Consider the following 56,185-nt stretch of genomic DNA (forward strand, 5'->3'; position numbering starts at 1 on the left):
AGGGGCATCACGCTGTATGCGAAGTAGGGCTGGGCGACGATGTGCAGCCATTGTTCGTGATTCGATCGTATGGCTTCGGCGATGCGGGATACCTCCTCGAAGCCTTCCAGTATATGGCGCGTGCTTTCATAGAAATGCAGGCATTCCTGGGTCGGCACCAGGCCGCGGCCCTGGCGCATGAACAATGGAAATCCCACCTCGTCTTCCAGCGCGCTGATGAGCCGGCTGATTTGCGGCTGGGTGCGGTGCATGCGCCGCGATGCTTCGGTCACGCTGCCGGTTTCCAGAACGGCCCGAAGGGTTTGTAGACGTTTCAATCGCATAGGGAAAACCCTTGAGATTAGTGACAGCGGGTTCCGGCTCGTTGCCGGGATCTGGACCGACCCCATAGGCAAAGGGCTCACTCTTGCTCTAATTTATACCAGAATTGCATGAATTCATGCTTTAAACGAAATTGACGCATGGATTACCGCAATCCTAGTATGGTCGCTACCGTCATCAATGAGAGGGGCTGGCCGTGAGCAGCATCATTCAATCGCAGGCCGTGGACATGAATACGGCATTGTTTCCGGGAGAATCGGGCGGCATAGAAGCCCTGCGTTGGGACAATGTGGTCTCGTTTTTTCCCATCAAGCAGCGGCGCGCCTACTTGAACAATGCGTCGATAGGCGCGCTGAGCACGCCGGTGATCGCGGCCGTGAACCATTTCATGGAGGATGTCCGAGATAATGGGCGCAACAATTATCCCGAGTGGTGCCGCTACGCGGATCAAAGCATCAAGTCGCGCATTGCCCGCCTGATCGGTGCGGACCGCTCCGAGATCGCCTTTGTCAAGAACACTACGGAAGGCCTGGTCAACGTGGCGAACGGGTTCCCCTGGAAAGAGGGCGACAACGTCATCCTGGCGGACATCGAGTATCCGTCCAATGTGTATTGCTGGATGAAGCTGGCGGCGCGCGGCGTGTCGATCCGCTGGGTCAAGAATCGCGATGGGCGTATTCTTGTCGATGACATCCGTGCGTTGATCGATGATAGGACCCGCCTGATCTCGCTGAGCGCCGTGCAGTTCTCCAATGGCTTTCGCCAGGATCTGGAGGCTACGTCGGCTTTGTGCGCCGAGCATGGCGTATACCTGAACCTGGATGCGATCCAGTGGGTAGGCGCATTGGAGATGGACGTCCGGAAGCTGGGCGTGCATTTCATGTCGGTCGGCGGCCATAAATGGATGCTGTCGCCCATCGGCACCGGCTTCTTCTATTGCCGCAAAGAGGTCCTCGACTTGCTGGATCCGCCCAGCGTCGGCTATCACACGGTGGACAGCACCGAGGACCACATGGAGTATGTCCTGGAATATCGCAGCGATGCAGGCCGGTTCGAGGAAGCCCTGGCGAACTTCACGGGCCTGTGGGGGATGGACGCGGCCGTGCGCATCCAGCTGGCGCTGGGCGCCGCCCGCATCGAGCGGCACATCCTGAGCGTCACGGATTATGCGATAGAGGGACTGCTGAAGAAAAATTATCACATCGTCAGCTCGCGCATCGCGGGCGAACGGTCGGGCAACCTGTCGTTCCGGCACCCGACGGGCGATGCTGCGGAGATCTCGCAAAGGTTGCGTGGTGCGGGGGTCGATCTTGCGGTTCGAGGCGGTAATCTGCGTATTTCGCCGTCTTACTACAACGATGTCAACGATATCGACCGTTTGCTGGAGGCGCTGCCGCCCGTGTGAAGGGCGCGCGTCGATCTTTGTCTAGTGAAGAACAGGAGCTGCGGAAATGACGAAACTTGATTGGCGGCAATTAGTGACGGGGCTGGGCGCATGCGCCGTGCTGGGGATGGCGGCGACGAGCGTATCGGCTGAGGAGCCCAAGCACGGAGGCACTTTGCGCTACGGCACCGTATCGGAAGTCGTGTCCCTGGATCCGCACGTGTACGGCGGCAGTGCCTGGAAAGTGCTGATCGAGGCGCTTTACAGTCCTCTGGTCGGCTACGACAAAACAGGCAAGATCGTTCCCCGCCTGGCCGAAAGCTGGGAGCAGCCCGATGCGCGCACGGTCGTGTTCCGCTTGCGCGAGGGCATCGCCTTCCAGGACGGCAGCCCCGTGACGGCCGACGATGTGAAATTCTCCCTGGACCGTCTGCTGGATCCGGCCACGGGTGCGACCCTGCGGTCGAATCTTCAGGATGCGACGGTCACAGTGATCGACGACAGGACAGTGCAAGTCCAGAAAGCATCCTCGGACGCGACCTTGCTGTCGGTGCTGGCGCTGCCCGAAGCCGCCATCGTGTCGCGCAAGTGGGTCGAGTCGGGCGTCAACCTCAAGCTGCAGGCCAACGGCACGGGGCCCTTCATGCTGAAAGCGTATGAACCCTCCGTGCGCGCATCTCTGGAGCGCAATCCCAAGTACTTCATCAAAGACCAGCCGTACCTGGATGGCGTCGATTTCCGCATGATCAAAAGCGATGATGCGCGGGTCAACGCCTTGCGCAGCCAGTCGCTGGACATGATCGATTTCGTGCCGTGGAAGGATATCGATGTCCTGAGCCGCAACGCGGCGTTCAAGATCGATACCGCGGGCGGAGCGTTCATGAGTCTCTGGTTCAACGCGACGAGCAAGCCGTTCGACGATCCTCGAGTGCGCCGTGCCATCGCATATGCGGTGGACAGGGATGCGATTTCCAAAGCGGCGTTCTTTGGACATGGAAAAGCGATAACCGGCGCACCGACTCCCGAGGACTCCCCCTATTTCAATGCGGATCTGGAAGGGACATACAAGCGCGACGTGGCCAAGGCGCGCGCGCTGCTTGCCGAAGCGGGGCATGCGAATGGCCTGGACATGAGCATGCTGGTGTTCCAGGGGCTGGGAATCTACACGGCCACGGCGCAGATCGTGCAGGCCAACCTGAAAGAGGCCGGCATCAATCTGAAGCTCGAGCCGGTCGAGTGGGCGACCCTGGTGGAACGCAAGAACCGTGGCGACTATCAGTCCATGATCTATGGCGTATCGGTCAAGCTGCCAGATCCGGATGCCTATGCGTATTATATCGGCGCGGATTCCAGCTATTGGGCCAAGCCCATCGGCTATCAGGACAAGGAGCTGGAAGCACTGCTGGCGCAAGGGCGGGAGCAGACCGATGTCGAGGCTCGCAAGCCTATCTACCATAAGGTGGAACAGCGCATTCTCGAGACCAGTCCCTGGGTCTTCGTCAATTGGCGCGAGCAGGCGCAAGGCTATTCGCGCAAAGTCCAGGGCTATCAGCAACTGGGAGGCGCATTGAGCGAGAGCAGTCCGGGCATCTCGCTGCCGACCATGTGGCTGAAGTGATCCAGGGCCTATGTTTGCATTCATCGTCCGCCGTCTGGCGACATCGCTGATCAGCTTGGCCATGGCGGCAGGGGTGGTGTTCATTGCCATCCATATGCTGCCTGGCGACCCCGTCGCCATCATGCTGGGCGAACAGGCTGGCAGCGATCCCGAGGCGGTCGCCCGCGTCAGGGCCCAGCTGGGGCTGGACCAGCCGCTGGGCACGCAATTTGCGCATTGGGTGGCCGGTCTTGCCTCCGGCGATATGGGCACATCCCTGCGCACGGGAGAAGCGGTTTCAACCGAGCTGGCGCGGCGCATACCCCGCAGCCTCGAGCTGATCGTGGCGGGGTTGTTCATCGCCGTGGCGCTGGGCGTGCCTCTGGGCGTCGTGGCTGCGCGAGAGCGCGGCCGCGTGGCTGGGGGAGCAGCGGCCGTGATCGCCGTGCTGGGCTTTTCGTCACCCGTGTTCGTGCTGGGCATCATACTGATCCTGATCTTCAGCCTGGGGCTGGGCTGGCTGCCGTCTTCGGGATATATCCCGTTCTCGGACGATCCGGCGCTGCACCTGATGAGCCTGGCCTTGCCTGCATTGACCGTGGGACTGAACTTCATGGGGGTCGTCGCGCGCATGATGCGGGCCAGCCTGGTCGATACCATGAGCAAGGACTACGTGAAGCTGGCCCGCGCGAAAGGCATGTCGCGCAGCGCCGCAATACGCCGCCACGCCTTGCCCAATGCGATGGTGCCGGTCGTGGCCATCGTCGGGATACGCGCAGGCAGCATGCTGGGAGGAACCGTCATTATCGAGGCCTTGTTCGACTGGCCGGGCCTGAGCTCGCTGCTGGTCTCTGCTTCCTTCGCGCGTGACTATCCGGTCATCCAGGGGAGCCTGCTGGCCGTATTTGCCATTTTCATCCTGATCAGCTTGTCGATCGATCTGATTCAGGCGAGCATCGATCCTCGCACCCGCAGGCAGACCTCATGAATACGGCGACCATTTCTCGATTCTCTTTCGGCGGCGTCAAAGTCGCGGCATTGCTGTCGGCGGCCTATCTTGTCGGCCTGGTCTGCCTGGCGGCATTTGCGCCCATGCTGGGCTTGCAGGATCCCTTTCATATCGACGCCTCCAATCTGCTGGCGTCTCCTTCCAGCCAGCATTGGCTGGGCACGGACGAGCTGGGCAGGGATATGCTGGCCCGCGTGGTCCATGGGGCGAGAGTGTCGCTGCTGGTTGCGGCGGCGGCCGTTGCCGTCGCCTGCCTGATGGGAGTGGCGGTGGGCATAGGCGCGGCATTCGCGGGGCGCAGGGCGGAGGCGGCGATCATTCGTATTGTCGATGTGTTTGTCTCCTTGCCGGAAATTTTCGTGGCGCTGGTCGTCCTGGCGTTCATCGGCGGTAATCTTCCGACTCTGATCGCCACGATAGGCCTGCTGTATTGCCCGCAGTTCGCGCGCGTCACATGGGGCGTGGCGCGTGGCGTGCGCGCCCGCGATCATGTGCTGGCTGCCCGCTCCCTGGGCGCGGGAAAGCTATGGATCATGTGGCACGAGGTGCTGCCCAACATGCGATCCATCATCGCCGTGCAGGCGTCGTTCACGTTTTCGTTCGCCATGCTGCTGGAGGCCGGCCTGAGCTTCCTGGGCCTGGGCGTCCGGCCGCCGACACCGTCCTGGGGGCAAATGGTCGGCAGCCTGAAAGACTATATCTTCACCAATTATTGGCCGGTCCTGGTTCCCGCGCTGGCGCTGTTCCTTACGGTGCTGGCTGTCAATATTCTCGGGGACTGGCTGCAGGACACGCTTAATCCGGAGCTGCAGTAATGAATGCGCCTGAGCCTGAGCTGCTGGTCGTCCGCAATCTGGTGACGACATTCCCTTCGGACAAGGGTGAGTTTCGTGCCGTCGATGGCGTTGATCTGTCGATACGGCACGGCGAAGTCGTGTGCCTGGTCGGAGAGTCGGGTTCGGGAAAGTCGGTCACCGGATTCTCCATCATGGGCCTGATCGACAAGCCAGGCAAAGTCACCGCGGATACCTTGTCTTTCGACGGCCTGGATCTGCTGGGCATCAGCGAAGCCGGCTTCGACCGGCTGCGCGGCAGGCGCATTGCAATGGTGTTCCAGGAGCCGATGACGGCGCTGAATCCGGGGCGCACGGTCGGCAACCAGATCGCCGAGGTGTTTCGCGTGCACGAGCGCATCGGCGCCAGGCAGGCCTGGGAGCGCGCGGTCGAGCTCATGGACCAGGTCGGGATACGCGAGGCGGCCAAGCGGGCGAATGCATTTCCCCATGAACTGTCCGGCGGCATGCGCCAGCGCGTGATGATTGCCATCGCCTTCGCCATGAAGCCGGATCTGATCATTGCCGACGAGCCTACGACCGCATTGGACGTGACTTTGCAGGCCCAGGTCCTGGAGCTGCTTTTTTCGATACAGGCGCAGACGGGCTCGGCGGTACTGTTCATTACGCATGACCTGGGAGTCGTGGCGGAAATCGCGGATCGCGTCGTCGTCATGCGGCAAGGCGCCATCGTCGAGCAGGGAGATGTCGAGCAGATATTCTTCAATCCGGCGGACCCGTATACCCGGGCCTTGCTGGCAGCCGTCCCCGATGTGGACGCCCCGCGCGATCCGCGGCGCCGCTTGTCGGCGGTCGCGCATGCCGACACGATGGAGGCGGGACATGATTGAGCCGATTCTTGAAGTGAAGGGTGTCAGCAAGGACTTTGTGACGCGCCGCAGCCTGCTGGGCGGCGTTCGCGATGTCGTTCATGCTGTGCGCGATGTCAGCCTGACGGTACAGGCGGGAACGACGGTCGCCGTCGTTGGAGAGTCGGGATCGGGCAAAAGCACCCTGGGACGCTGCATTACCGCGCTGGATGCCGCGACCTCGGGAACGATACATTTAGCGGGACATGATGTTTCCAGGCTGTCAGGCTCGTCGCTGATGGCCTTCAGGCGCACTGTCCAGACCATTTTCCAGGATCCGTATTCCAGCCTCAATCCGCGTCGCCGCGTGGGCGACGCCATCATGGACGGCATGAACATACATCGCCTCTATACGCCGGCCGAACGCCACGAGCGGATGATCAGCCTGCTGGAAAGAGTGGGGCTGAATGCAGACCATGCGCGCCGCTATCCCCATCAGTTCTCGGGCGGCCAGCGTCAGAGGATTTCGATTGCGCGCGCGCTGGCGCTGACGCCGTCGTTCATCGTCGCGGACGAGGCGGTATCCGCCCTGGATGTATCGATCAAGGCGCAAGTACTCGACCTCATGGCGGACATACAGGCCGAGCACCGATTGACATATTTGTTCATTTCCCATGATCTGGGCGTCGTGCGGCATTTTGCCGATCGGGTGCTCATCATGTCGGGAGGGCGTTTGATCGAAGAAGGGCCTACGGACCAGATATTCGAGCACCCCCGGGAAGAATATACGCAAAGATTGATCGATGCTGTGCCGCGTCCCAATCCGGACAGGCGGCGTTTCCGGGCCCGGGGATGATTGCCAGTATGACAGGTAGCGTATCCGGTTGCGCAAGGGGAGGCGATTGCTCTCGGCGTTGAAGCTGATCAACCCTTGCTTGCGACTTCTCGCAATGCAGCGGTGAGCAGTTCCGCGGGCCGGGACAAGGAGCGGCCCGCGCGCCGCAAGATGCCGATGTATCGGTATAGCGGCGGATGATTGATCGAAATACGGCGCAGGCGGCTTGTGTCTCCTCCGCGTGCGACTACCTCGGACAGGACGGCTACTCCAAGTCCTTGCGCGGCCATCGCCATGATCGTTGAGTTATAGACAGCCTCATATGCCGCCGGCAGGGAGATTTTCTGCTTGTCGGCCGCGGCTTCGATGTGCATGCGAATGCTGCTTTCCCTGACGGGAAGAATAAGAGGAGGCTCGGCCAAGTCTCTCAGCGTCACGGTGCCGCGCTTTGCCCAAGGGTATTCCGGAGCGACGAATGCGCAAAAGCGGTCGGTCATCAGCTTCTCCCAGACCAGCTCCTGATCGCGCTTGATCGGGCTGCCAACGCCAAAGTCGACTTCTCCGTTCCGGATCATATCGGTAAGACGCGAGGCGACCGTGTCCCGTATGCGGACAGTAATGCGGGGATAGTCGAGCTTCAGCCGGTGTATCGCATGGGGCAGCAGGCCCGCAGCCAGCGAAGGCAGGGCGGCAACCGTTACCGTGCCTCGTTCGGGATCGCTTGTATCCCTGGCGTAGGTGACCAGATCCTCGACTTCCGCAACCAGATGCTCGATCCTGGGTAAAAGCTCCAGGCCTTGGGGAGTCAGGCTTACGCACCGGCGATTGCGGTCGAACAGGCGAGTGCGCAAATGCGTCTCGAGCTGCTGGATCTGTGTGGTCAAGGCCGATTGGGAAATATTCAGCTCGTATGCGGCCCTGGTGAAGTTCCCTAGGCGGGCGATCGCGAGAAATGCGCGAAGTTGTTTGAGATCACCCAACATAATCGCAGCCTCATTTTATGGGGTAACAGTTTAGGTATCGATTTTTTAGAAGACTCTATTCGTTTATTTCAATTTTACCAATCATACGCATCTATGTATATTGCTTCCAAAACACTGACTAGGGACAAACGATGAGCACTGTTGGCAAGGTTGTTGTCGTGGGTGGGGGAACAATGGGATGCGCGGTTGCCGCCATCTTCAAAGCGGCTGGATGGGCTACCCATGTGGTTGAAGCAGATGAGCCGACACGGCTCGCCCTTCCAGGGAAAATTGATGCCGCCGCCCGTACGCTTGGCACTGGAGGTGGCAAGACATCGCCGGTGATCTACGGTGCGATGGCGGATGTCGATTGGTCTGATGCCGATATCGTCATTGAGTGCATATTCGAGGATCTTTCACTCAAGCAGGCAGTCTTTGCCGAGCTCGAAGCTCTGTGCCCGGCCCCGACTCCCTTGACGAGCAACTCGTCAAGTTTTCCCATCAGCCAGATCGGAAAGGGCTTGGCGACGCAGAGCCGGATGCTTGGGCTGCACTTCTTCATGCCGGCTCATTTGGTGCCTGCGGTGGAGGTGGTCAGCAGCGAAACCTCCGATGAGGCGACCGCTTTGCGGGTCGGCGAAATCATGAGATCCGTCGGAAAGAAACCGATCCGGGTCAAGCGGGATATTCCGGGGTTTCTCGCCAACAGGATCCAGCATGCCTTGATGCGTGAAGCCATCGCCTTGGTAGAGGAAGGCTTTGCGTCGGCGGAAGATGTCGATGCTGCTGTCCGGTATGGGTTCGGGTTTCGGTATATCGCAGCCGGACCACTGTTGCAGAAAGATCTGGCCGGAATCGATATCCATTGCGCCGCGGCGGCCACCATGTATCCATACCTCCGCACCGACCAGGAGCCTAGCGCTTATATGCGCCGGCTGGTCGCCGATGGAAACATGGGAGTGAAGTCGGCATCGTTGCGCGGGTTCTATCAATGGACTCCCGAGAAGGTGGCTGCCGAGCAGAAGCGATATGAAACAGCGTTGCTCAAGGCTGCGTGCATCCTCCTGGACGAAGAGGCTGATCATTGAACGGCTCTTCAGGGCGCTTGGATATAAAAATACGATCAATCGTGCCGCACGCGGCATGAATTCCGGATTGAGCAAAAGGGGAGACAATGAAACGAAACAGCAACAAGGGGGAAGTCGCATGAATGGGCAGCCTTCCTCACACAATAAGTTCAGGGCCTGGCAACGAATAATGACGTCGATAAACAGCGTTGCGGAAAAATGCGCCGGCCTTTTCCTTCTTGGCATGGTCATTTCCATTTCCATCTCCGTTTTCGCGAGGCTTCTGTATACCTATACAGGCGTTCCCTGGTCCGTGCCATGGGCCGAAGAACTGGGCCGCTACATGATGGTGGGCAGCGTTTTCATCGGGGGCGCGGTCGCAGCCTATCATCTCCGCCTGATTGGGGTTGATGTATTTATCACCGCGATTCCGGAGCGTATCGCCCGTTGGCTGAGGTTCCTGGCCCATGTCCTGACGCTGGCGCTGGCGTTGCTGCTCGTCTGGAAATCCATTCAGTTGATACAGCTCGGCCTGCGGCAGTGGTCGCCGGCGATGGAGGTGCCAATGGCCTATGTCTACATATTGATGGGCATAGGCTGCGTGCTCATGTGCGCGAATACCTTCACGCATGCAGTGAGGGAGTTGCTGAACGTGGATCTGCCCCGGCAGGAGTCGGTGGAGATGGAAGAGGCCATGGAAATCAAAAATAGCATGGGGAGCCCATTATGATTCTTGTTCTTGGGCTGTCATTTTTTTTGATCATGCTGATCGGCGCGCCGATCATGACCGCGCTGGGTTTGTCGGCCGCGGTTGCGCTGCAGGCGGGAGAACGGTCGCTATTGATCGTTGTACAGATGGCTTTCCAGTCGCTGGACTCATTCAGCCTGATGGCCGTACCGTTCTTCATACTTGCGGGGCATCTCATGCAGTCTGGCGGAGTTGCACGCAGGCTGGTGCAACTGGCCAACGCTTTCGTCGGATGGATCAGAGGAGGCCTCGGCGCCGTTGCCGTCCTGACATCCATGCTGTTCGCCACAGTATCGGGATCGTCGTCCGCGACAACGGCCGCGATTGGTTCCGTGCTGATCCCGGAAATGGAGAAGAAGGGCTATCCGCGATCGTTTGCCGCGTCCGTTGCAGCTTCGTCCGGTGAGCTGGGGGCGATCATTCCGCCTTCGATTCCAATGATCGTGTATGCGTTGACTGCCAATGTGTCGGTCGGGGCGCTATTTATAGCAGGGATACTTCCGGGGGTTCTGATTACCCTGTCGCTCATCCTGACGGTCTACGTGATCGCCCGCATCAAGGGCTTTGACGAAGTCAGGACGATAAGCGTGAAAGAGTGGGTGAAAGGCATTTTCGTTGCCCTATGGGACGCGCTGCTTGCACTGATGATGCCCGTCATCATCCTGGGCGGAATATATGGAGGCCTGTTTACGGCGACCGAGGCATCTTGTATCGCAGTCCTCTATGGCCTGTTTCTGGGGATGTTCGTATACAAGGAAATAACGCTCAAAAATCTGCTTGGCATTTTTGCCCGGGCGGCGGTCATGTCGTCGATCATATTGCTGATCGTTGCCTTTGCAGCAGTGTTTGCGTATCTGCTGACGATCAACCAGGTACCGCAGCGCGTGGCCGCCGCGCTGGGATCGATAACCACCAGTCCGATCGTATTCCTGCTCTTGGTGAATGCCATGCTGTTCATCGTCGGCATGTTTATCGAGGCATTGGCGGCAATTCTGATCATTGTGCCGATTCTGGCTCCCATCAGCGTGAGCTTCGGAATCGATCCCATCCATTTCGGCATGATCGTCATTACCAATCTCGCCGTTGGGATGGTGACTCCGCCAGTGGGGGTCAACCTGTTCGTGGTGTGCGAAGTCGCCCAACTGAAGATGCATCAGCTGGCCCGGTACCTGGTCATTTTCCTGGCGGTGCTCATCGTGAATATCCTGATCATCTCGTATGTTCCTGCCCTCAGTACCATTCTCTTGTAGATAAGAGCCGTCGGCCGATTTTCCGACGTGAATCTAAAAATGCTATTTCATAATCATCAAGGAGACACAGAATGAAAGTATTCAAAAAACTGCTTGGCGCCGGAGTCCTAAGCGCCCTCATGTTCGCTTCGCCGTCCCACGCTTTGAACATGGATGTCGGGCATACGCTGACCACGGACAGCCCTTTTCACGTCGGCACGCAGAAATTCGCCGATATCCTGAAAGAAAAATCGAACGGAAAAATCAATGTCACGGTATTTCCTCACTCGCAGCTGGGAGGAGAACTGACCATGATTCAAGGCGCTGTGGCTGGCGCCACGGATCTGTTCGTCACAGGCCAGCCCACTCTGAACAATGTCGTGAAAGAGTTCCTTGTTTTCGACGCGCCGTTCCTGTTCGACAATGTTGCTCAGGCCAATGAGATTCTGAGCGGGCCTGCGGGCGATAAATTTCTGGACATTCTTCCCAAGTATGGCCTGGTTGGCCTGGGCTGGTTTTCCGCGATCGAACGCAACGTATTTGGCAACAGGGCCATCAATTCCGTCGACGACTTGAAGGGCATGAAAATACGCGTCATCCAGTCGCCGGGATATGTGGAAAGCTACAAGGCACTGGGCGCCCAGCCCACTCCAATGGCTTACTCCGAACTTTACTTGGCATTACAGCAAAAAGTCATCGATGGCGCTGAAACAACCCCCGATCAATTCGTGTCCGATAAGTTCATCGAGGTTTCCAAGTACTTCAGCATGACACATGTCAATATTCATCCTGCCTTGCTGATCATGTCCAAGACGCGTTGGGACTCTTTTTCCACAGACGAGCAGAAGATGGTCAAGGAGGCGGCCGATGAGGCAATGGCCTACGCTCGAGAGTACTATCACAAGGTCTATGACGAAGGGATGAAGACCATGAAGGAAAAGGGCGTCACGATCGTTCAGCCAAGCAATCTCGAGTCCTTGATCGAAGCGACGAGGCCTGTCGTGAAAAAGCTGATTGGCGAGGCTCCCAATGGGCAGGAACTCTATGATGCTTTGATGGCAGCCAAGGAAAAAGCCGGAAAGTAATTGCTCCCCCGGGTCTCCGCGCCCGGTATGAGTCCATCATTCATACCGGGCGCGGAGGCCCGGCATTCCAGACGCGGCGATCTGGAAGATCGTGATGACCTTGGCGGCTCTGCGGCTGGGCAGTGCTTTTTCGAATTGCAAATAGAATGGATAACACGATGACTTGCTTCACGAAACCTGAAAACCTGCGTGTACTGATTACGGGAGCGGCCGGGAACATAGGAAAATGTCTGCGCGCTCATCTAAGCGGTCGCTATGGCCTATTGCGCCTGGCTGACATCGTGGAACAGGAGCCTGCGCGGGAAAACGAGGAAATCTGTGCGATCGACGTGCGGGATATCGATTCTATAGAACGTTGCATGCAAGGCATGGATTGTGTCATTCACCTGGCCGGGATCCCTGGCGCCGATGCCTGGGAGAAAATTCTCCCGATGAATATCGAAGGCTGCTACAACGTATTCGAGGCTGCTCGTCGCCAGAATGTGCCCCGGATTATCTTTGCCAGCTCGAATCATGCCGTTGGCTACCATAGAAGGGAAAAATTCCTGGATAACACCGTGGAGCCCAGGCCTGATTCGCTATACGGGGTTTCGAAAGTCTTTGGAGAGGCATTGGGCCGGATGTATGCGGACAAGTACGGTATGTCGGTCGCATGCCTGCGGATAGGAACATTCCGGACGCCGGACCATCCAAGTGAAGCGCGACAACTGTTGACCTGGATCAGCCATAGGGATATGGCGGAACTGGCGCGTTGCTGCATCGAGCATGAGTCGTATCACTTCGTCGTAGTCTACGGGGTATCGAACAATCTTCGCAACCGCTGGGATAACTCCAATGTGAAGTTCATGGGCTACCAGCCGCAAGACGACTCCGAGGTTTTCGCGGCGGAGATACTGGCCAAAGACATACCTGAAGATCCCATAGCAGCCCAGTTTCACGGGGGGTTCTACTGCCCCTTGGAGTTTGTCGGCACAACCGACAGGATCTCCTGAGCCCTTCAGTTTGGATTGCTGCAGCGCATGCAGTAGCGCAGTCACGACGGAGACATTATGTACGCCGCCCCACCAGCCATTGAAGCCCAAATCTTTACCCGACTGCCTGACGCATTCCGCAAACCGGCAGGCACTTCCGAGTGGCATCGCTACCAGCCGGGAAACCAGCCGCCGCACTCCTTGCTGGAGGGGCCGTCATTCGACGCCCAGGGCCGCTTGTATTGCGTGGACGTCCCCTGGGGACGCGTATTCCGGATCGATACGCGAGGCCGGTTCGAGCTGGTTGCCGAATACGATGGCGAGCCTAATGGCCTGAAAATCCACCAGGATGGACGTATCTTCATTGCGGACTATGCGCGTGGCATTGTCCTTCTGGATCCGGAAACCGGCGTGGTGGAGCCGGTCCTCGAGCGAGTCCATCTCGAGCGCCTCAAGGCTGTCAACGATCTGGTATTCGCTTCCAATGGCGATCTGTATTTCACCGACCAGGGCCTGACCGGCTGGCATGACCAGACGGGCCGCGTCTTCAGACGTCGCGCGGACGGCCGCGTCGATTGTCTGCTGGACAACGTACCTAGCCCCAATGGTTTGGTATTGGATCCGAGCGAATCAGTGCTTTACGTCGCTGTGACGCGGGCGAATGCCATTTGGCGCGTTCCGCTGACACGCGAAGGCAATGTCACCAAGGTCGGCACCTTCATCCAAATGTCCGGTGGGGGAGGGCCTGACGGTCTGGCGATCGACGAGGAAGGCAACCTTGCGGTAGCGCATGTGGGCCTGGGCGCGGTCTGGCTGTTCAGTAATCGGGGGGAGCCCATGCTGCGCATCAATTCCCCGCTGGGGCAATTGACCACGAATGTTGCTTTTGGAGGTCCGGAGCGCAAGACGCTTTATATTACAGAGTCGGAATCGGGGTCGATCCTGACGGCGCCGATGCCGGTGTCGGGCCGTGTCATGTATTCGGGAGTCTGAACGGGACAGGTCCGCAGAGTCCCGGACGTTGGGGATGGGCCTGCACTGGCAGACCCATGGCCGATTTCAGGCGGGGAGTGACTCACAGTCCGGCATGCCGCCGCAAGCTGCGTGCAAACGCCCAGCCGAGCACGACGAGTCCAGCCCCGCAGCCCGCCATCAGCGGCAGCGTCGACGTTGCATTCACCAGTTCCGCGCCCAGGGCGACGCCGAAAGATTGGCCCAGGAACAGCAGGCTGGCATACAGCGAAACGGCGATGGCGCGCTGATGCTCGGAAATCTGAGTGGCGTTGGCCTGCAGCGTGCCGTGCAGGCAGTAGAAGCCCAGGCCGAACAGGGCGCAGGCGGGCAGCGCCCAGGGCCAGCGGGGGGCCAGGGCCATGGCAAGGCCTATCAGCATGATGGCGCCTCCGAGGCGCGCCAGGCCGGGCTCTCCCAGGCGCCGCAGCAGCTGGCGGGCAGTGCGGCTGTAGATCAGTCCGCCGACTCCATACAGGGTAACCATGGCGCCGGAGGCCGAAACCGAAATGCCGTGATATGTCTGCAGGTGCAAGGGCATGAAGGCTAGCGCGCTGAAGACCATGGCGCCTTCGAGGAAGGCGACGATGAACAGGATCTGGGCCCAGCGGCTGGACAGGATGGTGCGAGCGCCCGTGATGTAGTCGCGCATGCGGGCCTGCCCCGCAGGCTGGAAGCGGGGCTGGCGCCGCAGATTATGGGCCAGCAGCAGGGCCGCGGCGGCGAACAGTACGGCGATGATCACGAAATTGACGCGCCAGTGCCAGGTTTCGGACACGATGCCGCCAATCCACTGGCCGGTCATCATGCCGATGATGGTGGCGCCCAGCAGTTGGGCCAGCGTGGCCTGCCGCTGTTCGTAGGGGGTGTTGTCGCCGACCCAGGCCAGCGTCAGGGGGATGATGCCCGCGGCCATTCCACCGGCCATGAAGCGGCTGGCGATCAGGCTCTCCAGGCTCGGCGCCAGCGCGCCCCAGATGGCGCTGATCATGCAGCCGACGAGAACGAGCAGAATCATGCGCAGCTTGCCCCAGCGTTCGGCGGCGGGGCCGTAGATCAACTGCATCAGGCCGTAGGCGATGGCGAAGCCCGACACGACGGCAGCCGTCTGCGCGGTGGAGGTATCGAACTCCCGGGCCAGCGGGCCTAGCAGTGTGTCGCAGATCCGCATGGACGCCATGCTGGCGTAGCCCGACAGCATCAGGGCCAGGAAAAGGCCGGGAGGGATCTGGCTGGAAGCGGTGGCGGCCGGGGTGCTGCGCGCGGACGCAGAGCTCATGCGGGCTCCCTCGAGTCGGTCCGCAGCGCACGGCGCCGGGACATGGGGGCATCGAAGACGACCGGTCTGGGACAGAAAAAAGGCATGGCGTTTTCCAGCGTGGCACAAAAACCTGCCATAGTGTATCGCGAGGCAGTCGGCATGACAGCCGCGCATCCGCGTGTCGCCGCCGCCAGCGGTCCGGACGCAGGATGAGATGTGTTACTTTGAAACAGTCCTATCTTTATTCCCTTTAAGCGGCCATAGTGGACGCAGGGATATTTTTCCCTGGTAAATTTAGGACTTACATTGAAAACAGAAACAGGTATAGTGAAGTGGTTCAATAACGAGAAAGGCTTCGGCTTTATCATGCCGGAGCTTGGCGGGAAGGATCTCTTCGCTCACTACACTGAAATCCAGGGCTCCGGACACAAGACTCTCGAAGAGAACCAGCGTGTTTCGTTCGTAGCCGGAACCGGCCAAAAAGGCCCTTGCGCCACGCAAATTCAAGTTATCTAAGGGTTTGTCTACTCTGTTCGAGTAGACAGGCGCGAGCTTAGTCGAGGCCGGACCGATGAAACATCGGGACCGGCCTTTTCTTTTTCTGCGGCCGGAACAGGCCGCCCGCTATGGTACGGGGCGGATACAGTCTCTATAATCAGCCGGAACAGCCGGCCTGCCGCAACAGGCCGGCTGTATTTTGAGACCGACACCTGACATATCCGGGATTTCATCACCGCCATGAGCAGCGCATCCGCCCGACCGCCTTCCGGCCCGACGACAGGGCAGCGTTTCTGGACGGGTTTCGGTCTGGCCGTCGTCGGCGCCATCCTGTTTTCCTCCAAAGCCGTCGTGGCCAAGCTGACCTATCGCTATGGCGTCGATGCGCTGACGGTAATCGGCTTTCGCATGATGCTGTCGGCGCCGTTTTTCATCGCGATCGGCGCATGGCAGGCGTGGGCCGCGCACAAGGGAAGGCTGCCGAGGCTCGGCCTGAAAGACTCCCTGCGGGTGGCGTTTCTGGGATTCCTGGGCTATTACCTGTCCAGCTATCTGGATTTCCTGGGCCTGCAATACATTACCGCCGGCCTCGAGCGCCTGATCCTGTTTCTGTCGCCCACTTTCGTGCTGCTGATCACGGCCATCTGGTTGAAGCGGCCCATCGGAAGGAGGCAGTGGTTCGCGCTGGCGCTTTCCTATACCGGGGTGGTCCTGGTGTTCGTGCATGACCTGTCGTTCGGTGGCGACGACGTCATGCTGGGGTCGGCATTCGTGCTGGCGGCGGCGCTGACGTATGCCTTTTACCTGATCTCATCGGGGGAGTTGCTCAAGCGCATAGGTTCCACGCGGCTGGTGGCGTATGCCATGACGGTGTCTTCCATTGTCACCCTGATCCATTTCTTTGCGGTGCATTCGTGGGAGGGATTGCGGCAGGCGCCTGAGGTCTACCAGCTGTCGCTGGTGCACGCGGTCCTGCAGACCGTGCTGCCGGTATTCCTGACGATGTGGGGCGTGGCGCGGATAGGTGCGCCGCTGGTCGCGCAACTGGGCATGATCGGCCCGGTTTCTGTGCTGTTCCTGGCTGCATGGTTGCTGGGCGAGCCGATCACGGTGCTCCAGCTCGTCGGGACGGCCATTGTGCTGGCGGGCATTCTCGTGCTGGGTCGCCGCAGCTGACCTTCCGGGCTCCGGCCGCGGCATCCTGATGCGGGTCAGCGGCGCTGCATCATCTGTTCCAGATGTTCGCGATGCACGTCATGGGTGACGAAGCCCGATGTATTGTCCGGCATGGCCAGGCGCGCGGGATCCTGCAGCGTGGCGCGGATGTCTTCCAGTCCGCTGTTCCAGTGGTCGCGCATGCTGGCAAGCCCGAACTGGAAATCCTTGTAGTTGCGTTCGTACGGCTTGTTCCGGTAGATGAGATGGATGACGTTGTAGCGCTTGGCGCAGGCCAGTTCCTCCGCCATCTGGCAGTAGGCGTCGCTGCGGCGCACTTCGTCCGGAACGGCGTCCAGAATGTGCCGCAGCAGATGGCGCCTGTATTGCGTCCAGCGCATCTGCTCGGTGACCATGCGGGTGCGGCTGGAATAGCGGATTTCCTTGATGCGGTCGGCGACTTCCGTCATGCTGGCGGGCACTCGTCCGCGGGCGCTCCATAGATCCACCTGGAAGACCAGCGTATCGCGCTGGGGACGTTCTTCCAGCACATAAGAGAGCGGAGTGTTGGACACCAGGCCGCCGTCCCAGAAATATTCTCCGTCGATCTCCACGGCGGGAAAGGCGGGCGGCAGGGCGCCCGACGCCATGAAGTGCTCGGCCCGCAGCGGGATGCGCCGGTTGTCGAAGTAGGTGAAATTGCCGCTACTTACGTTGACGGCGCCGACGGAAACCTGCAGCTCTCCTGCATTGATGCGGTCGAAGTCGCACAGCCGCTCCAGCGTGTCCTTCAGCGGCCGTATGTCGTAGAAACTGGTTTCCGCGGGGTCTCCCTGGCCGACCAGGCTGGGAGGCGGGAAGCGGGGATGGAAGAAGCCGTTCCGGCCGCCCATGAGGGCGCTGCCCGCATGCCAGGCGCTGATCATCTGGCGCGTGGCATCGTTGATGTTGAACATGGATTGCTCGATGAAGGCATCCATCATCGGGCCAACGGGCGGCTGGCAGATGGTTTCCCAGAACTCTTTCAGGCGGGTCACCCGGGTTTCGGGCGGATTGCCCGCGATGACGGCGGTGTTCAGCGCGCCGATGGAAATGCCGGAGATCGTGCCGGGATGGATGCCCGCTTCATGCAGGCCTTCGAAGACGCCTGCCTGATAGGCGCCCAGTGCGCCTCCGCCCTGGAATACCAGGGCAATGGACTCGTAGGGAGGCAGTGAGAATGTCATGCGCTGCGCCTGTCGTGGTTGACTATGGACAGTGTAGCGGAAAGCGCGGCGCGGGCGCGATCGCGCCTGTGCGAAATGAGCGCCGGCGGATCAGAAGAACCAGGACAGCGGCGAGCGCTTCAGTGCAATGCCGATGATGTAGACGAAGATGGCGATCGCAATGAGCGCGGCAATGCCGCGGCTGGTTGCAGTGCGCCCGCGCTTGATGGCAAAGCTGCCGACCATGATATAGGCGATGAGAAGCACGATCTTGAGCAGCAGCCAGGGCTGGTTCGCGGCCTCTCCAAGCAGAGTGGCGAGTATGACGCCACAGAGCAGCAGAATGGAATCGACGACATGGGGCAAAACCCGGACCAGCTTGTGCTGCAGGGCGGGAGAGCTGGTGACGGACCAGTAGGCGCGGATGACGAAGAGCAGCAGGCTGAGCCCGGCCGCAGTCATGTGGAGATGCTTGATGGGAAGGTAGTAGCTGAACATGATGCGTTTGTGCGAATGGAGGCAAGTGGGCGGGTATGCATGCGGCGGACATCCGGCGATGCAGGATGCGCAGCCGTTGCGGCTGCCGGGGCCATCCGGCGCCGACGCGATCATCAAGTATAGCGGGACGCCGGAGGGTTTGTACGCGATAAGCCTGTTTCAGTCATGGATTTCCCATTTTCCCGATCCCTTGCCTGCCAGCACGAGATGCGCGGGGTGATGGGCGAACAGTGTGTTGCGGTGACCGACGCTGACCAGCATCATCTCGGGCAGTTGCTGTCGCACCAGGCGGTACATGGCGTCCTCCAGTCCTTCGTCCATGGCGGACGTGGCCTCGTCCAGGAATGCCGCCACGGGCTTAGCCAGAAGCAGGCGTCCGAAGGCCAGGCGCTGCTGTTCGCCCAGGGAAAGGATGCGGCCCCAGTCAGCGGTTTCGTCCAGGCGGGAGGCCAGATGTCCCAGTTGCACATCCTGAAGCGCCTTGACGGCGGTTTCATCGGTGGCGGATGAGGCTGGCGGCGCGTTCAGGGCATGCGCCGCGGACAGCAGGCCGTCCAGGTTCTTCAAGGCCGAGGAGTCGCTGGCGGCGCGGCTCTGGCGGTAGCCTTTCGGGTCCGGGTTGTCGATGGCTTCCCGGCCGGGGCTGTCCGGATAGTACAGCGCATCGCGCAGCGTTCCCAGCGGGATGTAAGGCTTCTGGGAAAGGAACAGCGTGCCGTGCGCGGGGCGGACGATGGCGCCTTCACTATAGGGCCAGAGTCCCGCGATGGCGCGCAGCAGCGTGGTCTTGCCGCTGCCCGACGGTCCCCGGATCAACAGAGGCTTGCCGGGCGCCACTTCCAGGCTGAGGTCGCGCAGCAGGACTTGCCCTGCCGGTGTCGACAGCGAAAGGTTCTCCAGCGCCAGCCGCGTGCCGTCTGCGCGGATGGCGGGCGCGGGCAGGCGGTGCGCCTGTTCGATGGCGGAGGTGAAGCCGCTCAGGCGATCCAGGGTGGCGCGGTAAGAGGCGAATTGATCGTAGGCGGTACGGAAGAACGACAGGTTTTCCTGCAGCCTGCCGAAGGCCTGCGATGTCTGCACCAGGTCTCCCAGGCTGATCTGCTTGGAAAAGAAGCGCTGAGCCTGGATGATGAAGGGAAAGACTGCGGCGGTCTGGGAAACGACGAAGTTGAAGCCCAGGAATTGCAGCGAGCGGCGCACGATGGCCCAGGCGTTGCCGATGACCTGGGCGAAGCGGCTGCGCAGCAGGGCGCCCTCGACCTTTTCCCCGGCATAGAAGGCAATGCTTTCCGCATACTCCCGCAGCCTGACCAGCGCATAGCGGTAGTCGGCGTTGAAGCGTTCGTTCAGGAAGTTCAGCAGGATCAGAGGACGGCCGATGCGTATGGCGAATACCGTGGCGATCAGCACGTAGGCGAAGACCATGAATACCATGCCCCTCGGGATCTCGATGCCGAGCAATGCCAGCGGGCCGGAAAGACCCCAGAGGATCAGCGTATAGGCGATGGTGGATACGATCGCGTTGATGACGCCCATGGAAAGGCTCAACGAGGACTCGGCGAACAAGGTGACGTCCTGCTGGATGCGCTGGTCCGGGTTGTCTATGCCTTTTTCGAGATACTGGGTGCGGAAATAGGCCTGGTTGTCCAGCCAGCGCGACAGCAGGTGTTCGTTCAGCCATTTGCGCCAGTGGATGATGAAGCTTTGCTGGATGTAGAAGTCGATCAGCGCCCGTATCACGTGGATGCTGGCCAGGATGGCGAACAGCCACATCGCGAACCAGAACGTGGCTTCGTCCAGGTTCTGCAGCGAGGTGTACATAGTGTTGTACCACATGGAAAACAGCACATCCATGCGCACGGCGAACAGCGTCAGCAGCAGGATGACGCACAGGCCCAGGATGGGTTTCCAGCTGCGCTTCGGAGAAAAATAACCGCCCGTCAGCGCCCAGAACTGGCGGCCCCATACGGTGGAGCGCGCCAGCAGGAACAGGCTGATGAAGAAAATGACGAGCGTGACGAGATAGGCCTTGAGCAGCCACCAGGCGCTGTTGACCAGTTCCGCGTTCCAGTCCATGCGTTCTCCGTTTCGGCGGTATTGTCATTGTCCGGGTGATTGCCCGGCAATGATGCGATGCTGCCGGGCGGATCACGAAGGCGTTAGTTTACGCGCAGCGGCCCGCGGATAGGAAGGAAGTATGCCGCCGGATACCCTGCCTGTATGCCCGATGGCTTGCAAGGCGCAGAATTCAGATATGATTCCCTGGCGCAGGTCGCCGCGCCGCGGCATGCGGCCGAGAAAGCAAAACATTATCTGTCATTGGAGAATTTCCCGACATGCCTTACGTCACCATTTCCGCCAGCCAGTCGTATTCCGCCGAACAGAAGCGCCAGCTCATCGTCTCGGCCAGCGAGGCTGTGGTATCCAGCCTTCAGGCGCCCGTGGAGAACGTCCGGGTGCTGCTGAACGAGTACCCGCAGGAGCGCTATCTCATCGCGGGCAGGACTGAAGTCCCCATGCTCATGTACCAGGTCGACCTGATCGAGGGGCGCGACGACACGAAGAAGGCCGGGCTGGTCAATGCCCTGAAGCAGGCGGCCGTGGCGGCGACGGGCATCGCGCTGGGAGACGTCAAGGTACGGCTTTGCGACTTCAGGCGCGAGGACATGGGGCATTTCCCCGCCTGAGTCCGGGCGCTGCAGGGGCCGTCCAGGCGCGGACTCGGCTCGTCCGGCCTGGATGGCAAGCTTCACTTCGTCTTGACGCCCAGCTTCTTCGCCAGCTTGTGCAGGTTGCTGGGATCCAGGCCCAGCAACCGTGCGGCGTTGGCCCAGTGGCCGTCGGTGGCGGCCAGGGCGCGGCGCACCAGCCCGGCCTGGGTCTGTTCCACGGCTTCGCGCAGCGTCGGCAATGGCGCGCCGGGCTTCGGATTCGTCGCCATGGTGCGCGCCGTTGTCGGCTGGGCGGCGGGCTGCTTCTGCCTGAATTCGAGATCCAGGTCCAGCGGTTCGGGATGGATTGTCATTATCTGGTCGCGGGCCAGGCCGCTGCTGAGCAGTTTCAGCGCGGCGCGGCTGATGACGTGCTCCAGTTCGCGCACATTGCCGGGCCAGGGATAGGCCATCAGCGCCTGCTCGGCTTCGCTCGACAGCCGTATGCCGCGCAGTCCCAGGCGCGAGCGCGTGAATTCCAGGAAATGCCCCGCCAGCATCAGGATGTCGTGGCCGCGCTCGCGCAGCGGCGGTATGTGCACAGGATAGACCGACAGCCGATGGTAGAGGTCCGCCCTGAAGTCGCCCGCCTGGGTATAGGCCTTCAGGTCGCGGTTGGTGGCGGCGATGATGCGCACGTCGGTCTTGATGGCATGATCAGTGCCGAGACGCTGGACCTCCCCATTCTGCAGGGCGCGCAGCAGCTTGGCCTGCACGTTCAGCGGCAGCTCCCCGACCTCGTCCAGGAAAAGCGTTCCGCCCTGTGCGGCCTCGAACCTGCCCGGCCTGTCGGTGGTGGCGCCTGAGAAGGCGCCTTTCACATGGCCGAACAGCTCGCTTTCCGCCAGCGATTCCGGCAGCGCCGCGCAATTGACGTGCACCATGGGCTTGTGGCTGCGATTGGAGCGCTTGTGGATGCGGCGCGCGAACAGCTCCTTGCCCACCCCGGTTTCGCCGAGCAGCAGGATGGGCAGGTCGGAGGTGGCAATGACGTCGAGCTCGTCGAGCAGCTGGCGCAGGACATCGCTGCCTCCGATGATCTCGTTTTCGCTGCTGTTGACCGACGTCTGCATGGCGTTGCTGCTGAGCTGGCGCAGATTCCGGTTCTCGCGCTCCAGCATGGTGACGCGTATGGAGGCCTGCAGGATCTGGATGTAATGCTGCAGTTCCTGGATCGTATTGTCGTCGAAGGCGCCGATTTCCTGGGCGTCGAGCGTCAGCACCCCCCATAGCCTGCCCTCGACGTACAGGCTGGCACCCAGGCAGTCGTGTACGTGCAGCGAGTGTTCCCGCTGGTCCTCCAGCAGCCCGTCGTAGGGATCGGGAAGGATGCTGCCGGGCTCGAACCAGGTGGGCTCGCGCCGGGAAAGAATCGTGGAGAAGCGCGGATGGTGCGCCACGGTGAAATGCCGTCCCAGCGCTTCGTGGGCCAGCCCCGTGGCGGCGACGAGCCGCAGGCTGTCGCCGTCCAGGTGCAGCAGGCCGACGGCATCGCAGCGGAATTGTTCCTTGATGGTGTGGACGGCGCGTTGCAGGCGCACCGCGTTGGGAAGGTCCGCGACCAGGTCCGTCAGTAGAAGTTCTCTCATGGGTGAATATTACCCTAACGGTTTAATTTACCCAAACATGAAGGGTGAAATTTACCGTTTCTGCGCGATTTTTCTGATTTGGATCAAAAGAAATGGGTGATTCAATCTGGCACGGTATTTGCTTTAAGGGAGTGAGGCTTCAGACCATAGAAAGGACACATCATTATGACCCTGATCCAGCCAGAGACCGGCCCGGGAGCGTTGGATGATCAAGCAGGCGGTGAGCAGCGCGTCGATTACACGCGCCTGCCGGTTGCGGATCTCATACGCCATATATTGGCGCGCTATCACGAGCGCCATCGGGTGCAGTTGCCGGAGCTCATCTATCTGGCGCGCAAGGTGGAGCGCGCGCATGCGGGGCATCCCGACTGCCCTGCAGGTCTGGCCGACAGCCTGGAAGACATTCAGCAGTCGCTCGAAAGCCACATGATGAAAGAGGAACAGGTGCTGTTCCCGCTCTTGATGCGCGGCGCGTTCGCGCAGGCGCAGGGGCCGATCTCGGTCATGCGCTTCGAGCACGAGCAGCATGGCGAGGCGCTGGCCGATGTCCAGGACATCACGCGCAACCTCCATGTGCCGTCCGATGCCTGTGGTACATGGAGCACGCTCTATGCCGGGCTTACCGAATTCCGCAACGATCTCATGCAGCATATCCAACTGGAAAATGATGTGCTGTTTTCCAAAGCCACCAATGCCGTAGAAGGAGCGCATTATGGGTAGTTATAAAAAACTATGGTGGACGCTGATCCTCACTCTGGGGATCACGTTCGGCGTACTGGGATGGGCGGGGGTCGAGATATATCGACAAGCCCCGCCCATTCCTGGTCAGGTCGTAACTGCGTCGGGCCAGGTGCTGATGACCAAGGATTCCATCCTTGATGGTCAGACCGCCTGGCAGAGCACGGGCGGCATGCAGGTCGGCTCGATCTGGGGGCACGGCGCCTACCAGGCGCCCGACTGGACCGCCGACTGGCTGCACCGCGAACTGCTGGCCTGGCTTGATCTGGCCGCGCAGGAAGAAGACGGTGTTGCTTATGATGCGCTTCCCGCAGGTAGAAAAGCCGATCTCAGGGATCAGCTGAAGCAGGAGTACCGTGCCAACACCTACGATACTGCGCGCGACACCATGGTCGTGTCCGAGCGTCGTGCAAAGGCTATGGAGCAGACGGCTTCCTACTACAAAAAGCTGTACGGCAGCGATCCCGAGCTGAAGTCCTCGCGCGAAAACTTCGCCATGAAGGAAGACACTCTGCCCAGCGCAGAACGTCGCGAACTTCTGACACAGTTCTTCTTCTGGACGGCATGGGCCGCATCGACCGAGCGCCCCAACATGGCGGCTACGTATACGAACAACTGGCCGCATGAGCCGCTGATCGATAATGTCCCTACGGCGGAAAACGTCGTGTGGTCCATTGTCAGCGTCATCGTGCTGCTTGCTGGTATCGGCCTTCTGGTCTGGGGCTGGTCGTTCCTGCACAAGGAAGAGCCTGAGCCCCAAGTGCCTGCCAAGGATCCTTTGGCCGGATTCAGCCTGACAGCCTCGCAAAAGGCGCTGGGCAAGTACCTGTTTATCGTGGTCGCACTGTTCACGGTGCAGATCATGCTCGGCGGCGTGACCGCTCACTACACGCTCGAAGGCCAGAGTTTCTACGGCATTCCTTTGTCCGACTGGTTCCCGTACTCGTTGCTGCGTACCTGGCACATCCAGGCGGCATTGTTCTGGATTGCGACAGGCTTTCTGGCGTTCGGCCTGTTTTTTGTGCCTATCCTCAATGGCGGCAAGGATCCAAAGTTCCAGAAACTTGGCGTGGACGTTCTGTTTTACGCGCTGCTGATACTGGTGGTCGGTTCGTTCGCCGGCAACTATCTGGCTATCGCGCATATCCTGCCGCCTGAGCTCAACTTCTGGTTTGGCCATCAGGGCTATGAATACATCGATCTGGGCCGCTTCTGGCAATGGGTGAAACTTGCCGGTCTGCTGATCTGGCTGGGCTTGATGCTGCGCGGTGTTGTGCCTGCGCTGCGTCAGAAAGGCGGTGACAAGAACTTGCTGGCGCTTCTGAGCTTTTCCGTCATTGCCGTTGGCCTGTTCTACGGTTCCGGCCTGTTCTATGGCGAACGCACGCACATCAGTGTCATGGAATATTGGCGCTGGTGGGTGGTTCACCTGTGGGTTGAAGGCTTCTTCGAAGTGTTCGCAACCACAGCGCTGGCATTCCTGTTCTCCAGCATGGGCCTGGTTTCCTATCGTGGCGCAACGGCTGCCGCGCTGGCTTCGGCTTCGCTCTTCATGCTGGGCGGTGTGCCGGGAACGCTGCACCACCTGTATTTTTCAGGCACGACAACGCCGATCATGGCTATTGGCGCCACCTTCAGCGCGCTGGAAGTCGTCCCTCTGATCGTGCTTGGTTATGAAGCCTGGGAAAACTACCGCCTGAAGGAGCGCGCCCCCTGGATGAAAGCCGTTCACTGGCCAGTCATCTGCTTCGTAAGCGTGGCATTCTGGAACATGCTGGGCGCTGGTGTCTTCGGCTTCATGATCAACCCCCCCATCTCCCTGTACTTCATCCAGGGCCTGAACACGACGCCTGTGCATGCGCACGCCGCCTTGTTCGGTGTCTATGGCTTCCTGGCTCTCGGCTTCGCGCTGCTGGTGCTGCGCTATATCCGTCCGAACTTCAGCGTCAGTCATAGCCGCATGAAGTTTGGCTTCTGGATGCTCAATGGCGGTCTGGCGCTCATGATCTTCACCAGCCTGCTGCCTATCGGCCTGTTCCAGTTCCATGCAAGCGTCAGCGAAGGTCTGTGGTATGCGCGTAGCGAAGAGTTCCTGCAGCAGGACTTCCTGCAGACCTTGCGCTGGGTCCGTACCTTCGGCGACGTAGTGTTCATCGCCGGTGCGCTGGCCTGGGTGTGGGAAGTCGTGCGCGGCCTGTTCGGCCTGGGCGGCAGCCAGCCGGCAGCCGTTCCCGCCAAGGCTCACGCCTGATGAAATGTGGCGCCGGCTGCGGCTGGCGCCATCGCAACGGCTTGGAGGGCAATGGTGCAGACCTTGCCTGCCATCAATGAAACAGGGGCGTCACTTTTTAAGGTGACGCCCCTGTTTTTATGCTCTTGATGATTTCCGCCTGCGCCCGCCCTCAGGCTTCAGGCATCGAGCGGGACGATTGCGAACGTTGGCCGGCCCTGCTCATCATGGGAAACGCGATAGGACAGTGTTTCCGCTACCGAGTTGTCTTCATGGAAGGTCAGCACGACGGGAGCGAACGTTCCCAGTTCGTTTTCCTGAATATAGGCGGAATTGCAGATGATGACCTCATCGCCTTTCTGGCATGTGCGCGCCGCCGCGCCGTTCAGGATGCAGCAGCGCGAGCCGCGCTCGCCGTAAATGACGTAGGTGCTGATGCGCGCGCCCGAATGCTTGTTCCATATGTCCACGAATTCCAGCGGCAGTATGCCGGCGGCTTCGCAATGGTCCGGGTCCAGGGTGATGGAGCCGTGGTAGTTCAGGTCGGCGCCCGTAACGCGAATGCCGTGCAGCTTGCCTCGTACAACCTTTCTCACGTGTCGTCCTGCCAGAAAAAGCATTATTGTAGTGGGAAAGCGGCAGACTGTCGGGCAGGGTGCTGCATATAATGTGAATGCAATTATAATGAAATAAGCATACTCCACTCCTGTCCTTGGAGCGGGAAACCCCTTGCGAAGAGTCGCCATGTTTGCTTTCCTGGAAGCCTATCGCGCCGGACTGCTGTCCCGGCGCCACTGGTTGCCCAACATTATTTCGGGCGTCATTGTCGGCGTGGTGGCGCTGCCTCTGGCCATGGCCTTTGCGATTGCCTCCGGCGTCAAGCCGGAACAGGGCATCTACACGGCGATCGTGGCCGGCATCGCAGTCTCCGTATTCGGTGGAAGCCGCCTGCAGATCGCCGGGCCCACGGGGGCGTTCATTGTCATCCTGGCCGATATCGTCGCCCGCCACGGCGTGGACGGATTGCAGATCGCCACCATCATGGCCGGCGTCATCCTGCTGCTGCTGGGCATCAGTCGCATGGGTGCCGTCATCAAGTTCATTCCCGCGCCCGTCATCATGGGGTTCACGGCGGGGATCGGCGTCATCATCTGGGTCGGGCAGTGGCAGTACTTTCTCGGCTTGCCGGACTCGGGCGGCGGGCATTTCCACCAGAAGCTGTGGGCGCTGCTGCAGAGCATGCCGCAACTGGATCCCGCAACCGCATTCTTCGGCTTCATGTCCCTGGCGCTGGTCGTCTATGCGCCGCGCATCAAGTGGCTGGCCCGCATTCCCGGCCCGTTGGCCGCCTTGGTCGCGGCCACGCTGCTGCAGTCCATCGCCGGGTTTTCCACCGTGGCCACCATAGGCAGCACATTCGGCGAAATTCCGCGCGGCCTGCCGTCGTTCCATGTGCCGGACTTCACCCTGTCGCGTCTGGTGGAACTGATCGGTCCCGCGTTCGCCATTGCCATGCTGGGAGCCATCGAGTCTTTGTTGTCGGCCGTGGTGGCCGACCGCATGGCGGGTACGCGGCATCACTCGAACCAGGAGCTTATCGGGCAAGGCATCGCCAATGTCGCCGCTCCTTTGTTCGGCGGATTCGCCGCAACGGGCGCCATTGCGCGCACGGCAACCAATATCCGCAACGGCGGCACCAGCCCCCTGGCCGGTATCGTCCATGCCCTGGTGCTGGTGCTGATCCTGCTGGTGCTCGCGCCGCTGGCCTCCAATATTCCGTTGGCGACACTGGCTGCGATATTGTTCGTGGTGGCCTGGAACATGAGCGATGCCCGGCATGTCGTGGGGATGCTGAAGAAGGCGCCGCGCTCGGACGTGGTCATCCTGCTGGCGACGTTCCTGCTGACCGTGTTTACGGATCTGGTCGTGGCGGTCAATATCGGCGTTGTCATGGCCATGCTGCATTTTCTGCGCCGCATGGCCGAAAGCGTGCAGGTCCGCCTGCAGGATCCCCAGGAATTGATGCGGGAGTTCGCCCATGACGGCATCCGCGGACTGCCCGATGGCATGCGGGTCTATACGGTGGAAGGACCGTTTTTCTTCGGTGCGGCCGACATCGTCGAGCGCGCCTTGCACGACTCGCACGAAGACGTGCGTATCCTGCTGATCCGGCTGCGCTATGTTCCCTATGTGGATGCGACGGGGCTGCAGGCGCTGGAGGACGTGATAGCGCGGGCGCAGCGCAATCGCGTCCAAGTGCTGATTTCCGAGCCTAATGGGCGTGTGCTGCGCAAGATGCGCAAGATGGGCCTGACCGATAGGCTGGGAAGGAAGAACGTCTGCGCTACGGTGCTGGAGGCTTTCCGCAGGGCCGAGGAAATCGGCGGCGGGCAGGCATAGGCGGTTTGCAGAGGGGCGGCTTCGGCGCTTATTCGGGCGTACGCACCTTGGGGTTGCCGGTGGCCGTGCCGCTGCCATAATTGACGCCATGCTGGCGCAGGTAATCGCGGATCAGCTGGCGCACGACCTGCGACGTGGTGATGTCCTGCGAGGCGCAAAGCTGCTCCAGCGCTTTCTTTTTTTCCGGGTCGATCAGAATGGTAAGTCTGGCAGTCTTCTGTTCCATGGCCGTCTATCAACAGGATGATCATCGTATTGTAATGGACCTTGCGGGCAGGCTGCGGGCGGGCATGAATTCGGAGGCTAGTCCATTGCTTTCGGCCAGGAGGCCAGCTGGCGGGCCAGGGTGTCTTCCATGCGACTCATCCAGGCATCCGGGTCGGCGGGAGAAGGCGCCAGCGTGTGCAGGGAAGCAATGCGATCCGGGCGATAGACGACGCCGGTACCGAGCAGGGCTTCGAACCGATTGATTCGTTCCGTCAGGAGTTCGCAGTCCACGGCGGCCAGTATGACTGCATGCGCGAGCACGACCTGGGTGGCCGGGCTGCCTTCCCGCCCGCCGGGCATGCGTCGCCAGAGCTGGGCCGTACCCACGATTTTCCGCGCCTGGTCGCGCCGGCCGACGGCGAGGTTGTAGCGCCCGTCGCAGAACGAGCCCTGGACCGCCTGGGCCGAAGCTGCGATGCCAAGATCGGACAGGGCCGTCCGGATGATCTCGCAAATGCGCTGGTAGGCGGTTTCCGAGTGATCCATGGGCAGGCCGGCGTGCGGATAGCACAGGCTCAGGTTCAGTATGCCCCGGCCCTGGGGCACGATGCCTCCGCCGGACTGGCGCACACTGACCGGCCAGCCGCTTTCGGCAAGGGCCTCGCAGGCATCGGGAAACGTTGCGTGCCGCTGATATGTCCTGGGCACCACCAGCCCCTGGCGGGCATGCCACAGCGCGGCAATGGGGCCATGGTCGGCCGCGTGACGCATCAGCCACTCGTCCGCGCGGCTGTCATGCCTTTCGTGGCGGGATCGCCGGACGACTTGCATGCGGTGCCGCCCCGGCTACAGCTTGATCTGGCTGGGAGCCTGGAAGACGTCGTCGCCCATGAACCAGTAGCGGACCGCGTCGATGAGCGACAGCAGGATGACGAGGATGGGAGGAAAGAAATAGAACAGCAGCAGGTACAGCAGCCCGCGGCCCACCTGGCCCAGGTAGAAGCGGTGGGCGCCGAGCCAGCCCAGGAAAATCGCCAGCACGATGGCGATTTTCCGGCGGTTGTGGGTCTGTTCGACATCCTTGTTGCGGATGACCCAGATCGTGATGGGAACCGTCAGCGCCAGGGCGAGCAGCACCTTGCCGGTATGTTGCGAGACATAGCCGGTGATGGCGTTGTAGATATCCGAGAAATTGTGAATGACGATGCCGGTCAGGTATTGGAACCACTCCAGCGCATGGCGGGCGACGCTTTCGCCAAACGTCAGCGCAAGCAGGATCACCAGAAAGATTGTGATCGCAATGACGAGTTTTTGCAGCATGTGAGTGTGTTCCTTGGGCGGATGGCGGGACACGGGATAATCCGCAGTGTAAATGAATTGGCCGAGGGGGGGCACGCGAGGCGGGCCCGGGCCCGCCGCAAGCGGGTTTCCGCGGCGCCGGCAGGCCCTAGGGATATCCCGTGATTCGCCGTATTTGCGGTAAAGAGGGGAGGCGCGCGGCCGTAAATCATCCGGTAAGAGATAAAAATAGATTGTTACTGGAGAGATCATGCGTATGCGTACCAATGTCTCCGATATTGAATCGGGAAGCAGGGGGTGGTGGGCCCGTCAGTCGCTGGCGGTGCGGATGTTTCTGGCAACCACGACGGTGACCGTTCTGGTCATGGGGGCGGTCATCGCCGTTGCGGCATGGCAGGGGTACAAGGCCGCGGTCGACAACATACAGCGCGAACTGACGGCGGCGCTGGACAGCACGAACGAGTCGCTGCAACTGGTCTTCAACAGCGCCAAAGAACGCAGTCTCGCCATCCTGCCTGTCATCAAGCGGGAACTTGGCGGCATTCCCGAACTGGACGAGGGCGCGGAGCCCGGGCAGGGTGTTCCTCTGCTGGTGGCGGACGGCCAGATTGTCAACGGCGACCACTCCGTCCTGCTGCGCGTGCACGAAAACACGGGAGCGGATCCGGCCGTACTGGTCCGGTCAGGAAACCGCTGGGTCCGCGCGGCGACGTTGCTGCGCGATGCGCAGGGCAATATCCGCCATGGCAGCGAACTGGAACCCACGGATGTGCTTGCGCGCGCGTTGGATGCCGGGGAGCCGTACAGCGGCTTGCTGCAGCGCAATGGGCGCTGGTACGCCATCAGCGTGGAGCCGCTCAAGGGAAGCGATGGCAAGGTTTATGGCGGCCTGTCGGCGCGTGTGGATGTGCACCGCGAAGTGGAAGAGCTGTTCCGCTGGATCAACAACGCCACAGTCGCGGATCATGGCATCCTGGGGGTGCTGCAGCGCAGCGCCGACGGCAAGGACTGGGTGCGCGTAGCGGGACGCAATCGCACGGCAGGCTCCACCCTCAGGCGGGATATGCCGGCGCAGGACGTGGCCGCCCTGGAGACGTTGTTCCGGGAACAAAGCGGCTTCGCCGGCTTGCCGATGGGTGAGCCCGCGAGCGACCGTTTCGTCGCCTGGGCCGCCGTTCCCAACTGGGACTGGCTGATGTACGCCACGGGCGATCAGGAGGCTTTCCTCGCAAACAGCAGGCAGCAAGTGTATGTGCAGGCGCTGCTGATCCTGCTTGGCGCATTGCTGGTCTCGCTGATGGCCGGCTGGCTGGCCTCGGTGACGCTCAGGCCGGTGCGCAAGGTAATCGAAGGCATGACGCGGCTTGGCGAAGGCGACCTGACGATAGATGTGGCGGCCGTTCCCGAACGCACCCGCAGCGAAGTGCATGCGCTGCTGGGCAACCTCCGGCGCACGCGCGACAATCTGAAGGAAACCATTGCAGCGGTCCGCAGCAGCGTGGACGAGATCAATGTCGGGGCTTCGCAGATTGCCGCCGGGAATACCGATCTTTCCAGCCGTACCGAGCAGCAGGCTGCCTCCCTGCAGGAAACCGCGGCCAGCATGGAAGAGCTGTCCGTCACAGTCAAGCAGAATACCGACCATGCCAGGCAGGCCAGCGCGCTTGCCGTGGATGCTTCGGCGGCGGCGGGCCGGGGCGAGCAGGTCGTGGCCAAGGTTGTGCAGTCCATGCAGCAGATATCCGGCAGCTCAGGCAAGATCGGTGAAATCGTGGGCGTCATCGAAGGCATTGCGTTCCAGACCAATATCCTGGCGCTGAACGCGGCCGTGGAGGCCGCGCGGGCGGGAGAACAGGGCAAGGGCTTCGCCGTCGTTGCCGCCGAGGTGCGGTCGCTGGCGCAGCGCAGCGGCGAGGCGGCCAAGGAAATCAAGTCCCTGATCGAGGCCTCGCTGGTGCAGATACGGACAGGCTCGGAAGAAGTGGCGGGAGCCGGGACGGCCATGCAGGAACTGCTGGCGTCCGTGCAGAGGGTCACATCCCTGATGAAGGAAATCGCCGCGGCCTCCGAAGAGCAGTCCAGCGGAATCGGACAGGTCAACGAAGCCGTGGCGCAGATGGATATCGTCACTCAGCAGAATGCCGCCCTGGTGGAGCAGGCCGCCGCCGCGGCGGGGTCGCTCCAGGCGCAGGCGAGCCATCTGGCCAGCGCCATTGCCGTATTCAGGATGCATGAAGAGGCGCAGGTGCGGGAGGACATCCAGCATTCCCGTTCCTCTCCCATGCTGCTTGCGCAAAGCTGAATTTCTGCGTACAATATTTGGCTTATCTCGAGCCTGGCTTTAAAGCAGAAAAGGAAGTCCGGGCGCCGATAGTGCCGATGTAGCTCAGTTGGTAGAGCAGCGCATTCGTAATGCGAAGGTCGGAGGTTCGACTCCTCTCATCGGCACCACAGTATTCAAAACGCCAGCCTTGCCATGGGCTGGCGTTTTTGCTTGGTGCGTGCGGAATGTGTGAAAGCGTGCGTTTTCGCTCCCTCGCCTCATTGTCGAAGAGCGGGCTTTCCGTCCGCGTGCCGCATTATCGCTGCGCCACCTCCCATGGGTTGCAGATGCCGGAGGAATGTCCGGCTGGCAGCCTCCCAGGAAAAGCCGGCCGCATGCGCGGAGGGTATGCCGCGATCTATTTCCAGCGCCTGCAGGCACGCGTCGCGCAGGCCGGACGATATGACGCCCGCGCCGGAGCCTCTCAGTATGTCCGCCGTCGCTTCCGACGGCAGCGCGGCGACCGGGCATCCGCATGCCATGGCTTCCAGCAGTACCAGGCCGAAGGTGTCGGTCCGGCTGGGAAAGACGAATACATCCGCCATGCGGTACAGCGACGCCAGCACGGAATGCGACTGCGCGCCTGTGAAGCGGACGTCGGGAAACTGTCGCTTCAGCCTGGCCAGGGCGGGACCGTCGCCGACGACGTATTTTTCGCCGGGCAGGTCCAGGGCCAGGAAAGCCGGCAGGTTCTTCTCGACGGCGATACGCCCCGCATAGAGAAAGACCGGACGCTGCCTGGTCCGGAACGCATCCGTGAGTTCGTCCCCGGCCCGCGGATGGAAGACGGACAAGTCCACGCCGCGCGCCCATATGACGATGCGCGATGCGTCGAAGCCATTTTCGATCAGGTCGTTCCTGACGCTGCGGGTAGGAACCATGGTGCGGACCGCAGGCCCATGGAACCAGCGCAGCCAGCGATAGCTGACGAAGTGCGGCAGCCGCGTCCGGGCATGGATGTATTCCGGAAACCTGGTGTGATAAGCCGTGGTGAACGGCATGCCGTGTTTCAGGGCATAGCGCCTGGCGGCGAGCCCCAGAGGCCCTTCGGTGGCGATATGCAGCGCATCTGGACGGAAGGCATTGATCAGGCTTGCCATCCTGCCGCCAGGCAACAATGACAGGCGGATCTCACGATAAGAGGGGCAAGGGATGGTCCTGAACATCCCCGGATGCAGGATTTCCACAAGGTGCCCCATGCGGGCCAGCTCCCGGCGCGTCTGCTTCAGCGTGAATACCACGCCGTTGATCTGCGGATCCCAGGCATCCGTGACGATCAGGATTCTCATGCGGCCTGTTTTCCTTTGTCCTGCTGGCTGGCGGGCCGGATGGGGACGATCGTATCCGAGACCGCCCAGTCCACGATAGCCAGGCTGCCGTCGCTGCGTTCCACCAAGGCGGTCAGGCTTTCGACCCAGTCGCCATCGTTGCAGTACAGGATGCCGTCCACTTCGCGCAGCTCCGCTTTGTGTATGTGCCCGCATACGACGCCGTCGTATCCCTTGCGGCGGGCTTCGTTGATCAGGACCTGTTCGAAGGCGGTGATGAAGGCGACCGCGTCCTTTACCTTGTATTTCAGGTACTGGGAAAGTGACCAGTAGCGCATGCCCAGGCGGTTGCGCAGGCGGTTGAGCCAGTGGTTCAGGGCCAGAACCAGCGTGTAGAGCTGGTCGCCCAGATAGGCCAGCCATTTGGCGTACTGGATGACGCCGTCGAACTGGTCGCCGTGCGTGATCCACAAGCGTTTGCCGTCCGCCGTGGTGTGCTCCGTTTCCAGGCAGACCTCGATGCCGCCGAAGACATGATTCTTGTACTGGCGGGCGAATTCGTCGTGGTTGCCGGGAACATACACGACGCGGGTGCCTTTGCGCACTTTGTAGAGCAGCTTCTGCACGACATCGTTGTGCGACTGCGGCCAGGTCCAGCGCTTGCGCAGCCGCCAGCCGTCGACGATGTCGCCGACCAGATAAATGGTGTCCGCATCGTGGCGCTTGAGGAAGTCCAGCAGTTGCTCGGCTTTGCAGCCGGCGGTGCCAAGGTGAAAGTCCGATATCCATATGGCGCGGTAGCGCGTGACGGAATGACTGGACGGGGAACTGGGATTCGATCTCGGCATTTGCATGACCGGCATTAAGCCACGGCTGCATGACTGTTCCATGATGTTTGTGTGGCAGAAAGATTGCAGCGTCATGCGGCGCGTGCCAGGGGCGAACCGGAATGCCTTGCGCACTGGCGCGTGGTCATTGCGCTGTCATGCGGATTCCATAGGCTGGCGGCATTGCCCGGCAGATGGGGCGTTCCGAGGGAAGCAGTCCATGAAGATAGCGGTGGTCGGCACAGGATACGTTGGCTTGTCGAATGCGGTGCTGCTGGCCAGGCGGCATCGGGTCGTGGCGCTGGATATCGTGGCGGACCGCGTCGCCCTGATCAATGCAGGGCAATGTCCGGTGGAGGATCCGGAGATGCAGCAGGCGATGGACCAGGGCGGACTTCAGTTGCGGGCCACGCTGGATGCGGCTCAGGCGTACGAGGGGGCTGAGTACATCATTGTCGCGACGCCGACAAACTACGACGAGAAGACGAACGGCTTCGATACCCGCAGCATCGATGCCGTGGCAAGCGAGGCCTTCCGTCTCAATCCCGAAGCCACGATTGTCGTCAAATCCACAGTTCCCGTTGGCTATACGCAACAATTGCGCCAGAGACTGGGTACGGACCGCGTGTTCTTTTCGCCAGAGTTTCTCCGGGAGGGTCGGGCGCTGCACGACAACCTCTATCCGTCGCGCATCGTCGTGGGGGATGATTCGGAGCGCGGAAAACGGTTTGCGGAATTGTTGCGGGAGGGTGCGTTGCGCGATCAGGTGCCCATGCTGTTCACGGGTTCGACCGAGGCGGAGGCGATCAAGCTGTTCGCGAATACCTACCTGGCCATGCGTGTCGCCTATTTCAATGAGCTGGACAGCTTTGCCGAACTGCGCGGGCTGGATACCCTGCAGATCATCCGGGGCGTGGGGCTGGATCCGAGGATCGGCGATCACTACAACAATCCTTCGTTCGGCTACGGCGGGTATTGCCTGCCCAAGGATACGCGCCAACTGCTGGCCAACTACGACAAAGTGCCCAGCAATCTGATCCACGCAATCGTCGAGGCCAACAGCACGCGCAAGGATTTCATCGCGGCTTCCATCCTGCGGCGCAATCCCGGAGTGGTGGGCATTTACCGGCTGGTCATGAAGGCGGGGTCCGACAATTTCCGCGAATCCGCCATCCAGGGGGTCATGAAGCGCATCAAGGCCAAAGGTATCGAAGTCATCGTGTACGAGCCGGTGCTGAAGGATGAGACATTCTTCCGTTCCCGCGTCGTTCGCGATCTGGATGTCTTCAAGGCCCGGAGCGATGTCATCATCGCAAACCGCCGCTCCCCGGAATTGGCGGACGTGCGCGAAAAAGTCTATACGCGGGACCTGTTCGGCCAGGATTAGCCCTGTCGGTACAGGCAGGCGCTGCAGTTTCAGGGCGTCCGGTGGTTGACACGCCGTAAAATGGGCGCAGGCCACCCCAGAGGAGAATGCCATGAATACGATAGCCTGGCTGTTGCTGCTGGCGACGCTTCTTCCCTATGTCGCGGCGATTGCCGCCAAGGCGGGCGGCAAGGGATTTGACAACAATCAGCCCAGGGCATGGCTGCAGCAGCTCCAGGGCTGGCGCAGCAGGGCTAATGCTGCGCAGCAAAACCTCTTCGAGGGCCTGCCTTTTTTCTATGCGGCTGCGTTGTTTGCGCTCTGGCGCGGCGTGGAGCCTGCGGTGATTGCGCCCTGGATGGTGGCGTGGATTCTTGTCAGGCTGCTGTATATCGGCGCCTATGTCGCAGGCAGGGGAACCGTGCGTTCCCTGCTGTGGGGCGTTGCGCTGGCGCTGAACATAGGAATTCTGTTTGCCGGGCTGTAGCTGGAGCGGGAGCGATGGCGAGGCGCACGCATCCGGGATGCGCGCGCCTCATATTTTCGGGAAGGCCTACAGCCGGCTGTTGTTGCTTTTCTGCACCTGGTTTCCGTTGCGCGACATATGGATCGCCGACGGAAACAGATCCCAGCAGGAGACGAAGAGCGCGGCGATCAGCGGCCCGATGACGAAGCCATTGAGACCGAACATGACCAGGCCTCCCAGCGTGGAAATCAGCACGAGATAGTCGGGAAGCTTCGTATCCTTGCCGACGAGAATGGGGCGCAGAACATTGTCCACCAGGCCGATCACCAGCACGCCGTAGAGGATCAGGACGATGCCCTGCACGATATTGCCCGATACCAGGAAATAGATGGCGACGGGAAACCAGATCAGCGCCGCCCCGACGGCGGGCAGCAGCGACAGGAAGGCCATCAGCACGCCCCAGAGCAGGACGCCCTGGATGCCGAGGATCCAGAAGATCAGCCCCCCGAGCGCACCCTGCGTGGCCGCGACCACGATATTGCCCTTGACCGTGGCGCGCACGACGGTCGTGAACTTGCGAAACAGGTGGTGCTGGTGCTTTTCGCTGAGAGGGATCAGTTGCCTGCATTTGTCGGCCAGTTGGGGGCCGTCCCGGAACAGGAAGAACAGCAGATACAGCATGACGCCCAGGCCGACGAGAAAGCCGAAGGTATTCTGGCCGAAGTTGAAGGCCTGGGTGGCCAGGAACTGGCTGCCTTGCATGACGCCGGCGGACAGCTTTTCGCGCAGGCTGCCCAGGTCGAGAATGCCGAAGTCGCTCAGAGTCTGGTGAACGATGGGAGGCAGGGCGTCCACGACTTGCCCGAAGTAGGCGGCCAGGTTCAGCTCGCCGGAGGAAATGCGGCGATACAGCGTGGCGCCTTCCTGGACCAGTGCGCCGGTGATCAGGGTGAGGGGAAGAATGACGACGAGGATACACATCGCCAGGGATATCAGGGCGGCGAGGTTCGGATGTTTCGGCATGCGCGCCAGCAGCCTTTTGTGCAGGGGCATGAAAATGACAGCCAGGATGGCGCCCCAGAAAATGGCGCTGAGGTAGGGCTGCAGCAGCCAGATGAAGGCAAGGCTGACCAATGTCAGCAGCAGTATGAATGTGCGGAAATAAAGACGGTTGGTTTCCATCCGTGCTCCGGGATAAAAAGCGGGCCGGTGGAACCGGCAATGCCGCAGATGGCGGAGAAGCCCTGGCCTTTGGGCCCGGGTTCTTCAAAATCGCCTTGTGCCGCCATTCTATGCCAAAGCATGTGGAGCAACGCGGTTTCCCGCGTGACATTTTCCTTCGATGGGTGGCAAGTTTCTCTTGCCGGACGCGCCGCCTGTGTCGGCGACTGCCGCCAGGCGCCAATTCCCGGTGAATGCGGTGTCAGTCACATTTGGTCGTTTTCTTGATACTCAAATTTCATTTGATTTTACAATTAACTACAAAAAATGTAATATTTTTCTGATTTTTATCAAATATTTGTTGATTTACAAAAAATATTTGGGAATTTTGTTAAAGATACTACATAAATAGTATCTAATAGCATCTGTTTATTTGTAGTAAAAGTTACATTTTCACTGAATTGCGCAACAATTATTGCTTGCATCATTCATATTCTGCTTGTTTGCAACCGCACCGATCCCACACGGATCGTTGCAGCGTCAATTAGAAAAGGGTGCCTATCCATGTCCGCCGAAATAGCCGCGTCCATTGAGTTGGATTCTGCCTTGAATGACATCCGTGAAGTTAACTTGTCCTACTTGATGCTGGCCCAGCGCCTGCTGCGCGAAAACTACTCAGCGGGCATGTTCCGGCTGGGGTTCACGCAAGATGTCGCGGAAATCATCATGCAGCTTTCCCCCATGCAGATGGTCAAGCTGGCGGGCTCCAGTTCCCTGGTTTGCGGCTTCAGGCTCAATGATTACAGCCTGCTGTCGGCCCTGACCCAGGATGTCCTGGGCGGCGTGCTGCAACAGGCGCACTCTACGATACTGCTGGCGCAGAAATCCGCAGAGCAGGCCGTGCTGTGAGTCGTTCCGGCGAAGCCCCGGCCAAGAAGACGGGAGTTCAAAAGAGCGTGGCAAAGGAAGCGGAAGAAATTCTGCTGGCCACCGAGATGATCCACCTGGGTGCGCGCCTGCAGGTGCTGCAGGCCGAAACCAGCCTGAGCTATGACCGCCTGGCCCGCCTGTATCGCGAAATCAAGGGTTGCTCGCCGCCCAAGGGGATGCTGCCGTTTTCGGTCGACTGGTTCATGACCTGGCTGCCCAACATCCATTCCAGCGTGTTCTACAACGTCTATCGTTTCATGGACACGCATACGCCTTCGAAAAAAGTCCGGGCCCTGGTCGAGGGGTATCGGCTGTATCTGGAGCAGGCCTTCGTTGGCCGTTCCGAGCAAGTCGGCGAGCCGGTGCTCAGTTTCACGCGCGCCTGGATGCTGATCCGTTTTTTCGACAGCAAGCTGCTGCAGCTGTCCGCGTGTGAGCGTTGCCACGGCGAGTTCGTGGCCCATGCGCACGATCCGCAGAAAGGTTTCGTGTGCGCGATTTGCCGTCCGCCGCCCCGGGCCGGCAAGACTCGTGCCGGCGAGCGCAGGACTCAGCCCAGGAAGCGGGATGCCACGGAAGTGCAGGTGGTCGCGTCTGCGCAGGGCGCAGCCAACGAAGAGACTGTGGGGGCCTTGCCTAAGGCAGGGCGCAAGGCGGAGGTCGCAGCGGCTCTTCGCGCAGCATCCGAGGCGAAAACCCTGTCCGACTGAGGGGCGTCTGTAGTCCCATTGGCATTTCCCGGCGGGCGTCGACAAGGCGCCCGCATCTTTTTCAGAACATGGATTTGGATGCAAAAATCCCTGCTGACAGGCGCTTTCCAAGAAGAGGAATCGGGCGATCATAGGCGGGTTTGCAGAACGAGGGTTTGCTCGTGCTAATTATTCTTGGCTATCTGGTCGTACTGGGTTCGGTGTTTGGCAGCTACGTCGCCATGGGCGGGCAACTGGGAGCGCTTTATCAGCCCTTCGAGTTTGTCCTGATCGGCGGCGCGGCGCTGGGCGCGTACATTGCCGCCAACAGCGGAAAGTCGGCCAAGCTGCTGCTGGCGGCGCTGCCTTCGGTGATGCGCAATTCTCCCTACAGCAAAGACCTGTACATGGAGCTGATGGCGCTGTTGTATGTACTGCTCAACAAGGCCAGGCGCGACGGGCTGATGTCCATCGAGTCCGATATCGAAGATCCGGTCTCCAGCCCGATCTTTTCCGAATATCCGAGGGTTCTGGCGGATCCCAAGTTGATGGAGTTCATCACCGACTATCTGCGCATCATGATCAGTGGCAACATGAGCTCGTTCGAGATCGAAACCCTAATGGACCAGGAGATCGAGACGGCGCAGCACGAAAGCAATGTCCCCGCGCATGCCATGCATACGGTGGCCGATGCGCTGCCGGCATTCGGTATCGTGGCCGCGGTGCTGGGCGTCATCAAGGCGCTGGCTTCCGTGGACCAGCCACCGGCCATCCTGGCGGATCTCATCTCGAAGGCCATGGTGGGGACGTTCCTGGGGATTCTGCTGGCGTACGGCTTCGTTTCGCCGCTGGCCGCGGCCCTGGAGAAGCGCACGACGTCGTCCGTCAAGGTACTTGAATGCATCAAGGTGACCCTGCTGGCCAGCATGAACGGCTATCCTCCGCCGCTCGCCGTGGAGTTCGGACGCAAGGTGCTGTATGCCAGCGTCAGGCCTTCATTCGCGGAGCTCGAGGAGCATGTGCGACAGGCGCGCGCGCCTGGCGCCAAGAAGGCGTAGGCCATGGCGGGGCAGGATCGCATTGTCATACGGCGCAAGAAAGTCGTAGCGGGCGCGCATCACGGCGGGAGCTGGAAGATCGCCTATGCCGATTTCGTGACGGCCATGATGGCGTTCTTCCTGGTCATGTGGCTGCTGTCGCTCGTGCCCAGGCAAGACCTGAAAGCCATCGCCGAATACTTCCGCATGCCGCTCATGGAAGCCATACAGGGCGGGCCGCAGGCTGATTCGGGCAGTTCGGTGGTGCCGGGCGGCTCGCCCAGCATCATACCCAACCCCTATTCCCTGACGCCGCCGATCGAAGGCGGAGGGGAGGGGCGTACCCAGCAGCCCCAGATCGATGCCGAGCGTCTCGATATCGAGCGCCTGGAACAATTGCAGTCGGATCTGGAGGATCTGATCAAAACGGATCCCGTGCTGCGCCATTTCCAGCCGCAATTGCTGCTGGACATGACGCCCGACGGGTTGCGGGTGCAGATCATCGACCAGCAGAACCGTCCCATGTTCGCCACGGGCAGCGCGCAGGTGCAGCCGTATATGCGCAGCATCCTGCGCGAGCTCGGACCGGTGTTCAACCGGCTGCCGAATTCACTGAGCATTTCGGGGCATACCGATGCGCTCCAGTATGCAACGGGGGAAAGGCTCTACAGCAATTGGGAGCTGTCGGCGGATCGCGCCAATGCCGCCCGGCAGGAACTGGTGGCGGGCGGCATGTCCGAGCCCAAGATCAAGCAGGTGCTCGGGCTGGCGTCTACCGTGAATCTCGTTAAAGACAATCCGTTTGCGGCCGTTAACCGTCGAATCAGCATTCTGGTGCTTAATCAGCGTGCCGAACGCAGGATCGATGAGCAGAATGAAATGCGCGCAGGCTACGGCAATGTGGAAGAGCAGCTTCTCATGCCTGCGCCGGCGCTAGATGACGCCTTGCTTGAACAGCTCGGCGCCCCCTGAAAAAGAAAAGGGCAGAAGGAATCCGCAATGAGTACAGGGCTTGACCTCAGCCAGTTTTTCGACACATTTTTCGATGAAGCGGGCGAATTGCTGGCAGACATGGAGCAACTGCTGCTGGGGCTGGATATCGACAATCCGGACATCGATCAGCTCAATGCCATTTTCAGGGCGGCGCACTCCATCAAGGGAGGCGCCGGGACCTTCGGCTGCTTCGGCCAACTGACGGATACCACGCATTTGCTGGAAAACATTCTCGATGCATTGCGTCGCGGCGAAATGTCGCTGAGGCAGGACATGATCGACCTTTTTCTGGAGACCAAGGATGTGCTGACCGATCAAGTCGCTGCTTACCGCGCATCGCAGCAGCCCGACGCGGAAACCTACGAGCGTATCTGCGCGCAATTGCGGCAACTGGCCCAGGAGAAAAAAGACGCCGGAACCCCGGGCGCAAAACCCGCGCCGGCGTCGCAGCCCGTGTCGCAGCCCGAGGTCGAGACCCCGGCTTCCTCCCCGGCCATGGAAGCCGTCCAGGCTTCCGCGGACGGCTTGCCGCTGCATGTCAGGCTGCTGAACGTCAATGAGAAGGACGCAGCCGCATTGCGGGACGAAATGGCGTTGCTGGGCGACGTATTGCACACGCAAGCCCATGCTGATGGACTGTCGATCTGGCTTTCGACCACGGCATCGGTGTCCGACATCGAGGCGGTCTGCTGCTTCATCATTGACGAAAAACAGGTGAAGATCGTTCCGGAGCCCGTGCCATCGGCGCAGGCTTCCGTCGTCGCGCAGCCACAAGAGGCTGCGGCCCAGCCGGTTGCCGCAGGGCAATCCAAAGCCGCGGCGCAGCCGGCCATCGCCGAACCGCCCAAGGCCGCTGCGCCTGCGAAGCCGGCGGAGGGCAAGCCCGCTGCGCAAGTCGGCAAGCCGTCCGCGGCGGCGAAGGACAGCAGCAGCACCATCCGGGTTGGTGTCGAAAAAGTCGACCAGATCATCAATCTGGTTGGCGAGCTTGTCATTACGCAGGCCATGCTCGTGCAGATGGCGTCCACGCTGGATCCGGTCGTGCATGACCGCCTGCTCAACGGCATCGAGCAATTGGATCGCAATGCCCGCGACCTGCAGGAGGCCGTGATGTCCATCCGCATGATGCCCATGGACTACGTGTTCAGCCGCTTTCCCAGGGTCGTGCGCGAAAACGCCACGAAAATGGGCAAGCGCATCCGCCTGGTCACGCAGGGCCAGGCGACCGAGCTGGACAAAAGCCTGATCGAACGCATCATCGATCCGTTGACGCACCTGGTGCGCAACAGCCTGGACCACGGTTTCGAGCTGCCGGACGACCGTATCGCCGCAGGCAAGAATCCCGAGGGCACGCTGACGCTGTCGGCGCAGCACAATGGCGGGCAGATCGTCATTGAGGTGTCCGATGACGGCACCGGCCTGTCGCGCGAGAAAATCCTGAAGAAGGCCATGTCCCAGGGATTCCCGGTCAATGAGTCCACGCCGGACGAAGAGCTCTGGCAGCTGATTTTCGCGCCGGGCTTTTCCACTGCGGCGGTCGTGACGGATATTTCCGGGCGTGGCGTCGGCATGGATGTCGTGCGCCGCAACATCCAGGGCATGGGCGGGCACGTTCACCTGTCTTCCCGCGCGGGGCAGGGAACGACCACCCGCATCGTGTTGCCGCTGACCCTGGCCATCCTGGACGGCATGTCGGTGCGCGTGGGGGATGAGACCTTCATCTTGCCGCTCAGCCATGTGACCGAGTCGCTGCAGCCTGCGCCGGAGCAGGTCTACAGCATTTCGGAAACAGAGAAAATGCTGCATGTGCGCGGCGAGTACCTTCCCATCGTGGCGCTGCACCAGGTGTTCGACGTGGGCAGCGCAGAGGCCGATATCTCGAAATCGATCGCCGTCATCCTCAAGGCGGAGGAAGTCCGCTTTGCATTGCTCGTCGATCACCTGATCGGCCAGCACCAGGTCGTCGTGAAGAACCTGGAGGCCAACTACCGCAAGATTCCAGGCGTTTCCGCCGCCACCATTCTCGGAGACGGCAGCGTGGCGCTGATCGTCGACGTCTTTGCATTGATGCGTTTTACGCGCGAGCGCGTGGCTGCCTGACGGCAGCGCCGCATACCGGAGAATTCCATGAACGATAAAAGCGAACTGAATCCGAATACCGCGGACATGTCGGGCCAGGAGTACCTGGTCTTCACGCTGGCGGACCAGGAATACGGTATCGATATCCTGAAAGTGCAGGAAATCCGCGGCTACGACAGCCAGGCGGTAACGCGCATCGCCAACGTGCCGTCCTTCATCAAGGGGGTGACCAACCTGCGCGGCATCATCGTGCCCATCGTCGACATGCGTATCAAGTTTCGTCTCGAGAATGTCGAATACAACAGCCAGACGGTCGTCATCATCCTCAACCTGAAGTCGCGCGTCGTCGGCATGGTTGTGGACGGCGTGTCCGATGTGCTGGTGCTGCAGTCGTCGCAGCTGAGCGCCGCGCCCCAGTTCGGCGCCGCGTTCTCCACGGAATACCTGACGGGCATCGGCACCATTGGCGATCGCATGCTGATCCTGGTGGATATCGAGCGGCTGATGACGAGCGAGGAGATGGCGCTCGTGGAAGAGGCGATGGCCTGAACGCCTGGCCGCACAAGGCGCTGGGCCGTAGCACAGAGTTTTTGGAAATGGGGGACGCAGCCGTTCGCGGCTGCGTTCGGGGCATGTCGAACGGCAGCGGGAAGTGCGTATGGAGGCGCACAACATCATGCGTAACAGTATAAAAATGAAATTCATCGGAAATCTGAAAATACGCACCAGCCTGATACTCGTGCTGGTATTTTTCCTGTTGATGCTCATCGCGGGCGCGGCGCTCGGACTGCTGTCCATGCGTGCCAACAACCAGGCGCTGCAAGAGATCACGAACAGCCAGCGGACGGTAACGGCCCTGAAGCTGGCGGTGGACCGATACAAGGATGCCCAGTCCCAGCTGGGCAGGGCGCTGGCTTCGCATGTGACGGCCCAGTCGAATGCGCTGTCCTCCGGAAGCCAGTCCATCGGGTCCGAGGCCTCGCGCCTGCTCGAAGCGTCCAAGGCGTCCTACAAGCGCTCGCTCAGTTCGTTCGCCGAATATGTAAAACTGGCTGCCACCACATCGGGCAGCGGCGGGCAGTTCGCCAACAATGTGCGTTCCGCCTATACAGGACTGATGGACGAAGGCATGCCCGATTTGTACACCGCCATGGAAAAAGGCGATGTCCACGCCTTCAACGATACATTCTCCAGCCTGACGCAGTACCTGGAGGACGATTTCTTCACGGCGTTCAACGCGGTCAATCGCCACCAGCAGAACATCATCGACCGCGCCTACGATTCGCAGGTCACCTATTACGAGTATGTGATCATGATCGTCAGCGTCGGCGTGGTGCTGTGCGTGCTGATCGCATTGCTGGCCTATGTCTTCCTTGGGCGCATGGTGCTCAGGCCGCTCAATCAGGCCATACAGCATTTCGAACGCATCGCCGCTGGCGATCTGACGCAGCGCATCCAACTGCGTTCCACGAACGAAATCGGCATGCTCTACGACGGCATGCGCAAGATGCAGGAAAGCCTGACGCGCACCGTCGGCATCGTGCGCCAGGGAGTCGAGGAGATCACGCATGGATCCCACGAGATATTCGTCGGCAATACCGATCTCAGCAGCCGCACGGAGCAGCAGGCGGCATCGCTGCAGCAGACCGCGGCCAGCATGGAGGAGCTCTCCAGCACGGTCAAGCTGAACACGGACAACGCCCTGCAGGCGGACAGCCTGGCGAAGAATGCGTCCGGGGTCGCGTTGCGCGGTGGAGAAACGGTGTCGGCCGTCGTAACCACCATGGACGAGATTTCCCGCAGCTCGGGCAAGATCGCGGAAATTGTCAGCGTGATCGACGGCATCGCCTTCCAGACGAATATCCTGGCGCTGAATGCGGCGGTCGAGGCGGCGCGCGCGGGCGAGCAGGGCAAAGGCTTTGCCGTGGTGGCGGGCGAAGTGCGAGCCTTGGCGCAGCGCAGCGCGCAGGCCGCCAAGGAAATCAAGACGCTGATCGAAGAGTCCCTGAGCAAGGTCAAGGCGGGCGCGCTTCAGGCGGGCGAGGCGGGAACCGTCATGCGCGAAATCGTCGAATCCGTGCAGGGCGTCACTACGATCATGACGGAAATCTCTTCGGCATCGCGCGAGCAATCCGAAGGCATCGGACAGGTGAATCTGGCCGTCGCCGAGATGGACGGTGTCGTCCAGCAGAATGCGGCGCTGGTCGAGCAGGCCGCCGCCGCGGCCGGATCCCTGCAGGAGCAGGCGCACCGGCTGAGCGAGGCCGTGTCCATATTCAAGATCAATGCGGCGGATGTGATCGAAGTCACCGCGGCGCACTTGTCGCACAACGGCCAGTACGGTCCGGCCAGCCTTGAGGCTGGAGGCGAGGCGCTTCCGGACGCACTGGCTGGCGCATGAATGGCAGGTTGAATGAGCGCTATTGAAATCGGCAGTATTTTTGCGGCGCCTTCCTATCCTCCGGCTGTGCCGGAGGATTTTGATCGTTGCGTCAAGCTGCTGCAGAAACGCGCGGGTATCGTTCTTGGCGAGCACAAGCGCGAAATGATAGGACGCATCCTTGGGGCTCGCGCCAAGGCTGTGAACATGCAGACGATTCGTTCATATCTGGACCTTTTGGCGCAGAATCCGGGCGCGCAGGAGTGGGAGCATTTCATCAATGCTTTCACCATCAACCACACGGCCTTCTTTCGCGAGCGGCACCACTTCGAAATGCTGGCCGATTTCGTGAAGCGGCGCAGGGCGCCGGTATCGATCTGGTGCTGTGCGGCATCGACGGGCGAAGAGGTCTATACGATCGCTCTCACGCTGGCGCAGGCGGGCCATACGGCGGAAAACGGCGCGCGCATCTGGGCCACCGATATCGATACGGAGGCCGTGCAGCGCGCCAGGCAGGGCGTCTATTCCATGGACAGGGTCAAGCCGGTGCCGCCGGACCGGCTGAGAACCTATTTCCAGCGCGGCACGGGAAAGAATGCGGGCATGGTGCGGGTCAAGCCGGTATTGCGCAACATGGTCGAATTCGATGTGCTGAACCTGCTGGATCCTTCCTGGCCCATCCAGGGCAAGTTCGATGCGATTTTCTGCCGGAACATCATGATCTATTTCGACAAGGAAACGCAGTCGAGAATCCTCGACAGATTTGCGCCCGTCCTGAAGCCGGACGGGCTGCTTTTTGCGGGGCATTCGGAAAACTTCACCTATCTGACAAAGGCATTCCGCTTGCGGGGGCAAACGGTCTATGTCCGTTCCTGAGGAATCACAACGCGTGCCGGCGGCCATGAGCCAGCGTGGAGGCATGCGGTAGAAACGAGATGTCCATGAAGAAAATTCGTGTTTTATGTGTCGACGACTCCGCTCTGGTGCGTGGATTGATGACGGAAATCATCAACGGAAAGCCCGATATGGAAGTGGTCGCCGTCGCGCCGGACCCGCTGGTGGCGCGCGAGCTCATCAAGCAGCACAACCCCGACGTGCTGACGCTGGATGTCGAAATGCCGCGCATGGACGGCCTGGACTTCCTCGAGCGCCTGATGCGCCTGCGCCCCATGCCGGTCGTCATGGTGTCCTCCCTGACCGAGCGCAATTCCGAGGTCACGCTGCGCGCCCTCGAGCTGGGCGCCGTGGATTTCGTCACCAAGCCGAAGCTGGGGCTGCGGGACGGACTGATGGAATACGCGGACATCATCGCCGACAAGATCAGGGCCGCAGCGGCATCCCGGCCACGCCAGGCCCCGAAGGAGCGCGTCACGACGCGCCTGGCCATGGCGCAGCCGTTCTCCACGACGGAGAAGCTCATTCTCATCGGCGCCTCCACGGGCGGAACCGAGGCCATTCGCCAGGTGCTGGAGCCCTTGCCGGCGAACAGTCCAGCCATCCTGATCACGCAGCACATGCCGGCCGGCTTCACGCGTTCGTTCGTGCAGCGGCTGGACAATCTCTGCGCGGTACAGGTGCACGAGGCGGAGGACGGACAGCGGGTGCTGCCAGGGCACGTCTACCTGGCGCCGGGAGGGGTGGCCCACATGAAGCTGGCCAGGTCGGGCGCCAATTACATCGTCCAGCTGGAGGACAGCGAGCCGGTCAATCGCCACCGGCCGTCGGTCGACGTACTGTTCCATTCCGCCGCCAAGGTGGCGGGCAAGAATGCGGTCGGCGCCATTCTTACCGGCATGGGCAAGGATGGCGCGCAGGGGCTGCTGGCCATGCGCGAGGCGGGAGCCGTCACCTTTGCACAGGATGAGGCCAGCTGCGTGGTGTTCGGCATGCCAAGGGAAGCGCTGCACATCGGTGCGGCCATGGAGGCGGTTCCCCTGTCGCAGATGAGTGAACGCATCCTGGCAAGCGCGGGAGCCTATGGACATCGTGTTTGAATTTTCCTTTTTACCGGAGAGTGCCAAGTGGTACAGAAAAACATAAAGATTCTGGTGGTCGATGACTTTCCCACCATGCGTCGCATCATCAGGAACCTGCTCAAGGATCTTGGTTTCGAAAACGTGGAAGAGGCCGAGGACGGCGCCATGGGCCTGGACAAGCTGCGCAACGGCAATTTCGATTTCGTCGTGTCCGACTGGAACATGCCCAATCTGGACGGCCTGAGCATGCTGCAGCAGATCCGGGCCGATCCTGGTCTTTCCAAGCTGCCCGTGCTCATGGTGACGGCGGAGGCGAAGAAGGAGAACATCATTGCCGCGGCGCAGGCTGGCGCCAACGGCTACGTGGTCAAGCCGTTCACGGCGGCGACGCTGGAAGAAAAGCTGAACAAGATCTTCGAAAAACTGGGCGGATAGGGAGGCCGTATGGAGCATGCCGATTTTCCGGCCAGCAAGGCAGTGGATGACAATGCGGATCTGATTCACCGCATCGCGCAGTTGACGCGCATGCTGCGCGAAAGCATGCGCGAACTGGGGCTGGACCAGGCGATCAAGGATGCCGCCCACGCCATCCCCGATGCGCGGGACCGCCTGCATTACGTGGCGCGCATGACCGAACAGGCGGCCAACCGGGTGCTGAACGCGGCGGAGGAAGTCCAGCCGTTGCAGGACGATCTGCAGAAGCGGGCCAAGACGCTGGACGAGCGCTGGCAGCAGTGGTTCGATGCGCCGGTGGAATTGCCTCAGGCCCGCGCTCTGGTGGACGACACCCGCGGCCTGCTGGCCGATGTCCCGTCGTATACACAGAAGACCCAGAACAATCTGCTCGACATCATCATGGCGCAGGATTTCCAGGACCTGACCGGCCAGGTCATCATGAAAATGCTGGGCGTGGTGACCGCCATCGAAACCGAGCTGGTCCAGGTGCTGGTCGACAGCGTGCCGCAGGAGCGCAGGGAAGAAGCGGCGGCCTCGCTCATGAACGGTCCCGTCGTCAACCCGAACAAGACGGAAGTCGTGACCAGCCAGGACCAGGTGGACGATCTGCTGGACAGCCTGGGCTTCTGAACGGTTCCGGGACGCCGGGCTTGCCGCTCGCATCAAGGACGGCAGGGTTGCTGCCGCAGGCCGGAGTTCTACGACGAATAAGCTGACTTTCCGGCGTCAGCTTGCCGGATCGCGCCATGGGCAATGCTTTTAGAATCGCAGCTACTTTCTGGTGTTGCGATCAATGGCAGAGGATAGCGATCTCGAAAAAACCGAACCGGCGTCACCTCGCCGCCTGGAAAAGGCGCGCGAGGAGGGTCAGGTCGTCCGTTCCCGGGAGCTCAACACCTTTTTGCTGCTTGCCGCGGGGGTCGCCGGCCTGTGGTTCACCGGCGCGCATCTCTATCGCGAACTGAGCGGAGTCCTGCATTCGGGGCTGTGGTTCGATCCCAGGGCGGCCACGGATACCTCCGTCATGCTGGCCGTTGCCGCCAGTTCGGCATTCCAGGCGCTGCTGGCGCTGCTGCCCTTGTTCGTGCTTCTGGCGGTCACGGCCGTACTGGCATCCGTGCTGCTGGGCGGCTTTCTGCTGTCGGCCAAGGCGCTGGAGCCCAAATTCGAGCGCATGAACGTGCTCAAGGGCCTCAAGCGCATGGTGTCGGCGCAGACGCTGGTCGAGCTGATCAAGACCCTGGCCAAGGCGGCCCTCATCGGCAGCATCGGCGCGAGCGTCATCTGGCACTATCACGACAGGATGATCGCCTTGATGCATGCCACGGCGTCCGAGGCGCTGACGTCGGGCATGGAGCTGGTTGCGCTGTGCTGCGGGCTGATCGTCGCATCCCTGCTGCTGGTCGTGCTGATCGACGCGCCGTGGCAGCTGTTCAGCCATTTCAAGAAGCTGCGCATGTCGCGCCAGGATGTCAAGCAGGAACATAAGGAAAGCGAGGGAGACCCCCATGTCAAGGGGCGGATACGCCAGCAGCAGCGCGCCATGGCGCGCCGCCGCATGATGGCGGAGGTGCCCAAGGCCGACGTGGTCGTCACCAACCCTACGCATTACGCTGTCGCGCTGTCCTATGCGGAGGGCGGAACCGGCGCTCCCAGGGTGGTCGCCAAGGGAACCAACCTGATAGCGGCGACCATACGCCGCCTTGCCGAGGAAAACCGCGTGCCGGTGCTGCATGCTCCGCCGCTGGCGCGGGCGCTGCATGCCCACGTCGAGCTGGGCAGGGAAATTCCGGTGGAGCTGTACTCCGCCGTGGCCAGGGTGCTGGCCTGGGTATATCAACTTAAGCGCTGGGAAACGGGCGTCGGCTCGGCTCCGGATGCGCCGGGCGACCTGCCGGTGCCGGCCGGCTTCGATCCGCTGCAGGCGAAGCCGTAAAGCAAGGAATACGTGGTAATGAACAATCTCCTGGTCATGCTCAAGCTCAACGGATCGGCGCAGGCCCGCCTGATGGCGGGTCCCGTGCTGATCTTCATGGTGCTTGCCATGATGGTCCTGCCGTTGCCGCCGGTCATGCTGGACCTGTTGTTCACGTTCAATATCTCCTTGTCCATCATGATCCTGCTGGTGGCCATGTTCACCAAGCGGCCGCTGGATTTCGCGGCCTTCCCGGCCGTGCTGCTGTTCGCCACGCTGCTGCGCCTGTCGCTCAACGTGGCTTCTACCCGCGTCGTCCTCATGGAAGGACACAAGGGGCCGGATGCGGCGGGCAAGGTCATCGAGGCGTTCTCGCATTTTCTGGTCGGCGGCAATTTCGCGGTGGGCGTGGTGGTGTTCGTGATCCTGGTGATCATCAACTTCATCGTCATCACCAAGGGCGCGGGGCGTATCGCCGAGGTGGGAGCCAGGTTTACGCTGGACGCCATGCCGGGCAAGCAGATGGCCATCGATGCCGATCTCAATGCCGGCCTGATCGGCGAGGAAGAAGCCCGCAAGCGGCGTACCGAGGTGGCCCAGGAGGCCGAGTTCTATGGCTCCATGGATGGCGCCAGCAAGTTCGTGCGCGGCGATGCCATCGCCGCCATCCTCATCCTGGCCATCAATATCGTAGGCGGCCTGTTCATCGGCGTTGGCCAGCACGGACTCAGTTTTGGGGACGCGGCGCACGCCTATGTGATGCTGACCATCGGCGACGGCCTGGTAGGCCAGATCCCCGCGCTGGTGATCTCGACCGCGGCCGGCGTCGTGGTCGCGCGGGTGGCGACCGAGCAGGACGTTGGGCAGCAGATCGTGGGGCAACTGTTCAGCAATCCCAATGTACTGTTCCTGACGGCGGGCATCCTGGGCATCATGGGGCTCATTCCCAATATGCCTCACGTGGCGTTTCTGTCGCTGGCGCTGGCGCTGGGCGCGGGCGGCTGGGCGCTGCGCCGCAGGCAGCAGGAGGAACTGCAGCAGCAGGAGCGCGCTCCTCAGGAGCAGCAGGAGGCCGTCGAGGCAGCAGCAGCCGAAGCCAGCTGGAGCGATGTCGCCATGGTGGATCCGCTGGGGCTGGAGGTGGGCTACCGTCTCATTCCGCTGGTGGACCACAACCAGAACGGAGAGCTGCTGCACCGCATCCGCAGCCTGCGCAAGAAGTTCGCCCAGGATGTCGGCTTCCTGCCGCCTGTGGTGCATATTCGCGACAATCTCGAACTCAAGCCGAACGACTATCGCATTCTCCTGTCGGGCGTGGAGATCGGCCGGGGCTCGGCAACGCCGGGCCAGTGGCTGGCCATCAATCCGGGCGGGGCGGCCATGCCGCTGGACGGCGAAGCCACGACCGATCCGGCCTTCGGCCTGCCTGCCGTCTGGATCGATGTCGCCATGCGGGAACAGGCCCAGATCGCAGGCTACACCGTGGTGGACGCAGGCACCGTCATCGCCACGCACCTGAACCACCTGATGCACAGGTTCGGCTCGCAACTGCTGGGCCGCGCGGAAGTCCAGCAATTGCTGGATCATGTGGGCCGGGACCAGCCGAAGCTGGTGGAAGACCTCATTCCGAAGACACTGTCGCTGTCCGCACTGCACAAGGTACTGCGCGGGCTGCTGCAGGAAGAGGTGCCCATACGCGACATGCGCACCATCATAGAGGCCGTGACGGAGCATGCGCCCAGGCTGGCCGCGCTGAACCAGGCAGGCACCGGGCCGGATACAGCGGAGCTGCTGGCCTTGACGCGGGTGGCGCTGGGGCGGGCCATTGTCCAGCACTGGTTCCCCGGAGACGGGGAGATCCGCGTCATCGGCCTGGATCCCGGGCTGGAGCGCGTGCTTTCCCAGGCGCTGACCACCAGCGGCGCGCTGGAACCGGGTCTGGCCGATACGCTGCTGGGAGATACGCAAAAAGCGGTGGAACGGCAGGAGATCAATGGCGATGCGGCCGTGTTGGTCACGACACCGCAATTGCGCCCGTCGCTGTCGCGCTTCCTCAGGCATCACTTGCCGCAGATGGCGGTGCTGTCGAACGCGGAAATACCGGATGAGCGGGTGATGCGCTTTACTGCATTGATTGGTGGAAGGGAATGAATATCAGCCGTTTCTTTGGAAGCACGAACCGGGAGGCCATGCGCCAGGTTCGGCTGGCACTGGGCCCCGATGCCCTGATCGTATCGAACAAGCGCGTCAATGGCGGTGTCGAGATACTGGCGACGGATCCAACGTCCGCTGCCCGGATCGAGGCGAAGGCGGATGCGCCCGCGCCGACGGCGCCCGGATTTGCGCAGGGCGCCGCTCAGTCCATGCCCGCCGATGTCATGCAGGCGATCGGCTCGCTGAAGGGAGCGCTGGAAGGCCGTATCGACGAACTGGTATGGGGCAGCCATCTGAAACGGGCGCCGCAGGCCGTGTCCTTGTTCCAGGCCCTGATGGGGTTCGGTTTCAGTACAGCATTGCTGCGCGCTATGCTCAAGCGGCTGCCGGAGCATCTGGCGGCGGGGCCAGCGTTCCAGTGGGCCAGGCAGGAGCTGGTCAAGCATTTGCCGGTGCTGGCGTCCGAGGAAGAGTTGTGGCGGCCCGGGCTGGCGCTGGCCGTGGTGGGGCCGACGGGCGTAGGCAAGACGACGACGCTGGCGAAGCTGGCCGCCAGGGCCGTCCGGCGCTTCGGCCCCCAGGGCGTCGTGCTGGTCACCACCGACACCTATCGCATCGGCGCTCATGAACAGCTGAAAATCTATGGGCAAATCCTCCGCGTTCCAGTGCATGTGGTGCAGGATGCGGAGCAGTTGGCGCTGGTCGTGCGCGGCACGGGCCCCGACAGCGTCATCCTCATCGACAATGTGGGCATCAGCCAGCGCGACCGCTATGTGGCTGAGCAGGCCGCCATGCTGGCTTCCGCGGGACGCGACGTGCGCCGCCTGCTGGTGCTGAACGCGGCCAGCCATGGAGATACCCTGGACGAGGTCGCTCGCACCTATCGCAACGATGGCGGCACGCCGTTGGCGGGCTGCATCATCACCAAGCTGGACGAAGCGGCCAGGCTGGGGGCGGTGCTGGATACGTGCATACGCTATCAACTGCCGGTCCACTATGTATCCGATGGGCAGAAAGTACCGGAGAACCTGCATTTCCTGTCCGCGCTCGATCTGGTGGACAGGGCGCTTGCCGACGCTTCCGCCGCCAGTGCGCTGTATGCGCCGACCGGAGCGGACCTGGCGGCCCTCATGTCGGTAGAGAGGAGCAGCGCGTCCAGGCCCGATGTCGCTGCCAGGGCCGGCCGCCAGCGTCTGCTTTCCGGATTCCTTGCTGGAGGCCTGGGTAGCGCAGGGGCGGCGGGCGATCAGGTCCTGCAGCGGGTTTGCGACTATCTGGATTCCCAGCCGGCCTGCAGGCAGGCTTTCGAGGCCTGGCAGGCGTTTCGCGACGGGGCTGCCGCGGCTCCGGGTAATGGTGCGGCGGCGAGGCATGCCTACAAGACGATCCAGGTCGAGATGCGCCAGGCCGGCCGCGGCGACGAGGGCATCGTGCTATCGCATGCCGACTTCAATGTTGGCGGCAGGCAGGGGCGCGGACGCATGAGCGCCAGCCTGGCCTATGGCCTGTCGCAGGGCGTGCTGGGCAGTCCGCTGCAGCAGGTGCGCTTTGCCAGCGGCTGGCAGTCGTCCAACGGTTTCGCCGGGATCGAGCCGCTGACGTCGTCGCAGGCCTTGCTGGAAGATATCGACTGGTATCAGGCGCAGCAAAGCCAGTTCCCGGTATTGCACCTGTTCGACGGCGGCACACAGGCGTTGTGGCGCCAGTTGCAGGAGCATGCGGATGTGCTGTGGGGAGCGCAATGCCCGGCCGGCGCGAGATTCGTTCATGAGGAAACGGTGACTACCGCCGGCGCCCTGGCCAAGGCATGCGGGTATCATCCGGTCGGCAGGCATGACGCGGAGTCCACGCTTTCCGGGATGGCTGGCGGGTCCGCGCGCGCCTTGTGGGTGGGCATGCAGGAGGTGGGCTTGTCTTCCAGGCGCGCTGCCGCGCAGGACCTGCGTTTGCATCATATGCGCCTGCAGCGGGAAGACGGGGGCGGCGCGGGAGCGACGCAGCTGGCGTCGGTGCTTGCGCCGGCCGATGTCGCCCCGGGCATGCTGGCCAGGGCTGTACTGATGCGCCAGGAGCAGCGCTGGGTGCTGCGCGCCATGCCGGCGTTCTGGGAAGTGTTCGCGCGGACACGACAGGAGTCGGGGCCGCTCGACAGGGCGTATCTGAGCGCTGCGATGGGAGCGGCAGCCTGGCAACTGCTGCATGGCCCGGAGTCGTCCGCCGCCCGGCAGGTTCTGGCGTTGCCGGAAGAAAAGGCGTGGACCGTGGCTCAGGTGGCGGAAGGGATGCTGCGGCTGTTTGCCGTCAAGGCGCTGATGGGCTGAAACCTTGCCTCAGCCTGCCTTGATACTGGTTTTCGAGGCGCTGCTTTGGCGGGCGCGGCCGGAGGCGTCGTAGAGGGGCAGATCCTGGCCGGCCAGGATGCGCAGCTCGTTCATGGCCTGCTGGTTGTATTTCAGGTAGGCGTCGATCACGATGCCGTTGTCTTCGTTGATTTCGTGCGCCTGCTGCGCGGCCTGGGCCAATGCGTCGATGGCGGGGTTCAGGGCGGGGTGGTCCTGGCGCAGCCTGGCGTTGCTGGCGTCCTTGTCCTTGTAGCCCAGCTCTTCGTAGATGGCGTGGCGGCTGGCTGCCGAGGCCGAAAGCTGCTGCGCCAGCGTGTTCTTGCTTGCAGTGGTGGTGTTCAGGGCGTCGCCCACGGCCGGAGTGGCCAGGACTTCGGCTTCTTTCTGCAGGATCGCAATGAATTCCCGCATCAGCGCTGTTTCGGTGGCGAACAGTGATTCGAGTCTGGAAATGGCGCTGTGTGTCATGGCTTATTTCAGTAGTTCGCGGGCGCTGGCGATCAGGCCGTCGGCGATGCGGGATGTGTCGATCTTCAGTTCGCCGGCTTCGAGCGCGGTCCGGATTTCGTTGACGCGGTCGATATTGACGTCGTTTTCTCCGCTGTGCAGGTTGGATAGCTGCAGGGCGGCGGAACTGATGTCCACGCTGCTCTTGCCCGAGGGGGCATTGCCCGGTCGAGCGGCAGCCGGACCGGCGGCCTGCTCTGCGCGCGTGGCGGCGCCAGTGCCTGGCAGCGGGTTTTTCGGTGTGTTAGTGCTGACTTTCAACATGCTCTCCGGAGTGGCGGAATGGCGGCCGTTTGGGGCTGTCTGCCGGCGGGGCGGCGCATGGCGCCGCGACTATTATTCGCATTCAGCAGAAAATTGGTGTTTCCCACGATTTTAACTGACCAGGAAATGCGCATTGGCTGGAACTATTACGTCAGGTGTCCGGAATAGTTTAGGGAGCGGATGCCTGCGCCGGCGCAGTGGTCGCGGCCAGGATCTGGCATGGGAGGCTACGCCGGGAGCAATGGCCGGCATCAGGGCACCTGGATGGTGGTGGCGTCGATCACGATTCCTGTGATGACCTGGCCGGACGAGGTTTTTACCTGGATATGGCTGCCGGGGGAGCCGGTCTGCAGCGCCTGGCCTTCGCCGGTGATGAAAAAGCCGTTTCCCCTGAATTCCGTGCGCACGTGCGATCCGCGCATGACGGATTGCGGGTCGCGCAGGGCGCTGGTGCGTATGCTGCCTCCGACGGGGATACGCTGCGTGGCGACATAGCCGACGACATTGGAGGGATCGGTGGCGATGCCTGTGGAGAGCCGCAGAAGATCGCTTTCCACCGCATGCAGATCGTCCAGGGAAATGACTTCGCCGGGGTTGATCTGGCGGTTGGCGACGTAGTGGAAGCCGGGCAGGCTAAGGCTGGCGCGTACGAGCACGGTCCATTGCTGCGGCGCCAGGCAGCGGATGCGCACCGACATTTGCGGACGCAGCCTGGCGCCCGCGGAGAACGAGGGCTGCAGCAGGCTGCAGGCGGGATGCTTGCCGGTATCGGGAGGCTCCACCGCAACCTGCAGCTGGCCCTGGTAGGGGTTGGGCTGCTCGAGCAGGGTCTGTTCCGCGAGCTGGATGATTTCCTGGGGGTCTTGCGACCCGGCATGCGCGGCCGGCAGGCACAGCAGTGCAAGCGCGGCGGCATGGAAACGCAGGAGCGGAGCAATCGGATTCGGCATGCGCTCATTTTAGTCAGGCGCGCCACGCCGCATTCCGGGAACTGGATCGGAAATATCGGTCTGTTTTGCACTTTATGGATGCGCGGCCGACTTTACTATCACATCACTGATGAACAATGCCTCCCACGCTGCGCCTGCGGCTTGCTGCCCTCCCGAGGAGGGCGCTTTTTACCTAGGGGCGGCCCGGCAGTAAAAAGGGCGCAGCCCGGTTCCAACGTTTCACGGATACGAGTCCATGATCGACCGCCTTTCGCAAGACCTGAATTTCTACCAGTCGGCCCTGGGGTTGCGGCATCAGCGCCAGGAAGTCCTGGCCGCCAACATCGCCAATGCCGATACGCCGGGATACAAGGCGCGCGATTTCGATTTTGCATCGGAGCTGCGCAAGGCCACGGGGCAGGAAGCGGGCGTGCCCCCGGTTTCCCTGGCGCTGACGTCGGCGCGGCACAT

Annotated in this window: 53 protein-coding genes and 1 tRNA gene (2 of these 54 running past the window's edge); 37 read left to right on the top strand and 17 right to left on the bottom strand. The window is 61.5% G+C overall.

Annotation, left to right across the window (positions count from 1 at the left end; genetic code table 11):
* Positions 1-323, bottom strand: the start of a protein-coding gene (locus EV686_RS08610) for a LysR family transcriptional regulator (protein ID WP_132475656.1). 610 nt of this gene lie to the left of the window's left edge; the window shows 323 of its 933 coding nt (coding positions 1-323); it begins with the start codon at positions 321-323; its stop codon lies off the left edge, out of view.
* Positions 324-517: 194 nt separating this feature from the next.
* On the opposite strand from EV686_RS08610, the gene EV686_RS08615 reads away from it, so the two are divergent.
* From EV686_RS08615 to EV686_RS08640, 6 genes are read left to right on the top strand one after another with little or no spacing between them, the layout of a single operon-like run.
* Positions 518-1,726 (top strand): aminotransferase class V-fold PLP-dependent enzyme, encoded by a 1,209-nt coding sequence (locus EV686_RS08615; RefSeq protein ID WP_243650808.1) that lies wholly within the window; start codon positions 518-520, stop codon positions 1,724-1,726.
* A gap of 46 nt (positions 1,727-1,772) precedes the next feature.
* Positions 1,773-3,323 carry an ABC transporter substrate-binding protein gene (locus tag EV686_RS08620; protein ID WP_132475659.1) on the top strand — a complete coding sequence of 517 codons (1,551 nt, stop codon included), beginning with the start codon at positions 1,773-1,775 and terminating at the stop codon, positions 3,321-3,323.
* 10 nt (positions 3,324-3,333) lie between these two features.
* A complete protein-coding gene (locus EV686_RS08625) occupies positions 3,334-4,290 on the top strand; it encodes an ABC transporter permease (protein ID WP_132475662.1) in 957 nt (318 codons plus the stop codon).
* Positions 4,287-5,126 carry an ABC transporter permease gene (locus tag EV686_RS08630; RefSeq protein WP_132475665.1) on the top strand — a complete coding sequence of 280 codons (840 nt, stop codon included), beginning with the start codon at positions 4,287-4,289 and terminating at the stop codon, positions 5,124-5,126. Before EV686_RS08625 ends, EV686_RS08630 begins: the two co-directional genes overlap by 4 nt.
* Positions 5,126-5,995 carry an ABC transporter ATP-binding protein gene (locus EV686_RS08635; protein WP_132475668.1) on the top strand — a complete coding sequence of 290 codons (870 nt, stop codon included), beginning with the start codon at positions 5,126-5,128 and terminating at the stop codon, positions 5,993-5,995. Before EV686_RS08630 ends, EV686_RS08635 begins: the two co-directional genes overlap by 1 nt.
* Positions 5,988-6,809: an ATP-binding cassette domain-containing protein gene (locus tag EV686_RS08640; protein WP_132475671.1), complete on the top strand. Its 822-nt coding sequence runs from the start codon at positions 5,988-5,990 to the stop codon at positions 6,807-6,809. The genes EV686_RS08635 and EV686_RS08640 overlap by 8 nt, the downstream gene beginning before the upstream one ends.
* 68 nt (positions 6,810-6,877) lie before the next feature.
* Here the strand turns inward: EV686_RS08640 and EV686_RS08645 are convergent, their stop codons facing one another.
* Positions 6,878-7,771, bottom strand: coding sequence for a LysR family transcriptional regulator (locus EV686_RS08645; protein WP_132475674.1), 894 nt, complete (start codon positions 7,769-7,771; stop codon positions 6,878-6,880).
* Positions 7,772-7,902: 131 nt separating this feature from the next.
* Between EV686_RS08645 and EV686_RS08650 the strand changes: the two genes are divergently transcribed.
* The 6 genes from EV686_RS08650 (at position 7,903) to EV686_RS08675 (ending at position 13,843) form a co-directional block, all read left to right on the top strand.
* The gene (locus tag EV686_RS08650; RefSeq protein WP_132475677.1) at positions 7,903-8,838 is read left to right on the top strand and encodes a 3-hydroxyacyl-CoA dehydrogenase family protein; all 936 of its coding nucleotides are present in this window, start codon (positions 7,903-7,905) and stop codon (positions 8,836-8,838) included.
* Positions 8,780-9,547: a TRAP transporter small permease gene (locus EV686_RS08655; RefSeq protein ID WP_243650809.1), complete on the top strand. Its 768-nt coding sequence runs from the start codon at positions 8,780-8,782 to the stop codon at positions 9,545-9,547. The genes EV686_RS08650 and EV686_RS08655 overlap by 59 nt, the downstream gene beginning before the upstream one ends.
* Positions 9,544-10,815: a TRAP transporter large permease gene (locus EV686_RS08660; RefSeq protein WP_132475680.1), complete on the top strand. Its 1,272-nt coding sequence runs from the start codon at positions 9,544-9,546 to the stop codon at positions 10,813-10,815. The genes EV686_RS08655 and EV686_RS08660 overlap by 4 nt, the downstream gene beginning before the upstream one ends.
* Positions 10,816-10,886: 71 nt before the next feature.
* Complete coding sequence (locus EV686_RS08665) at positions 10,887-11,879, top strand: TRAP transporter substrate-binding protein (RefSeq protein ID WP_132475683.1); 993 nt, start codon at positions 10,887-10,889, stop codon at positions 11,877-11,879.
* 158 nt (positions 11,880-12,037) lie between these two features.
* The gene (locus EV686_RS08670) at positions 12,038-12,871 is read left to right on the top strand and encodes an NAD-dependent epimerase/dehydratase family protein (RefSeq protein ID WP_132476070.1); all 834 of its coding nucleotides are present in this window, start codon (positions 12,038-12,040) and stop codon (positions 12,869-12,871) included.
* Between the two features lie 57 nt (positions 12,872-12,928).
* Positions 12,929-13,843: an SMP-30/gluconolactonase/LRE family protein gene (locus EV686_RS08675; RefSeq protein WP_132475686.1), complete on the top strand. Its 915-nt coding sequence runs from the start codon at positions 12,929-12,931 to the stop codon at positions 13,841-13,843.
* Positions 13,844-13,925: 82 nt separating this feature from the next.
* Here the strand turns inward: EV686_RS08675 and EV686_RS08680 are convergent, their stop codons facing one another.
* On the bottom strand, positions 13,926-15,140 hold the full coding sequence (locus tag EV686_RS08680; RefSeq protein ID WP_165972554.1) for an MFS transporter: 1,215 nt from the start codon (positions 15,138-15,140) through the stop codon (positions 13,926-13,928).
* Between the two features lie 288 nt (positions 15,141-15,428).
* Between EV686_RS08680 and EV686_RS08685 the strand changes: the two genes are divergently transcribed.
* Positions 15,429-15,638, top strand: coding sequence for a cold-shock protein (locus EV686_RS08685; protein WP_132475691.1), 210 nt, complete (start codon positions 15,429-15,431; stop codon positions 15,636-15,638).
* Positions 15,639-15,860: 222 nt separating this feature from the next.
* Complete coding sequence (locus EV686_RS08690) at positions 15,861-16,796, top strand: DMT family transporter (RefSeq protein ID WP_132475694.1); 936 nt, start codon at positions 15,861-15,863, stop codon at positions 16,794-16,796.
* A 35-nt stretch (positions 16,797-16,831) separates the two neighbouring features.
* Here EV686_RS08690 and EV686_RS08695 read toward each other — a convergent pair whose 3' ends face one another.
* The 3 genes from EV686_RS08695 to EV686_RS08705 all read right to left on the bottom strand — a co-directional run bounded on the left by EV686_RS08695 (position 16,832) and on the right by EV686_RS08705 (position 20,554).
* Positions 16,832-18,001, bottom strand: a complete 1,170-nt coding sequence (locus EV686_RS08695) for a DUF3734 domain-containing protein (RefSeq protein ID WP_132475697.1) — start codon at positions 17,999-18,001, stop codon at positions 16,832-16,834.
* A 90-nt stretch (positions 18,002-18,091) separates the two neighbouring features.
* Positions 18,092-18,478 carry a SirB2 family protein gene (locus EV686_RS08700; RefSeq protein ID WP_132475700.1) on the bottom strand — a complete coding sequence of 129 codons (387 nt, stop codon included), beginning with the start codon at positions 18,476-18,478 and terminating at the stop codon, positions 18,092-18,094.
* Positions 18,479-18,637: 159 nt separating this feature from the next.
* Positions 18,638-20,554, bottom strand: coding sequence for an ABC transporter ATP-binding protein/permease (locus EV686_RS08705; RefSeq protein WP_132475703.1), 1,917 nt, complete (start codon positions 20,552-20,554; stop codon positions 18,638-18,640).
* 260 nt (positions 20,555-20,814) lie between these two features.
* On the opposite strand from EV686_RS08705, the gene EV686_RS08710 reads away from it, so the two are divergent.
* Positions 20,815-21,165, top strand: a complete 351-nt coding sequence (locus EV686_RS08710; protein WP_132475706.1) for a tautomerase family protein — start codon at positions 20,815-20,817, stop codon at positions 21,163-21,165.
* A 62-nt stretch (positions 21,166-21,227) separates the two neighbouring features.
* On the opposite strand, the gene norR is transcribed toward EV686_RS08710, so the two are convergent.
* On the bottom strand, positions 21,228-22,778 hold the full coding sequence (gene norR, locus EV686_RS08715; RefSeq protein WP_132475709.1) for a nitric oxide reductase transcriptional regulator NorR: 1,551 nt from the start codon (positions 22,776-22,778) through the stop codon (positions 21,228-21,230).
* Between the two features lie 165 nt (positions 22,779-22,943).
* On the opposite strand from norR, the gene EV686_RS08720 reads away from it, so the two are divergent.
* Together EV686_RS08720 and EV686_RS08725 are read left to right on the top strand one after the other, a co-directional pair.
* On the top strand, positions 22,944-23,498 hold the full coding sequence (locus EV686_RS08720; protein ID WP_132475712.1) for a hemerythrin domain-containing protein: 555 nt from the start codon (positions 22,944-22,946) through the stop codon (positions 23,496-23,498).
* Positions 23,491-25,767 carry a nitric-oxide reductase large subunit gene (locus EV686_RS08725; protein WP_132475715.1) on the top strand — a complete coding sequence of 759 codons (2,277 nt, stop codon included), beginning with the start codon at positions 23,491-23,493 and terminating at the stop codon, positions 25,765-25,767. The genes EV686_RS08720 and EV686_RS08725 overlap by 8 nt, the downstream gene beginning before the upstream one ends.
* A 158-nt stretch (positions 25,768-25,925) precedes the next feature.
* Here the strand turns inward: EV686_RS08725 and panD are convergent, their stop codons facing one another.
* Positions 25,926-26,342 carry an aspartate 1-decarboxylase gene (gene panD, locus EV686_RS08730; RefSeq protein ID WP_132475718.1) on the bottom strand — a complete coding sequence of 139 codons (417 nt, stop codon included), beginning with the start codon at positions 26,340-26,342 and terminating at the stop codon, positions 25,926-25,928.
* Positions 26,343-26,490: 148 nt separating this feature from the next.
* On the opposite strand from panD, the gene EV686_RS08735 reads away from it, so the two are divergent.
* Positions 26,491-28,146, top strand: a complete 1,656-nt coding sequence (locus tag EV686_RS08735) for a SulP family inorganic anion transporter (protein WP_132475721.1) — start codon at positions 26,491-26,493, stop codon at positions 28,144-28,146.
* 28 nt (positions 28,147-28,174) lie between these two features.
* Here the strand turns inward: EV686_RS08735 and EV686_RS08740 are convergent, their stop codons facing one another.
* From EV686_RS08740 to EV686_RS08750, 3 genes are all read right to left on the bottom strand, one after another.
* Positions 28,175-28,372, bottom strand: a complete 198-nt coding sequence (locus EV686_RS08740; RefSeq protein WP_132475724.1) for a ribbon-helix-helix protein, CopG family — start codon at positions 28,370-28,372, stop codon at positions 28,175-28,177.
* Between the two features lie 77 nt (positions 28,373-28,449).
* Entirely contained in the window at positions 28,450-29,184 is a 735-nt protein-coding gene (locus EV686_RS08745) for a lipoyl protein ligase domain-containing protein (RefSeq protein ID WP_132475727.1), read from the bottom strand.
* Positions 29,185-29,199: 15 nt separating this feature from the next.
* Entirely contained in the window at positions 29,200-29,673 is a 474-nt protein-coding gene (locus tag EV686_RS08750) for a TM2 domain-containing protein (protein ID WP_132475730.1), read from the bottom strand.
* Between the two features lie 229 nt (positions 29,674-29,902).
* Between EV686_RS08750 and EV686_RS18965 the strand changes: the two genes are divergently transcribed.
* Positions 29,903-31,954 (top strand): methyl-accepting chemotaxis protein, encoded by a 2,052-nt coding sequence (locus EV686_RS18965; protein ID WP_207901719.1) that lies wholly within the window; start codon positions 29,903-29,905, stop codon positions 31,952-31,954.
* Between the two features lie 73 nt (positions 31,955-32,027).
* A tRNA-Thr gene (locus EV686_RS08760) sits at positions 32,028-32,103 on the top strand.
* A gap of 90 nt (positions 32,104-32,193) precedes the next feature.
* On the opposite strand, the gene EV686_RS08765 is transcribed toward EV686_RS08760, so the two are convergent.
* On the bottom strand, positions 32,194-33,264 hold the full coding sequence (locus tag EV686_RS08765) for a glycosyltransferase family 4 protein (protein ID WP_132475733.1): 1,071 nt from the start codon (positions 33,262-33,264) through the stop codon (positions 32,194-32,196).
* Positions 33,261-34,097 carry a UDP-2,3-diacylglucosamine diphosphatase gene (locus EV686_RS08770; RefSeq protein WP_424451368.1) on the bottom strand — a complete coding sequence of 279 codons (837 nt, stop codon included), beginning with the start codon at positions 34,095-34,097 and terminating at the stop codon, positions 33,261-33,263. Before EV686_RS08770 ends, EV686_RS08765 begins: the two co-directional genes overlap by 4 nt.
* A gap of 193 nt (positions 34,098-34,290) precedes the next feature.
* On the opposite strand from EV686_RS08770, the gene EV686_RS08775 reads away from it, so the two are divergent.
* Both EV686_RS08775 and EV686_RS08780 read left to right on the top strand, forming a co-directional pair.
* Complete coding sequence (locus EV686_RS08775) at positions 34,291-35,457, top strand: nucleotide sugar dehydrogenase (RefSeq protein WP_132475739.1); 1,167 nt, start codon at positions 34,291-34,293, stop codon at positions 35,455-35,457.
* Positions 35,458-35,548: 91 nt separating this feature from the next.
* Entirely contained in the window at positions 35,549-35,923 is a 375-nt protein-coding gene (locus EV686_RS08780; RefSeq protein WP_132475742.1) for an MAPEG family protein, read from the top strand.
* A gap of 66 nt (positions 35,924-35,989) precedes the next feature.
* Here the strand turns inward: EV686_RS08780 and EV686_RS08785 are convergent, their stop codons facing one another.
* Positions 35,990-37,084: an AI-2E family transporter gene (locus EV686_RS08785; RefSeq protein WP_132475745.1), complete on the bottom strand. Its 1,095-nt coding sequence runs from the start codon at positions 37,082-37,084 to the stop codon at positions 35,990-35,992.
* Between the two features lie 543 nt (positions 37,085-37,627).
* Here EV686_RS08785 and flhD point away from each other — a divergent pair.
* The 14 genes from flhD (at position 37,628) to flhF (ending at position 53,993) form a co-directional block, all read left to right on the top strand.
* Positions 37,628-37,972, top strand: coding sequence for a flagellar transcriptional regulator FlhD (gene flhD / locus EV686_RS08790; protein WP_132475748.1), 345 nt, complete (start codon positions 37,628-37,630; stop codon positions 37,970-37,972).
* Positions 37,969-38,703: a flagellar transcriptional regulator FlhC gene (flhC, locus tag EV686_RS08795; RefSeq protein WP_132475751.1), complete on the top strand. Its 735-nt coding sequence runs from the start codon at positions 37,969-37,971 to the stop codon at positions 38,701-38,703. Before flhD ends, flhC begins: the two co-directional genes overlap by 4 nt.
* A gap of 161 nt (positions 38,704-38,864) precedes the next feature.
* Positions 38,865-39,740, top strand: coding sequence for a flagellar motor stator protein MotA (gene motA / locus EV686_RS08800; protein WP_132475754.1), 876 nt, complete (start codon positions 38,865-38,867; stop codon positions 39,738-39,740).
* Positions 39,741-39,743: 3 nt separating this feature from the next.
* Positions 39,744-40,691, top strand: coding sequence for a flagellar motor protein MotB (motB, locus tag EV686_RS08805; RefSeq protein WP_132475757.1), 948 nt, complete (start codon positions 39,744-39,746; stop codon positions 40,689-40,691).
* Positions 40,692-40,718: 27 nt separating this feature from the next.
* Positions 40,719-42,812, top strand: coding sequence for a chemotaxis protein CheA (gene cheA / locus EV686_RS08810; RefSeq protein WP_132475760.1), 2,094 nt, complete (start codon positions 40,719-40,721; stop codon positions 42,810-42,812).
* Positions 42,813-42,839: 27 nt separating this feature from the next.
* Positions 42,840-43,340, top strand: a complete 501-nt coding sequence (locus EV686_RS08815) for a chemotaxis protein CheW (protein WP_132475763.1) — start codon at positions 42,840-42,842, stop codon at positions 43,338-43,340.
* 145 nt (positions 43,341-43,485) lie between these two features.
* Positions 43,486-45,192, top strand: a complete 1,707-nt coding sequence (locus EV686_RS08820; RefSeq protein WP_243650810.1) for a methyl-accepting chemotaxis protein — start codon at positions 43,486-43,488, stop codon at positions 45,190-45,192.
* Positions 45,193-45,204: 12 nt separating this feature from the next.
* On the top strand, positions 45,205-46,047 hold the full coding sequence (locus EV686_RS08825; RefSeq protein WP_132475769.1) for a CheR family methyltransferase: 843 nt from the start codon (positions 45,205-45,207) through the stop codon (positions 46,045-46,047).
* A 65-nt stretch (positions 46,048-46,112) separates the two neighbouring features.
* Positions 46,113-47,165 (top strand): protein-glutamate methylesterase/protein-glutamine glutaminase, encoded by a 1,053-nt coding sequence (locus EV686_RS08830; RefSeq protein WP_132475772.1) that lies wholly within the window; start codon positions 46,113-46,115, stop codon positions 47,163-47,165.
* Positions 47,166-47,192: 27 nt separating this feature from the next.
* Entirely contained in the window at positions 47,193-47,582 is a 390-nt protein-coding gene (gene cheY / locus EV686_RS08835) for a chemotaxis response regulator CheY (protein ID WP_132475775.1), read from the top strand.
* Between the two features lie 9 nt (positions 47,583-47,591).
* Positions 47,592-48,233, top strand: a complete 642-nt coding sequence (gene cheZ, locus EV686_RS08840; protein WP_132475778.1) for a protein phosphatase CheZ — start codon at positions 47,592-47,594, stop codon at positions 48,231-48,233.
* 163 nt (positions 48,234-48,396) lie between these two features.
* Complete coding sequence (gene flhB / locus EV686_RS08845) at positions 48,397-49,539, top strand: flagellar biosynthesis protein FlhB (protein WP_132475781.1); 1,143 nt, start codon at positions 48,397-48,399, stop codon at positions 49,537-49,539.
* Between the two features lie 18 nt (positions 49,540-49,557).
* On the top strand, positions 49,558-51,669 hold the full coding sequence (gene flhA / locus EV686_RS08850) for a flagellar biosynthesis protein FlhA (RefSeq protein ID WP_132475784.1): 2,112 nt from the start codon (positions 49,558-49,560) through the stop codon (positions 51,667-51,669).
* On the top strand, positions 51,666-53,993 hold the full coding sequence (gene flhF / locus EV686_RS08855) for a flagellar biosynthesis GTPase FlhF (protein ID WP_132475787.1): 2,328 nt from the start codon (positions 51,666-51,668) through the stop codon (positions 53,991-53,993). Before flhA ends, flhF begins: the two co-directional genes overlap by 4 nt.
* A 9-nt stretch (positions 53,994-54,002) precedes the next feature.
* On the opposite strand, the gene EV686_RS08860 is transcribed toward flhF, so the two are convergent.
* The 3 genes from EV686_RS08860 to flgA form a co-directional block, all read right to left on the bottom strand.
* Positions 54,003-54,482 carry a flagella synthesis protein FlgN gene (locus tag EV686_RS08860; RefSeq protein ID WP_132475790.1) on the bottom strand — a complete coding sequence of 160 codons (480 nt, stop codon included), beginning with the start codon at positions 54,480-54,482 and terminating at the stop codon, positions 54,003-54,005.
* Between the two features lie 3 nt (positions 54,483-54,485).
* Entirely contained in the window at positions 54,486-54,785 is a 300-nt protein-coding gene (gene flgM / locus EV686_RS08865; RefSeq protein WP_132475793.1) for a flagellar biosynthesis anti-sigma factor FlgM, read from the bottom strand.
* Positions 54,786-55,036: 251 nt separating this feature from the next.
* Positions 55,037-55,735, bottom strand: coding sequence for a flagellar basal body P-ring formation chaperone FlgA (gene flgA, locus EV686_RS08870; RefSeq protein WP_132475796.1), 699 nt, complete (start codon positions 55,733-55,735; stop codon positions 55,037-55,039).
* A 235-nt stretch (positions 55,736-55,970) separates the two neighbouring features.
* On the opposite strand from flgA, the gene flgB reads away from it, so the two are divergent.
* A protein-coding gene (gene flgB / locus EV686_RS08875; RefSeq protein WP_132475799.1) for a flagellar basal body rod protein FlgB crosses the window boundary here: on the top strand, positions 55,971-56,185 show its 5' portion. 193 nt of this gene lie beyond the right edge of the window; 215 of the gene's 408 nt are visible here — the first part of the coding sequence; the start codon lies at positions 55,971-55,973; its stop codon lies off the right edge, out of view.

This window comes from Paracandidimonas soli, from assembly GCF_004342005.1.
GTDB lineage: Bacteria > Pseudomonadota > Gammaproteobacteria > Burkholderiales > Burkholderiaceae_B > Paracandidimonas > Paracandidimonas soli.

What these genes read in the sequence shown, in the direction of transcription:
- EV686_RS08770 (WP_424451368.1), bottom strand. Translation starts at nt 34,097, where the DNA reads ATGCAAATGCCGAGATCGAATCCCAGTTCCCCGTCCAGTCATTCCGTC.
- EV686_RS08645 (WP_132475674.1), bottom strand. Translation starts at nt 7,771, where the DNA reads ATGTTGGGTGATCTCAAACAACTTCGCGCATTTCTCGCGATCGCCCGC.
- EV686_RS08765 (WP_132475733.1), bottom strand. Translation starts at nt 33,264, where the DNA reads ATGAGAATCCTGATCGTCACGGATGCCTGGGATCCGCAGATCAACGGC.
- EV686_RS08700 (WP_132475700.1), bottom strand. Translation starts at nt 18,478, where the DNA reads ATGTTCAGCTACTACCTTCCCATCAAGCATCTCCACATGACTGCGGCC.
- EV686_RS08650 (WP_132475677.1), top strand. Translation starts at nt 7,903, where the DNA reads ATGAGCACTGTTGGCAAGGTTGTTGTCGTGGGTGGGGGAACAATGGGA.
- EV686_RS08825 (WP_132475769.1), top strand. Translation starts at nt 45,205, where the DNA reads ATGAGCGCTATTGAAATCGGCAGTATTTTTGCGGCGCCTTCCTATCCT.
- EV686_RS08640 (WP_132475671.1), top strand. Translation starts at nt 5,988, where the DNA reads ATGATTGAGCCGATTCTTGAAGTGAAGGGTGTCAGCAAGGACTTTGTG.
- EV686_RS18965 (WP_207901719.1), top strand. Translation starts at nt 29,903, where the DNA reads ATGCGTATGCGTACCAATGTCTCCGATATTGAATCGGGAAGCAGGGGG.
- norR (WP_132475709.1), bottom strand. Translation starts at nt 22,778, where the DNA reads ATGAGAGAACTTCTACTGACGGACCTGGTCGCGGACCTTCCCAACGCG.
- EV686_RS08815 (WP_132475763.1), top strand. Translation starts at nt 42,840, where the DNA reads ATGAACGATAAAAGCGAACTGAATCCGAATACCGCGGACATGTCGGGC.
- EV686_RS08675 (WP_132475686.1), top strand. Translation starts at nt 12,929, where the DNA reads ATGTACGCCGCCCCACCAGCCATTGAAGCCCAAATCTTTACCCGACTG.
- EV686_RS08660 (WP_132475680.1), top strand. Translation starts at nt 9,544, where the DNA reads ATGATTCTTGTTCTTGGGCTGTCATTTTTTTTGATCATGCTGATCGGC.
- EV686_RS08665 (WP_132475683.1), top strand. Translation starts at nt 10,887, where the DNA reads ATGAAAGTATTCAAAAAACTGCTTGGCGCCGGAGTCCTAAGCGCCCTC.
- EV686_RS08625 (WP_132475662.1), top strand. Translation starts at nt 3,334, where the DNA reads ATGTTTGCATTCATCGTCCGCCGTCTGGCGACATCGCTGATCAGCTTG.
- flhF (WP_132475787.1), top strand. Translation starts at nt 51,666, where the DNA reads ATGAATATCAGCCGTTTCTTTGGAAGCACGAACCGGGAGGCCATGCGC.
- EV686_RS08750 (WP_132475730.1), bottom strand. Translation starts at nt 29,673, where the DNA reads ATGCTGCAAAAACTCGTCATTGCGATCACAATCTTTCTGGTGATCCTG.
- flgM (WP_132475793.1), bottom strand. Translation starts at nt 54,785, where the DNA reads ATGTTGAAAGTCAGCACTAACACACCGAAAAACCCGCTGCCAGGCACT.
- cheZ (WP_132475778.1), top strand. Translation starts at nt 47,592, where the DNA reads ATGGAGCATGCCGATTTTCCGGCCAGCAAGGCAGTGGATGACAATGCG.
- motB (WP_132475757.1), top strand. Translation starts at nt 39,744, where the DNA reads ATGGCGGGGCAGGATCGCATTGTCATACGGCGCAAGAAAGTCGTAGCG.
- EV686_RS08680 (WP_165972554.1), bottom strand. Translation starts at nt 15,140, where the DNA reads ATGAGCTCTGCGTCCGCGCGCAGCACCCCGGCCGCCACCGCTTCCAGC.
- flgA (WP_132475796.1), bottom strand. Translation starts at nt 55,735, where the DNA reads ATGCCGAATCCGATTGCTCCGCTCCTGCGTTTCCATGCCGCCGCGCTT.
- cheA (WP_132475760.1), top strand. Translation starts at nt 40,719, where the DNA reads ATGAGTACAGGGCTTGACCTCAGCCAGTTTTTCGACACATTTTTCGAT.
- EV686_RS08620 (WP_132475659.1), top strand. Translation starts at nt 1,773, where the DNA reads ATGACGAAACTTGATTGGCGGCAATTAGTGACGGGGCTGGGCGCATGC.
- EV686_RS08635 (WP_132475668.1), top strand. Translation starts at nt 5,126, where the DNA reads ATGAATGCGCCTGAGCCTGAGCTGCTGGTCGTCCGCAATCTGGTGACG.
- EV686_RS08725 (WP_132475715.1), top strand. Translation starts at nt 23,491, where the DNA reads ATGGGTAGTTATAAAAAACTATGGTGGACGCTGATCCTCACTCTGGGG.
- EV686_RS08745 (WP_132475727.1), bottom strand. Translation starts at nt 29,184, where the DNA reads ATGCAAGTCGTCCGGCGATCCCGCCACGAAAGGCATGACAGCCGCGCG.
- EV686_RS08785 (WP_132475745.1), bottom strand. Translation starts at nt 37,084, where the DNA reads ATGGAAACCAACCGTCTTTATTTCCGCACATTCATACTGCTGCTGACA.
- EV686_RS08630 (WP_132475665.1), top strand. Translation starts at nt 4,287, where the DNA reads ATGAATACGGCGACCATTTCTCGATTCTCTTTCGGCGGCGTCAAAGTC.
- EV686_RS08740 (WP_132475724.1), bottom strand. Translation starts at nt 28,372, where the DNA reads ATGGAACAGAAGACTGCCAGACTTACCATTCTGATCGACCCGGAAAAA.
- flhA (WP_132475784.1), top strand. Translation starts at nt 49,558, where the DNA reads ATGAACAATCTCCTGGTCATGCTCAAGCTCAACGGATCGGCGCAGGCC.
- EV686_RS08655 (WP_243650809.1), top strand. Translation starts at nt 8,780, where the DNA reads ATGAAACAGCGTTGCTCAAGGCTGCGTGCATCCTCCTGGACGAAGAGG.
- EV686_RS08720 (WP_132475712.1), top strand. Translation starts at nt 22,944, where the DNA reads ATGACCCTGATCCAGCCAGAGACCGGCCCGGGAGCGTTGGATGATCAA.
- EV686_RS08820 (WP_243650810.1), top strand. Translation starts at nt 43,486, where the DNA reads ATGAAATTCATCGGAAATCTGAAAATACGCACCAGCCTGATACTCGTG.
- EV686_RS08830 (WP_132475772.1), top strand. Translation starts at nt 46,113, where the DNA reads ATGAAGAAAATTCGTGTTTTATGTGTCGACGACTCCGCTCTGGTGCGT.
- EV686_RS08860 (WP_132475790.1), bottom strand. Translation starts at nt 54,482, where the DNA reads ATGACACACAGCGCCATTTCCAGACTCGAATCACTGTTCGCCACCGAA.
- EV686_RS08780 (WP_132475742.1), top strand. Translation starts at nt 35,549, where the DNA reads ATGAATACGATAGCCTGGCTGTTGCTGCTGGCGACGCTTCTTCCCTAT.
- EV686_RS08735 (WP_132475721.1), top strand. Translation starts at nt 26,491, where the DNA reads ATGTTTGCTTTCCTGGAAGCCTATCGCGCCGGACTGCTGTCCCGGCGC.
- EV686_RS08705 (WP_132475703.1), bottom strand. Translation starts at nt 20,554, where the DNA reads ATGGACTGGAACGCGGAACTGGTCAACAGCGCCTGGTGGCTGCTCAAG.
- flhB (WP_132475781.1), top strand. Translation starts at nt 48,397, where the DNA reads ATGGCAGAGGATAGCGATCTCGAAAAAACCGAACCGGCGTCACCTCGC.
- EV686_RS08670 (WP_132476070.1), top strand. Translation starts at nt 12,038, where the DNA reads ATGACTTGCTTCACGAAACCTGAAAACCTGCGTGTACTGATTACGGGA.
- EV686_RS08775 (WP_132475739.1), top strand. Translation starts at nt 34,291, where the DNA reads ATGAAGATAGCGGTGGTCGGCACAGGATACGTTGGCTTGTCGAATGCG.
- EV686_RS08690 (WP_132475694.1), top strand. Translation starts at nt 15,861, where the DNA reads ATGAGCAGCGCATCCGCCCGACCGCCTTCCGGCCCGACGACAGGGCAG.
- EV686_RS08695 (WP_132475697.1), bottom strand. Translation starts at nt 18,001, where the DNA reads ATGACATTCTCACTGCCTCCCTACGAGTCCATTGCCCTGGTATTCCAG.
- flhD (WP_132475748.1), top strand. Translation starts at nt 37,628, where the DNA reads ATGTCCGCCGAAATAGCCGCGTCCATTGAGTTGGATTCTGCCTTGAAT.
- EV686_RS08710 (WP_132475706.1), top strand. Translation starts at nt 20,815, where the DNA reads ATGCCTTACGTCACCATTTCCGCCAGCCAGTCGTATTCCGCCGAACAG.